General features: G+C 36.5%; 51 protein-coding genes, 1 tRNA gene, 1 other RNA gene and 1 pseudogene (1 of these 54 running past the window's edge). 41 read left to right on the forward strand and 13 right to left on the reverse strand.

Annotation, left to right across the window (positions count from 1 at the left end; all coding sequences use genetic code 11):
* Nucleotides 1-164 precede the first annotated feature (164 nt).
* From BU038_RS00915 to BU038_RS00930, 4 genes are all read left to right on the forward strand, one after another.
* Nucleotides 165-1,121 (forward strand): ABC transporter permease, encoded by a 957-nt coding sequence (locus BU038_RS00915; protein ID WP_182676010.1) that lies wholly within the window; start codon nucleotides 165-167, stop codon nucleotides 1,119-1,121.
* Entirely contained in the window at nucleotides 1,111-2,070 is a 960-nt protein-coding gene (locus BU038_RS00920) for an iron chelate uptake ABC transporter family permease subunit (RefSeq protein WP_107604412.1), read from the forward strand. The genes BU038_RS00915 and BU038_RS00920 overlap by 11 nt, the downstream gene beginning before the upstream one ends.
* On the forward strand, nucleotides 2,070-2,828 hold the full coding sequence (locus BU038_RS00925; protein ID WP_107604413.1) for an ABC transporter ATP-binding protein: 759 nt from the start codon (nucleotides 2,070-2,072) through the stop codon (nucleotides 2,826-2,828). The genes BU038_RS00920 and BU038_RS00925 overlap by 1 nt, the downstream gene beginning before the upstream one ends.
* Before the next feature lie 85 nt (nucleotides 2,829-2,913).
* Nucleotides 2,914-3,942, forward strand: coding sequence for a ferrated catecholamine ABC transporter substrate-binding lipoprotein SstD (locus BU038_RS00930; protein ID WP_107604414.1), 1,029 nt, complete (start codon nucleotides 2,914-2,916; stop codon nucleotides 3,940-3,942).
* Between the two features lie 111 nt (nucleotides 3,943-4,053).
* Here the strand turns inward: BU038_RS00930 and BU038_RS00935 are convergent, their stop codons facing one another.
* The 3 genes from BU038_RS00935 to BU038_RS00945 form a co-directional block, all read right to left on the reverse strand.
* On the reverse strand, nucleotides 4,054-4,380 hold the full coding sequence (locus BU038_RS00935; protein WP_107604415.1) for a CHY zinc finger protein: 327 nt from the start codon (nucleotides 4,378-4,380) through the stop codon (nucleotides 4,054-4,056).
* Nucleotides 4,373-5,296, reverse strand: coding sequence for a UDP-N-acetylmuramate dehydrogenase (gene murB, locus BU038_RS00940; RefSeq protein WP_107604416.1), 924 nt, complete (start codon nucleotides 5,294-5,296; stop codon nucleotides 4,373-4,375). The genes BU038_RS00935 and murB overlap by 8 nt, the downstream gene beginning before the upstream one ends.
* Before the next feature lie 76 nt (nucleotides 5,297-5,372).
* Nucleotides 5,373-5,900: a GrpB family protein gene (locus tag BU038_RS00945; protein ID WP_107604417.1), complete on the reverse strand. Its 528-nt coding sequence runs from the start codon at nucleotides 5,898-5,900 to the stop codon at nucleotides 5,373-5,375.
* A 107-nt stretch (nucleotides 5,901-6,007) separates the two neighbouring features.
* Between BU038_RS00945 and BU038_RS00950 the strand changes: the two genes are divergently transcribed.
* The 3 genes from BU038_RS00950 to BU038_RS00960 all read left to right on the forward strand — a co-directional run bounded on the left by BU038_RS00950 (nucleotide 6,008) and on the right by BU038_RS00960 (nucleotide 8,735).
* Nucleotides 6,008-6,910 (forward strand): EMYY motif lipoprotein, encoded by a 903-nt coding sequence (locus BU038_RS00950; RefSeq protein WP_107604418.1) that lies wholly within the window; start codon nucleotides 6,008-6,010, stop codon nucleotides 6,908-6,910.
* A 133-nt stretch (nucleotides 6,911-7,043) separates the two neighbouring features.
* Nucleotides 7,044-7,364: a bacillithiol system redox-active protein YtxJ gene (gene ytxJ, locus BU038_RS00955; RefSeq protein ID WP_002481532.1), complete on the forward strand. Its 321-nt coding sequence runs from the start codon at nucleotides 7,044-7,046 to the stop codon at nucleotides 7,362-7,364.
* Nucleotides 7,365-7,595: 231 nt separating this feature from the next.
* Nucleotides 7,596-8,735 carry a glycerate kinase gene (locus BU038_RS00960; RefSeq protein ID WP_107604419.1) on the forward strand — a complete coding sequence of 380 codons (1,140 nt, stop codon included), beginning with the start codon at nucleotides 7,596-7,598 and terminating at the stop codon, nucleotides 8,733-8,735.
* A gap of 118 nt (nucleotides 8,736-8,853) precedes the next feature.
* On the opposite strand, the gene pepT is transcribed toward BU038_RS00960, so the two are convergent.
* The 4 genes from pepT to gdpS form a co-directional block, all read right to left on the reverse strand.
* Complete coding sequence (gene pepT / locus BU038_RS00965; protein WP_107604420.1) at nucleotides 8,854-10,083, reverse strand: peptidase T; 1,230 nt, start codon at nucleotides 10,081-10,083, stop codon at nucleotides 8,854-8,856.
* 14 nt (nucleotides 10,084-10,097) lie between these two features.
* Nucleotides 10,098-10,592, reverse strand: coding sequence for a threonine/serine exporter family protein (locus tag BU038_RS00970; protein WP_182676011.1), 495 nt, complete (start codon nucleotides 10,590-10,592; stop codon nucleotides 10,098-10,100).
* A 21-nt stretch (nucleotides 10,593-10,613) separates the two neighbouring features.
* Complete coding sequence (locus BU038_RS00975) at nucleotides 10,614-11,378, reverse strand: threonine/serine exporter family protein (RefSeq protein ID WP_107604422.1); 765 nt, start codon at nucleotides 11,376-11,378, stop codon at nucleotides 10,614-10,616.
* A gap of 159 nt (nucleotides 11,379-11,537) precedes the next feature.
* Nucleotides 11,538-12,602, reverse strand: coding sequence for a GGDEF domain-containing protein GdpS (gdpS, locus tag BU038_RS00980; RefSeq protein WP_107604423.1), 1,065 nt, complete (start codon nucleotides 12,600-12,602; stop codon nucleotides 11,538-11,540).
* Nucleotides 12,603-12,845: 243 nt separating this feature from the next.
* Here gdpS and BU038_RS00985 point away from each other — a divergent pair, with 243 nt between their 5' ends.
* Entirely contained in the window at nucleotides 12,846-13,907 is a 1,062-nt protein-coding gene (locus BU038_RS00985) for a glycosyltransferase family 4 protein (protein ID WP_107604424.1), read from the forward strand.
* An 84-nt stretch (nucleotides 13,908-13,991) separates the two neighbouring features.
* On the opposite strand, the gene BU038_RS00990 is transcribed toward BU038_RS00985, so the two are convergent.
* A complete protein-coding gene (locus tag BU038_RS00990) occupies nucleotides 13,992-14,633 on the reverse strand; it encodes a YigZ family protein (RefSeq protein ID WP_107604425.1) in 642 nt (213 codons plus the stop codon).
* A 157-nt stretch (nucleotides 14,634-14,790) separates the two neighbouring features.
* Between BU038_RS00990 and fakB1 the strand changes: the two genes are divergently transcribed.
* The 19 genes and pseudogenes from fakB1 (at nucleotide 14,791) to whiA (ending at nucleotide 38,197) form a co-directional block, all read left to right on the forward strand.
* On the forward strand, nucleotides 14,791-15,687 hold the full coding sequence (gene fakB1, locus BU038_RS00995; protein WP_107604426.1) for a fatty acid kinase binding subunit FakB1: 897 nt from the start codon (nucleotides 14,791-14,793) through the stop codon (nucleotides 15,685-15,687).
* 174 nt (nucleotides 15,688-15,861) lie between these two features.
* Entirely contained in the window at nucleotides 15,862-17,085 is a 1,224-nt protein-coding gene (locus BU038_RS01000; RefSeq protein WP_199219674.1) for a DEAD/DEAH box helicase family protein, read from the forward strand.
* Complete coding sequence (locus BU038_RS01005) at nucleotides 17,072-17,752, forward strand: ComF family protein (protein ID WP_107604428.1); 681 nt, start codon at nucleotides 17,072-17,074, stop codon at nucleotides 17,750-17,752. The genes BU038_RS01000 and BU038_RS01005 overlap by 14 nt, the downstream gene beginning before the upstream one ends.
* Before the next feature lie 71 nt (nucleotides 17,753-17,823).
* Nucleotides 17,824-18,387, forward strand: coding sequence for a ribosome hibernation-promoting factor, HPF/YfiA family (gene hpf / locus BU038_RS01010; RefSeq protein WP_107604429.1), 564 nt, complete (start codon nucleotides 17,824-17,826; stop codon nucleotides 18,385-18,387).
* Nucleotides 18,388-18,725: 338 nt separating this feature from the next.
* Nucleotides 18,726-21,254: a preprotein translocase subunit SecA gene (gene secA / locus BU038_RS01015; RefSeq protein ID WP_107604430.1), complete on the forward strand. Its 2,529-nt coding sequence runs from the start codon at nucleotides 18,726-18,728 to the stop codon at nucleotides 21,252-21,254.
* A gap of 158 nt (nucleotides 21,255-21,412) precedes the next feature.
* Nucleotides 21,413-22,529, forward strand: a protein-coding gene (prfB, locus tag BU038_RS01020) for a peptide chain release factor 2 (RefSeq protein WP_107604431.1) whose coding sequence is annotated in 2 segments (ribosomal slippage) — nucleotides 21,413-21,484 and nucleotides 21,486-22,529 — 1,116 coding nt in all. Because the reading frame shifts where the segments join, the coding sequence is not laid out codon by codon here.
* A 328-nt stretch (nucleotides 22,530-22,857) separates the two neighbouring features.
* On the forward strand, nucleotides 22,858-23,793 hold the full coding sequence (locus tag BU038_RS01025; protein ID WP_107604432.1) for a COG3942 and LysM peptidoglycan-binding domain-containing protein: 936 nt from the start codon (nucleotides 22,858-22,860) through the stop codon (nucleotides 23,791-23,793).
* Between the two features lie 329 nt (nucleotides 23,794-24,122).
* Entirely contained in the window at nucleotides 24,123-24,764 is a 642-nt protein-coding gene (locus tag BU038_RS01030; RefSeq protein ID WP_002481547.1) for a YfbR-like 5'-deoxynucleotidase, read from the forward strand.
* 6 nt (nucleotides 24,765-24,770) lie between these two features.
* Nucleotides 24,771-25,013, forward strand: coding sequence for a CsbA family protein (locus tag BU038_RS01035; protein WP_023015372.1), 243 nt, complete (start codon nucleotides 24,771-24,773; stop codon nucleotides 25,011-25,013).
* Nucleotides 25,014-25,339: 326 nt separating this feature from the next.
* Entirely contained in the window at nucleotides 25,340-27,322 is a 1,983-nt protein-coding gene (gene uvrB, locus BU038_RS01040; protein ID WP_107604433.1) for an excinuclease ABC subunit UvrB, read from the forward strand.
* 10 nt (nucleotides 27,323-27,332) lie between these two features.
* Nucleotides 27,333-30,182: pseudogene (uvrA, locus tag BU038_RS01045) on the forward strand (excinuclease ABC subunit UvrA).
* A gap of 188 nt (nucleotides 30,183-30,370) precedes the next feature.
* Nucleotides 30,371-31,303: an HPr(Ser) kinase/phosphatase gene (hprK, locus tag BU038_RS01050; protein WP_107604434.1), complete on the forward strand. Its 933-nt coding sequence runs from the start codon at nucleotides 30,371-30,373 to the stop codon at nucleotides 31,301-31,303.
* A 6-nt stretch (nucleotides 31,304-31,309) separates the two neighbouring features.
* Nucleotides 31,310-32,137, forward strand: coding sequence for a prolipoprotein diacylglyceryl transferase (gene lgt, locus BU038_RS01055; protein ID WP_107604435.1), 828 nt, complete (start codon nucleotides 31,310-31,312; stop codon nucleotides 32,135-32,137).
* Between the two features lie 11 nt (nucleotides 32,138-32,148).
* Nucleotides 32,149-32,631 carry an acyltransferase gene (locus BU038_RS01060; RefSeq protein ID WP_107604436.1) on the forward strand — a complete coding sequence of 161 codons (483 nt, stop codon included), beginning with the start codon at nucleotides 32,149-32,151 and terminating at the stop codon, nucleotides 32,629-32,631.
* A gap of 22 nt (nucleotides 32,632-32,653) precedes the next feature.
* The gene (locus BU038_RS01065; RefSeq protein WP_107604437.1) at nucleotides 32,654-34,093 is read left to right on the forward strand and encodes a tetratricopeptide repeat protein; all 1,440 of its coding nucleotides are present in this window, start codon (nucleotides 32,654-32,656) and stop codon (nucleotides 34,091-34,093) included.
* 107 nt (nucleotides 34,094-34,200) lie between these two features.
* Complete coding sequence (gene trxB / locus BU038_RS01070) at nucleotides 34,201-35,160, forward strand: thioredoxin-disulfide reductase (protein ID WP_107604438.1); 960 nt, start codon at nucleotides 34,201-34,203, stop codon at nucleotides 35,158-35,160.
* 165 nt (nucleotides 35,161-35,325) lie between these two features.
* Nucleotides 35,326-36,249 (forward strand): RNase adapter RapZ, encoded by a 924-nt coding sequence (gene rapZ, locus BU038_RS01075; protein WP_107604439.1) that lies wholly within the window; start codon nucleotides 35,326-35,328, stop codon nucleotides 36,247-36,249.
* Nucleotides 36,236-37,234 (forward strand): gluconeogenesis factor YvcK family protein, encoded by a 999-nt coding sequence (locus BU038_RS01080; protein ID WP_107604440.1) that lies wholly within the window; start codon nucleotides 36,236-36,238, stop codon nucleotides 37,232-37,234. Before rapZ ends, BU038_RS01080 begins: the two co-directional genes overlap by 14 nt.
* A gap of 18 nt (nucleotides 37,235-37,252) precedes the next feature.
* On the forward strand, nucleotides 37,253-38,197 hold the full coding sequence (whiA, locus tag BU038_RS01085; RefSeq protein WP_002481558.1) for a DNA-binding protein WhiA: 945 nt from the start codon (nucleotides 37,253-37,255) through the stop codon (nucleotides 38,195-38,197).
* A gap of 54 nt (nucleotides 38,198-38,251) precedes the next feature.
* On the opposite strand, the gene BU038_RS01090 is transcribed toward whiA, so the two are convergent.
* The 3 genes from BU038_RS01090 to BU038_RS01100 form a co-directional block, all read right to left on the reverse strand.
* Complete coding sequence (locus tag BU038_RS01090; RefSeq protein WP_107604441.1) at nucleotides 38,252-39,436, reverse strand: MFS transporter; 1,185 nt, start codon at nucleotides 39,434-39,436, stop codon at nucleotides 38,252-38,254.
* Between the two features lie 255 nt (nucleotides 39,437-39,691).
* Nucleotides 39,692-41,005: a branched-chain amino acid transport system II carrier protein gene (brnQ, locus tag BU038_RS01095; RefSeq protein ID WP_107604442.1), complete on the reverse strand. Its 1,314-nt coding sequence runs from the start codon at nucleotides 41,003-41,005 to the stop codon at nucleotides 39,692-39,694.
* A 349-nt stretch (nucleotides 41,006-41,354) separates the two neighbouring features.
* Nucleotides 41,355-41,426 (reverse strand) — tRNA-Arg (locus BU038_RS01100).
* A 148-nt stretch (nucleotides 41,427-41,574) separates the two neighbouring features.
* Between BU038_RS01100 and clpP the strand changes: the two genes are divergently transcribed.
* Nucleotides 41,575-42,159: an ATP-dependent Clp endopeptidase proteolytic subunit ClpP gene (clpP, locus tag BU038_RS01105; protein ID WP_002481561.1), complete on the forward strand. Its 585-nt coding sequence runs from the start codon at nucleotides 41,575-41,577 to the stop codon at nucleotides 42,157-42,159.
* A 348-nt stretch (nucleotides 42,160-42,507) separates the two neighbouring features.
* Here clpP and BU038_RS01110 read toward each other — a convergent pair whose 3' ends face one another.
* Nucleotides 42,508-43,410 carry a TIGR01777 family oxidoreductase gene (locus BU038_RS01110; RefSeq protein ID WP_107604443.1) on the reverse strand — a complete coding sequence of 301 codons (903 nt, stop codon included), beginning with the start codon at nucleotides 43,408-43,410 and terminating at the stop codon, nucleotides 42,508-42,510.
* A 584-nt stretch (nucleotides 43,411-43,994) separates the two neighbouring features.
* Between BU038_RS01110 and BU038_RS01115 the strand changes: the two genes are divergently transcribed.
* Nucleotides 43,995-44,807: a DUF4887 domain-containing protein gene (locus BU038_RS01115; RefSeq protein ID WP_107604444.1), complete on the forward strand. Its 813-nt coding sequence runs from the start codon at nucleotides 43,995-43,997 to the stop codon at nucleotides 44,805-44,807.
* 46 nt (nucleotides 44,808-44,853) lie between these two features.
* On the opposite strand, the gene BU038_RS01120 is transcribed toward BU038_RS01115, so the two are convergent.
* Nucleotides 44,854-45,078 (reverse strand): hypothetical protein, encoded by a 225-nt coding sequence (locus BU038_RS01120; RefSeq protein ID WP_107604445.1) that lies wholly within the window; start codon nucleotides 45,076-45,078, stop codon nucleotides 44,854-44,856.
* Between the two features lie 303 nt (nucleotides 45,079-45,381).
* On the opposite strand from BU038_RS01120, the gene BU038_RS01125 reads away from it, so the two are divergent.
* From BU038_RS01125 to ssrA, 12 genes are all read left to right on the forward strand, one after another.
* Nucleotides 45,382-46,407, forward strand: a complete 1,026-nt coding sequence (locus BU038_RS01125; protein WP_107604446.1) for a sugar-binding transcriptional regulator — start codon at nucleotides 45,382-45,384, stop codon at nucleotides 46,405-46,407.
* A 53-nt stretch (nucleotides 46,408-46,460) separates the two neighbouring features.
* Nucleotides 46,461-47,468, forward strand: a complete 1,008-nt coding sequence (gap, locus tag BU038_RS01130; protein ID WP_002481566.1) for a type I glyceraldehyde-3-phosphate dehydrogenase — start codon at nucleotides 46,461-46,463, stop codon at nucleotides 47,466-47,468.
* A 266-nt stretch (nucleotides 47,469-47,734) separates the two neighbouring features.
* Nucleotides 47,735-48,925: a phosphoglycerate kinase gene (locus BU038_RS01135; RefSeq protein ID WP_107604447.1), complete on the forward strand. Its 1,191-nt coding sequence runs from the start codon at nucleotides 47,735-47,737 to the stop codon at nucleotides 48,923-48,925.
* A 39-nt stretch (nucleotides 48,926-48,964) separates the two neighbouring features.
* On the forward strand, nucleotides 48,965-49,726 hold the full coding sequence (tpiA, locus tag BU038_RS01140) for a triose-phosphate isomerase (RefSeq protein WP_107604448.1): 762 nt from the start codon (nucleotides 48,965-48,967) through the stop codon (nucleotides 49,724-49,726).
* Between the two features lies 1 nt (nucleotide 49,727).
* On the forward strand, nucleotides 49,728-51,245 hold the full coding sequence (gene gpmI, locus BU038_RS01145) for a 2,3-bisphosphoglycerate-independent phosphoglycerate mutase (protein WP_002481569.1): 1,518 nt from the start codon (nucleotides 49,728-49,730) through the stop codon (nucleotides 51,243-51,245).
* A 93-nt stretch (nucleotides 51,246-51,338) separates the two neighbouring features.
* Nucleotides 51,339-52,643, forward strand: coding sequence for a surface-displayed alpha-enolase (gene eno / locus BU038_RS01150; protein WP_107604449.1), 1,305 nt, complete (start codon nucleotides 51,339-51,341; stop codon nucleotides 52,641-52,643).
* A gap of 191 nt (nucleotides 52,644-52,834) precedes the next feature.
* A complete protein-coding gene (locus BU038_RS01155) occupies nucleotides 52,835-53,302 on the forward strand; it encodes a hypothetical protein (RefSeq protein ID WP_002481571.1) in 468 nt (155 codons plus the stop codon).
* Between the two features lie 88 nt (nucleotides 53,303-53,390).
* Nucleotides 53,391-53,627, forward strand: a complete 237-nt coding sequence (secG, locus tag BU038_RS01160; RefSeq protein WP_002481572.1) for a preprotein translocase subunit SecG — start codon at nucleotides 53,391-53,393, stop codon at nucleotides 53,625-53,627.
* A 93-nt stretch (nucleotides 53,628-53,720) separates the two neighbouring features.
* Entirely contained in the window at nucleotides 53,721-54,461 is a 741-nt protein-coding gene (locus BU038_RS01165; protein ID WP_107604450.1) for an alpha/beta hydrolase, read from the forward strand.
* A 45-nt stretch (nucleotides 54,462-54,506) separates the two neighbouring features.
* Entirely contained in the window at nucleotides 54,507-56,870 is a 2,364-nt protein-coding gene (gene rnr, locus BU038_RS01170; protein ID WP_107604451.1) for a ribonuclease R, read from the forward strand.
* 63 nt (nucleotides 56,871-56,933) lie between these two features.
* On the forward strand, nucleotides 56,934-57,404 hold the full coding sequence (smpB, locus tag BU038_RS01175) for an SsrA-binding protein SmpB (RefSeq protein WP_002481575.1): 471 nt from the start codon (nucleotides 56,934-56,936) through the stop codon (nucleotides 57,402-57,404).
* A 145-nt stretch (nucleotides 57,405-57,549) separates the two neighbouring features.
* Nucleotides 57,550-57,671, forward strand: a transfer-messenger RNA (tmRNA) gene (ssrA, locus tag BU038_RS01180); it runs 239 nt beyond the window's last position.

Genomic DNA, 57,671 nt, shown 5'->3' on the forward strand with positions numbered 1-57,671 from the left:
GGAATAGCCTATCATTGTATAAGAATTTTCCTGAAAATGTTTGAAAAGCATTGATAAAAGTGGAGAAACTGATACGATAGATAGTAAGTGAAAATGATTATCAGTTACAGTTGATCATTAAATGTTTTAAGAGGGGATAGGAGTTCCAAATGATTAAACAACTCATGCGCTTTCCAGTTTTATTAATTCTTTTTATATGTTTGACTATCCTTTCATTATTCGTTGGTGTTAGTCAGCTTTCTATTACGCAAATTTTTCATTTAACCACAGACCAACAAAATATACTTATTACGAGTCGTATTCCAAGAACAGTCAGTATTATTATTTCAGGCAGTTCTTTAGCACTGGCTGGATTAATTATGCAACAGATGATGCAAAACAAGTTCGTCAGTCCAACGACTGCAGGGACGATGGAGTGGGCGAAACTAGGTATCCTCATCTCATTAATCTTCTTTCCGCAAGCGCATATTTTAATTAAGTTATTATTCGCTATGGTACTAAGTATCGGCGGTACTTTCTTCTTTATGAAATTGATTCAAATTATACGTTTTAAAGATGTCATATTTGTACCGTTGCTCGGTATTATGATTGGCGGTATTGTTTCCAGTTTAACGACGTTTGTAGCGTTAAGAACGAATGCCTTACAAAGTATCGGTAACTGGTTGAACGGCAACTTCGCGATTATCACAAGTGGTCGTTATGAAGTCTTATATTTAAGTATTCCATTACTTATTCTTACGTATATTTTTGCCAACTATTTTACAATAGCCGGTATGGGTAAAGATTTCAGTCATAACTTAGGTGTCAATTATGACCGCATAATGATGTTCGGTTTAACGATTACTGCCACAATGACCGCATTAGTAGTGGTCACAGTAGGAACTTTACCGTTCTTAGGGTTAATTGTGCCGAATATCGTGTCTATCTATCGAGGAGATCATCTAAAGAATGCCTTGCCGCACACTGCAGTGTTAGGTGCGATTTTTGTATTGGTGTCTGACATTTTAGGGCGTGTGATTGTTTATCCCTATGAAATCAATATCGGATTGACAATCGGTGTCTTCGGGACATTAATTTTCTTAGTAATGTTATTTAAAGGGAGTCGCAACTATGAGTCATAAACAAAGTAATATCAGGCTATTTATTTTATTAGGTGTAGTTGTGGTGACAGGTATTTTATATCTCGTGCTAGGAATTGATTTTGATATCTTTGCATACCAGATACAAAGTCGTATCAGAAAACTGATTTTAATGATTTTAGTCGGTGCAGCGATTGGGACTTCGGTCATTATATTCCAAGCGATTACAGTCAACCGGTTATTAACGCCTTCTATGATGGGGTTAGATGCGGTTTATATGTTTGTCAAAGTTGTCTTAGTATTTATGTTTGGCATTCAATCAATGGCAGTAACTAATATTTATCTCAACTTTGCGTTGACACTTGTCGCAATGATTATATTCGCATTAATTCTATTCCAAGGTGTCTTTAAATACGGCAACTTCTCAGTGTACTTCATCTTATTAATCGGTGTGATTTTAGGGACGTTCTTTAGAAGTATCACAGGCTTTATTGAGCTCGTGATCAATCCTGAAGATTTCTTAGCTGTACAAAGTTCAATGTTTGCGAACTTTAATGCCTCAAACTCAAAATTAGTTGCGGTCAGCAGTGTCGTGCTGGTTACCTTAATCTTGATTACCATTAAAATCTTGCCTTATTTAGATGTATTGTTATTAGGAAAAGCACAGGCACTAAACTTAGGTGTCAATTATACACGTATGACCCGTTTATTGATGATTATGGTCGCATTATTGACTTCAATTGCTACAGCACTTGTTGGTCCGATTACATTCTTAGGATTATTAACTGTGAATATTGCACATGAAGTAATGAAGACATATGAACATAAATATTTATTACCTGCGACGATATTTTTAAGCTGGATCAGCTTATTTACTGCAGAATGGATTGTAGAACATTTATTTGAAGCCACGACAGAAGTAAGTATCCTCATCAACTTAATCGGAGGAACTTACTTCGTATATTTATTGATTAAAAGGAGAAATTCATGATGATACAAGTTCAAGATTTAAATAAAACGATTCATGATAAACCGATTCTTAAAGATATTAACGTAGAAATTCGTAAAGGCCGTTTGACTTCATTAATCGGTCCAAACGGTGCAGGTAAAAGTACCTTATTATCTGCGGTCAGCCGTTTAATGGATATTGATACAGGTTCTATCGAACTAGAACATGAAGGTATTGGCGCATTTACAAGTAATGAAATTGCGAAGAAGCTTTCAGTTTTAAAACAAACAAATCATACAGAACTAAATATCACAGTAGAACAATTAGTCGCATTCGGTCGCTTCCCATACTCTAAAGGCCGATTAGACGATACAGATAAAGAAAAAATCAATGAAGCTTTAGATTTACTACAACTACAAGAAATCAGAGACCGTAATCTTAAAACACTTTCAGGCGGTCAACGTCAACGTGCTTATATCGCGATGACTATCGCACAAGATACAGAATGTATATTATTAGACGAACCGCTAAACAACTTAGATATGAAATATTCAGTAGAAATTATGAAAACACTGAGAAAATTGACAAGAGAACACGGCAAAACGATTGTGATCGTATTGCACGATATCAACTTTGCGTCGAGCTATTCAGATGATGTGATTGCGATGAAAGACGGCGAAATCGTCAAAGCGAGCGAACGAGACGAAGTAATTCAACCGGGCATCTTAAGACATCTTTATGATATGGATGTCGATATCGAATGCATCAGAGGCCAAAGAATTTGTTTATATTATAGTTAAGTACTGACTATTTGAAAGGGGTGATGCCGATCTTTTACGGCATATCAAGACGGGGGTCTAACACATTTCAGGAGGATAAAGAAAGATGAAGAAATTAGGCTTATTTATTTTAGTTAGTGTTATGTTTTTACTTGCTGCGTGTGGTAATGGCAGCGATTCAAAAGAAAGTTCAGAAAAAGGTTCATCAGATAAAAAGACAGTCAAAATTGAAAACAACTATACTTTAAGAAGTGAAGATCCTAAAGGCGGCGACGAAAAAGGGGTTAAGAATGAAGTAGAAGTACCAGTTAACCCTAAAAATGCAGTTGTTTTAGACTATGGTGCATTAGATACGCTTAAAGCTATGGGTGTAGCAGATAAAGTTAAAGCAGTACCTAAAGGTGAAGGCAACAGCACATTACCAGATTTCTTAAAAGAATTTAAAGACGACAAATACATTAATACTGGTTCTTTAAAAGAAGTGAACTTCGATAAAATTGCACAAGCAAAACCAGAAGTTATCTTCATTTCATCACGTACAGCAAACCAAAAGAATTTAGATGAATTCAAAAAAGCAGCACCAGACGCTAAAGTTGTTTATGTAGGCGCTGATGATAAAGACTATGTTAATTCAGTGAAGAAAAACGCTGAAAACTTAGGTAAAATTTACGACAAAGAAGATAAAGCGAAGTCATTAAATAAAGAATTAGACAAAAAAATCGCAGACATGAAAGACAAAACGAAAGACTTTGATAAAAAAGTAATGTACTTATTAGTGAACGAAGGTGAATTATCTACATTCGGTCCTAAAGAGCGTTTCGGCAGCTTAGTTTATAACACATTAGGTTTCAAACCAGCTGACAGTAAAATCAAAGGCAGCTCACACGGTCAAAACGTGACAAATGAGTATATCAACGAGAAAAATCCAGGTGTGATTTTAGCGATGGACCGCGGTCAAGCAATTGGCGGTAAATCAACAGCGAAACAAGTATTAGGCAACGATGTCATTAAAAATGTTAAAGCTATCAAAGATGATGAAGTTTACGAACTTGATCCAAAATTATGGTACTTTGCTTCAGGTTCAACAACTACAACAATGAAACAAATTGACGAATTAAAAGACGTTGTTAAATAATTACCATTTTTAATAGGGGGAAGATGGTAATTAAAAACCAGGTCGGAAAGGTTATATTTTCCGACCTGGTTTTATTTAATTTAAATCATTATTGATTTGTATAATGTCATATTAAACGTCAAAATATAAAGGATAATGTGCAGCGCATCTTGGATTGAATTGCGCACCGCAATGCGGACAGTGGTCTGTCTGCATATAATCCTTAATAGATAAGGTAGTTTTACAAACACCACACAAAATTGCATGTTCATCGAATTCTGATTTTGACCATGGTATAGGCGCATGATCTTCTGATTCGTTATGGCAATGAATACATGCATAGAACTTATCGCAGCATTTAAATTTGATAGCAATCACATCTAAAGGCGTATGATAATGTGTACAACGTGTTTCGTCATCGAGACCGATACCATGAACAACGTAGGGTTTGTTATTCATCTTCTGGATGATCACCGATAACACGTACTTCGGGATGTAATTCAACATCAAATTTTTCTTTAACAACTTGTTGTACATGATGAATCAAGTCTTCGTAATCTGTCGCAGTTCCGTTATCGACATTAACCATAAATCCAGCATGTTTGGTTGAAACCTCAACACCGCCGATACGATGACCTTGCAAGTCAGAGTCTTGAATTAATTTACCCGCAAAGTGGCCAGGTGGTCGTTGGAAGACACTGCCGCATGAAGGATATTCAAGCGGTTGTTTAGATTCACGACGTTCTGTTAAATCGTCCATTACAGCTTGGATTTCATCTTGTTTACCTGGTGTTAAATTGAATGCAGCTTCTAACACTACTAAGTGTTGTTTTTGAACAATACTGCTTCGGTAACCAAGCTCTAATTCATCTCTTGTAAGTTGTACTAAATCGCCCTGTTCATTTACACAGACAGCATAATCAATACAATCACGGACTTCACCGCCGTATGCGCCGGCATTCATAAAGACAGCTCCGCCGATTGAGCCAGGGATACCGCAGGCAAACTCTAAGCCAGTTAAAGATTCATCACGTGCAGTACGGGAGACATCAATAATCGCTGCACCGCTTCCTGCAATTATGACATTATCTTCAACCTTAATATAATCCATAGACAACAGGCTCAATACAATTCCGCGAATACCGCCTTCACGAATAATAATATTAGAGCCGTTGCCTAAATAAGTGACAGGAATGTTGTTGATTCTAGCAATGTGATTGATGGCCTGAACTTCTTCAAAAGTCGTCGGACTGAGATAGAAGTCAGCATTTCCTCCTGTTTGCGTATAAGTATAGCGTTTTAATGGTTCATCAACTTTTATAATTTCTTCTGGCAGAACCTTTTTCAGTTCTGTTAGAATGTCATCTTTGTGCAACGATAGAACTCCCTTTCAATTATTTTCACTTTCTTATTATAGCAATGAAACAGGCTTTTTGTGAAATACAATCAGTTTAATTCAAGCCGAATTTCCGTGACAACTTTTCAAACAATGCTGTTTTGCCTGCTTCATAGTCGCGAATAGTCTCGGATTGAGCGTGCAGATGTTGTTTGGCTTCTGCAAATTCAGTTTGTATCTCAGGATTTTGTGTTAAAGCCTCTTGCATCGTTAAGTAATGGTCATATTGATCGGATTCGATTTGTAAAATGTGCAGACGTACGATTTGTTTAAGCTCTTTTAAGTTATTGAATTGTGCCATCACTACCTTTTTCTTATAACGATGGTGTAAACGATAGAAGCCAGCATAATTTAATCGTTTTTCATCTAAAGCTGTAATATCATGTAAATTAGTAACACCGACTAATAAATCTAAAATCGGTTCTGTTGGATAATTAAAATGCGCAGTACCGCCAATATGGTGGACTGTCTTAACAGGTGTATTAAGCAGACCGAGTAATAAGTCGCTTAACTCTTGAAATTGATGTTGATAATTTTGAAGCGCTTGCCTATCTTTAATTAAGGGCTGCGTTTTAGAATACATATTCAACCGTCCTTTGTAAAAGTTCTAAAAGTATTATATTATGAATTCTGATATACTCAAACATTAATCATGCAAACTATACAGATAAAAAGACAGGAGTGGACAATGTGAAAAAATGGCTTCTCGCAATAACGATTGTTTGTCTAACGCTGTCTCTTGCGGCATGCAGTAGTAAAACACAGTCAGATTTAAACCACTTTGAGAAAGCGAAGCATGAAGTGGATAAAGAAGAGAAACATGTTAAACAAGTCATGGATGAAATTCATTTAAACCGTTTAAGTGAATTAAGTAAATCAGATTTGACAGATAGAAACAAAACAGACTTTCAACAAATGGAAAAAGATATCGATAAAAAATTAATGCCGGCCTTTAAATCTTATAAAAAAGCCGCAAAACAGCTTCCTGCAGAAACTAAAAAGGTGAAAGACTTACGTCACACATATTTGCATGAAATAGATCAACAAGAAAAAGCATTAAAAGACATTCGTAATTTCGTTCATTTATGTAATCAGTCTATCAAAGCGAATGAAGATATTTTAAACTACACTAGGTTATTTGAGAAGAATCGTGCACTTTTAGAGAAGCAAGTGACAGAAGCACGTCAAAATGGTGAATCTGAGAGTATAGATAAATTTACAAGTAAATTAAAACATCATAATAAAGAATTGCAGAAGATTGCGAAGAAATATCTTGATGCAGACAATCCTCAAAACACTAAAACGGTCATCAAAGAAAAAATTCAACCTTTAATCAGCAAACAGATTGAAGAGTTGAATCAAGCGAGTGTATCTGAAGAAAAGACTGCAAAAGCGCATCAAACTGCAATCGAAATGTATTACAGCTTACAAAATTATTACGAGACACGTCAAAGAACTATTGACATCAGCCGTAAATTGGAGCAATATGATATGAATAAAACTCCTTTAACAGGGAATGAATTAGGTAAGTACCACCATCAATTCCGTAATGATTTCAAAGAGCTAAAGAACGATTTGCATCAGAATGATTGAAAAAAGCAAGAAAAATATTAGTATTTTGGTTAACATTGAAATATAAAGTGTGTATAATTAGACACATTGAAATAGGAAATAGAATGAATGGGACTATCACTTTAAGTGATAAATATTTTTAGAGGTGAATAGAATGGCTACAAAGCTGACTTCAATTGACCAGTTTAAACAAGTAATTAACGACAACAAATATGTATTTATTATGAAACACAGTAACACTTGCCCAATTTCAGCAAATGCTTACGATCAGTTCAATAAGTTTTTATATGAACGTGATATCGATGGGTACTATTTAATTGTGCAAGAACAAAGAGATGTATCTGATTACATTGCGGAACAAACTGGCGTGAAGCATGAATCGCCACAAGCTTTTTATTTTGTTGATGGTGAAGTTAAATGGCATGCAAGTCATGATGACATTAATGTGACTTCACTTGCACAAGCTGAAGAGTAAACTTGCTTGTCAGGGGGCACAAGCACTAATAACATAAAGTAAAAAGCGGACTCCATGCTTTTAGACGTTGGACACGATGGGTATATGTTTCCAACACAATCTGAAAGCTTGGAGTTTTTTTATTTAAGGCAGATTAAGCATTAGGCGTTCCAGTAGGTTTTTTGAAACAAGCCCTGTATAATATTTAAGTGAATTGAACAAACATTGGGAAACTTTATTTGAGGTGACAAAATGAGAGTATTAGTCGCAATGGATGAATTTAATGGAATCGTTTCAAGTTATGAGGCGAATCGATATGTGGAAGAAGCGGTCGCAAGTCAAATTGAAGAAGCGGATATTGTCCAAGTACCGCTGTTCAATGGACGTCATGAATTGATGGATTCTGTCTTTTTATGGCAATCTGGTACTAAATATCGTGTAGATGTCCATGATGCAGATATGAAACAAGTTGAAGGCCTCTACGGGAAAACTGAGAGCGAAATGACGATTATTGAAGCAGATTTATTCTTACAAGGAAATCGTCCGCTGACAGAACGTACCAGCTTTGGTTTAGGTGAATTGATTGCGGCAGCATTAGATAATGATGCGAAGCATTTAGTGATTTCACTTGGTAATATTGCAAGCTTTGATGGTGGGGCAGGAATGCTGCAAGCATTAGGCGCGAAATATTACAACGATGAAGGTGAAACTGTCGACGCAAAAGAAGGCGTAGGCGTATTAAAATATATTCGTCGTGTGGATTTCTCAGGTCTAGATCAACGTTTAAAAGATGCACGTATTCAACTTGTTTCAGACTTTGCCAGCAAAATGTATGGTAAACAAAGTGAAATTATGCAATTGTATAAATTGTTAGAGATTTCAAGAGAAGAAGCTGCGACAATCGACAATTTAGTCTGGTATTTCAGCGAAATCTTAAAAAATGAAACACGTGCTGTAACAAGCACCGTAGAACGTGGTGGTGCAGGTGGCGGTATTGCGGCTGTCTTAGCTGCACTTTATAATGCAGAAGTTCTGACAAGTCATAGTTTAGTGGATCAAATTACACATTTAGAAAACTTGATTGAACAAGCAGACTTAATTATGTTCGGCGAAGGTATCAATGAACAAGATCATTTATTAGAAACAACATCATTAAGAATTGCAGAGCTTGCGACAAAATATCATAAACCTTGTATTGCGATTAATGCGACAGCAGACAAGTTTGATCGTTATGAAGGATTAGGCGTCACAGGAATGTTCAACTTATTTATGACGATGCCTAAGCACTATACAAGTTTTGAAGCAGGTTTACAAATCCGCTTCTACGCCGTCCAAGCTTTAAAACTTTTAACAACGACATTCAATACAAAGAAATCACAAACACAAGCATAATCTACGAAATAATTTTAACTAAACAATTTAATTGAACATAAAAATGGCTGAACCCGAATCAAAAGGTTCAGCCATTTTTTTATTTATACATAGTGACGTCTCTAGATAAACGTTATTATTATGCTTCTGTATTGCTTACTTCTTCAGCGATACCTACAATCACTTGTACGGCTTTTTCCATGACATCGATAGAAGCGTATTCGAATGGACCATGGAAATTATCGCAACCTGTGAAGATGTTTGGTGTCGGTAAGCCCATAAATGATAATTGTGAACCGTCAGTACCGCCACGAATCGGTTCTGTATTCGGTTCAATACCTAATTGATTGAAGACGCGTTTTGGAATGTCAATGACTTCTGGCACTTCATTAATTTTCTCAGCCATATTGAAGTATTGATCATATACCTCTAATTCAATTGGGTTGTTTGGATAATCTTCATTGATTTCGTTTTGAATATCTTCAAGCAACGCTTTACGTGCTTCAAAGCGATTACGGTCATGGTCACGCACGATATATTTCAATGTTGCTTTTTCAGTTGTACCATTGAAGTTCATTAAGTGGAAGAAGCCTTCATAACCTTCTGTTTCTTCTGGCACTTCATCTTGTGGTAATTGACTGTCAAAGCGTTCACCTAATTTAATCGCATTGACCATCACATCTTTCGCAGAACCTGGATGTACATTGACACCGTGACAAGTAACTGTTGCTTCAGCTGCGTTAAAGCTTTCGAATTGTAATTCGCCGTATTGGCTGCCGTCCATGGTATAGGCAAAGTCAGCACCGAAACGAGCTACATCAAATTTATGAGGCCCGCGTCCGATTTCTTCATCAGGTGTAAAAGCGACACGGATACGTCCATGTTTCACTTCTGGATGTTCAACCAAATAGTTTAAAGCTGTCATAATTTCAGCCACACCGGCTTTATCATCTGCGCCAAGTAATGATGTTCCGTCTGTAATCATTAAGGTATGGCCTTCTACTGATTTTAAAGCAGGGAAGACAGTTTGGTTTAATTCACGGTCAGTGTCGCCAAGTTGAATCGGCTTTCCGTCATAGTTTTCAATGATTTGCGGTTTAACATTAGTCGCATTAAAATCTGGTGAAGTATCAACATGTGCTAAAAAGCCTACAGTCGGTACTTCTTTTGCGATATTGCTTTCTAACGTCGCAAATAAATAACCGTTGTCATCTAAGTCTGTTTCTAAACCAAGGTCTTCTAATTCTTGTTTTAATACATTTAATAAATCCCATTGTTTCTCAGTAGATGGTGTTGTCTCTGAGTCTGGATTAGATTGTGTATCAATCTCCGCATAACGTTTCAGTCTGTCGATTAATTGTTCTTTCACTTGATATGCACCCCTTAACCTCTATTATTCATGTTAAATTGTTTCCTATAGGATTTACCTTTCATTTTACCATAATTGATTCTAATACGATTATAAATGTGGTAACTGATTTCTGCACATAATATACCAAAAGCAATGGCACCTGAAATCAGTGTTACCTCTAAGAAGGTGTTGACTGCATGTGTATATTGGTTTGTGACTAGGAAACGTGTGGCTTCATACGCAGCGCCCCCAGGTACAAGGGGAATGATGCCTGGCACTATAAAGATAATGACAGGTTGGAAGTAACGTTTAGCCATCGCGTGACTCATAATTGCTAAGATAAAGCTGCCTAGGAATGAAGCAGCGACTTTACCTGTGTTCAAGTCCATCGATACGATATAGATAGTCCAGCCCATTGCGCCTACATATCCGCATGCCGGCAGTTGTTTACGCGGCGCGTTGAATAGGATTGAAAATAACAATGTAGAACAAAAGCTGATAACAAAATGAAATAAATAATGTAAGATCAATTCTGTAACACGCCTTTCTTAAAAGAAGAGTAAAATAATTGCGACACCGGCACCGATTGCGAAGGCTGTCAATGCAGCTTCCATACCACGCGACATCCCCGCAAGCAATTCACCGGCCATTAAGTCTCTGATCGCGTTGGTAATTAAAATACCAGGTACTAAGACCATGACACCTGAAATGGTGATAATATCTTGGTTGATGGACAACCCGAGTTTATGACTGATGGCGGCGACACTAATAACAACGATGGCACTGATAAACTCAGAAAAGAATTTAATTTGAATAAAACGTTGAACGAAGTCGAATGTTAAGAAAGCACCTGCACCCGCAAAAATCGCGAAAATGGAATCTTGCGCAACGCCTCCAAACATAAATAAGAAAAATCCACAGGCAATAGAAGCTGCTAAAAACTTAGTTAAATATGAATATTGTAATGAAGCGTGTTCTAAATGAATCAATTCTGATTTTGCTTCATCGATAGTTAATTCATTCTTAGCGATTTTACGTGAAATATTATTGGCTAGGGCGATTTTTTCTAAATCAGTGGTTCTCTCGCGGACACGAATCAATCGCGTATTCGTTCGGTCGTTTAATGAGAATATAATCGCAGTATTCGACACGAAACTGTTGGTGTTGTCTAAACCGAAACTATAAGCGATGCGAGACATTGTATCTTCAACACGATACGTTTCTGCGCCGCTTTCAAGTAATATCTTTCCTGCTGTGAGTACAACGTCTATCACTTTGTTCTCATCTATTATGGTAATTGCTTCTTCAGGCACCTTTTTGCGCTCCTTCTCGTTTGATATTGTTGACACTTGAAAGTTTACAGGGAACAAGAAAAAGTTGCAATAGAACATCGATGATTGCAATAGAAATGCAAAAAAAGAGACAAGAACCATTAATAGATTCTTGTCTCGCCATGTTTAGAAACAAATGACTTATTTAACAATTGGATTAAACATCACTTGGTTACGTCCTTCATTTTTAGCCATATGCAACATATCATCTGCATCTTTAAAGACTTTACGTTGTGATTTGTAATCGTCTGCAGTTAAGTAACCGATACCGATAGATACAGAAAGTTTGATCACTTCTTTATTCGGCAGGTGGAATGTTGATTGTTCCACGCCTGCACGAATGCTTTCAGCCAGTTTCACACTTTGGTCAAGTGAATAACCAAGCAGTACTACTGAGAATTCTTCGCCGCCATTTCTGAATATCTTCATATTCGGCGGCACGTAGTTGATTAATAACTGTGAAATTTGTTTTAAGACCGCGTCGCCTGAACGGTGTGTAAAAGCATCGTTCACATCTTTGAAGCCGTCGATATCAATTAAAAGTAAACCTAGACTTGTATTTTTATCATCTGCTTTGTCTGTCATTTTATTTAAATGACGGTCAAACTCTTTCACATTGCCAAGTCCTGTTAAATAATCATAACGTTCCTCATTTTCATAACGTTGGACAAGTGTAAAGAAACGCCAAATATCTACGAAGATAATTGATGATGCGATGGTTACTATAAATGATATCGGAATTAAGTAAATAATTTCTTGTAATGTATAGAAGTGCGTAATCATTGAAATGACACTTAAAATCACTAAACTAACGACGTTCAAAATTTGAAGTGACACAATATCATTTTGTTTGATAAAGGGTCCGATGATACTTACAGCTAAAGCGATAATTAATAAGGCAATATTAAATGCCAAAGGATCGCCGTAAACAAAAACATCTACGACAAAAATAATAGCTGCAGCCACCATAGTAAAGAAGACGTTTGTATAACGTCCTAAGAATAAGAGCGGCACAAATGTTAAATAAAGTAAATAATTATGGACTGGAATTGGATAAGCCGCAAGTAAAAGTGCGACGACAGTCATAAGAATCGTGACATAAGTTTGTGAAAACTTCATTTGTTTCGTTTCTGAATATTGCAGTCTATGAAAGAGATAGATACCTGCAACAGTCACCGAAGTATTGTAAATGATAGCTTCAATCATAATTGATCTGCTCCTTTGTATAACCACTTAGTTATTGTAAGTGAAAATATACATTTTGTCATCTGAAACATTGATAACTGTTATTATAATTTACTACAATAATCAATAATTCGTGTTAAAATAGATTATTGATATTGTATACATATGAGTATTGAAGGGAGGTTCCCTTGTCAAAAGGCAGATAACAGCGTGTTCTCTTTAAGTATGACATAGATTGAACAGTATTTTGGCAATGGATATGAAATGATAACACTTTTACTGATATTAGTTACCATGGCGGTAAGTGTGATTTTGACACCGATTGTAATTAAAATATCCAAAAAGCTGGATATTATGGATAAGCCGAATTATCGAAAAGTGCACACGAAACCTGTTTCTGTACTAGGGGGAACAGTGATACTCTTCGCTTTTATTTTAGGAATATGGATCGGGCATCCTATTGAACGTGAGATTATTCCTTTAATTCTTGGAACAATGATTATGTATTTTGTCGGTTTAATCGATGACGTACATGAATTAAAACCATTGTATAAACTGGCCGGACAAATTTTAGCTGCACTGGTCGTAGTGTATCATGGTGTAACGATTGACTTCATTCAATTGCCGTTTGTTCCAGGCACGATTCAATTCGGTATTTTAAGTATTCCGATTACTGTCTTTTGGATTATTGCGATTACCAATGCGATTAATTTAATCGATGGACTCGATGGTTTAGCTGCAGGTGTTTCAACTATCGCATTTATGACGATTGGCTTTATTGCTATCTTACAAGCAGATATTTTTATCATGATGATTTGTTCGGTCATGATTGGTTCTTTACTCGGCTTTTTATTTTATAATTCACATCCCGCAAAGATTTTCTTAGGGGACAGCGGTTCATTACAACTTGGCTTTATTATTAGTTTTGTATCAATGCTCGGCTTTAAGAACATCACTTTCTTCTCGCTATTATTCCCAATGGTTATTTTAGCAGTACCGTTTATCGATACGTTATTTGCGATGATTAGAAGAGCGAAAAAGGGACAACGTATTATGCAGCCGGATAAATCGCATTTACATCACAAGTTATTAAAACTTGGTTACACACACCGTCAAACGGTATTTTTAATTTACTCGATTGCGATTATGTTCAGTATCTCAAGTGTTATTTTATACTTATCACAACCATGGGGCGTTGTGATGATGTTGATTCTGATTTTAGTCACAATTGAATTAATCGTAGAGTTTACAGGTTTAATTGATGACAATTACCGTCCGTTACTGAGTCTGCTTGAGAAACGTGGCAGCAGACACGATGAAAAATAAGATTGTAAAACAAAAAATAACCGCTTGAATTTCGTAATGTGAAATTCAAGCGGTTTTCTTATTGGTGAAAAATTGATATTTTATTTATTTCGTTTCAATGTCAAAAGGCAGGCGTGTTACCGGTTCTTCATCTAATTCGAAGGTACCTGCAGTAATTCGATTTAAAAAGTTGATAAAGTCTTCGTAATCATCTTCTAATACATCGATACGATAGCTCACTTTATCTGTATACATTGTATCTCTTAAAATGAAGTTTGTAGATTGCAGTTCATATTCGAATTTACCTGTCTGTTCATAACTGATAGTAACTGTAGTCGGTATCGCATTGCGTAATTCAACACGACCGCCTTCTTTAATCGCATCACGAACGGCACCGCTGTACGCTCTGATTAGGCCGCCTGTACCAAGTTTGATGCCGCCGAAGTAACGTGTAACCACAGCTGCGGTATTATGTGTTTCAAGTTTTTTTAGAATTTCTAGCATTGGTACGCCAGCAGTACCGCTTGGTTCTCCATCGTCATTTGCTTTTTGAATCAACATACTATCGCCGATGGTATACGCTGAACAGTTGTGTGTGGCATCACGATGTTCTTTTTTAATTTCATCGATAAAAGCTTTTGCTTCATCTTCACTTTCTACTGGCTTGATATGAGCGATAAAACGTGACTTATTAATCACATTTTCAATCACGTATTCTTGTTTGATCGTAATAATATGATTCTCCATTTTATGACATCCTTTAACTAGTTCCTATGACATGATAATTGCTTGTCTTTGCTTCTATTATACATGCTCCGGATATTTTTTCTAAATGTAAGAATCAATTTTCTTTTTTAATAAAATAGGGTATGATTGACAATGAGTATATTTGAGGAGGAAAATCATGAAGATTGCTGTAATGACGGATTCTACAACATCATTAACACAAGCTTTATTAGATGAATATGATATTTCAGTTGTGCCATTAAGTGTGATATTTGAAAATGGAGATTCCTTTATTGAAAGAGCGGATATTCAACCAAGCGAATTATATCAGCGTATGCGTTCAGAAACGCAAATCCCGACAACAAGTCAACCTGCTATCGGTAGAGTTCTGGAAGCTTATGAGCAACTTAGAGATGAAGGCTATACAGATGTTATCGGCTTATTCCTATCAGCAGGTATCAGCGGTACGTACCAATCAGCAACACAAGCTGGCGAAATGGTCGAAGGCATCAACGTACACACTTTCGATTCAAAATTATCAGGTATGATTTTAGGCGGTTATGTAGTTTATGCTGCTGAACGTGTAAGAGAAGGTGCATCTCCAGAAACAATCATTGATGAACTCATGGAAATGCGTGAACATACAGGGGCAGAAGTTGTTGTAGATGATTTAAAGAACTTACAAAAGAGCGGCCGTATTACAGGTGCCCAAGCTTTTATCGGTACATTACTAAAAATGAAACCTGTCTTAAAATTTGAGGACGGTGTGATTGTACCTTTAGATAAAGTGCGTACGAAAAAACGTGCTGTCAAACGCATTGAAGACGGTGTGTTAGAAAAAGTGAAAGATTATGATGAGGTTACACTCTATGTCGTTAATGGTGATTCAAGAGAAGATGGCTTGAAACTTTATGATGATTTGAAAAAACGTTGTCCTGACCACTATGTAATCAATTATTCAGATTTCAGTCCGGTGATCGCATCACATTTAGGTGTCGGCAGTGTCGCATTAGGTTTCACTAATAAACGTATTCCATCTTTAGAAAATCGTCCAGAGGACTATGTAGAACAATAATAAAATTTAAATACAATTTTTTCGGGCAAATGAAGTCCACTGTATCTGACAGTGACTTGATTTGTCTTTTTTTGTTTAGGAGGGATTATACTGACAACAATCAAGCATTATGGAAAGTTAGTTAGAAGTAAGAAACAACTGACTGATGAAACGATTGTCTATCAAGGACCCGGTGTGATACAAAATGACAAAGGAAAATGGTATTGTCAACAATGTGCAACACCGCACCAAGATGAATATTATACGTACCATTCAAACATACACGACCAACCTATCACATATTGTCGGAGTTGTTTGCAACTCGGTCGCATGGATAGTTTTAAAACAATTTATATTACTGAAACTGCACATTCTAGCAGCTCAGGTGACTTTCATTTGGACTTTGAACTGTCTGAACAACAAGCCTATGCCTCATCACATATTATTCGTGCGATTCAACAAAAGGACAATTTACTATTGTACGCAGTAACCGGTGCAGGGAAAACAGAAATGATGTTTGCGGGCATACAACATGCCAGACAACAAGGTTTTAATGTGGCGATTGTATCACCACGTGTTGATGTGGTGGTTGAAATCAGCAAGCGTATTATTGAATCGTTTAAAGATGAAAGCATAGATGTATTGTATCAAGGACAAAGTCAGAAATATCAAGGTCATTTTGTCATTGCGACGGTCCATCAATTGTATCGCTTCAAACAACACTTTGATATGATATTTATAGATGAAGTCGATGCATTTCCGCTTGCGATGGATCCTTTATTAATGCAGACACTCATTCATGCTTCAGCTTCTGCTTATAGTCATATTTATATGACAGCTACGCCATCAGCGCGTTTATTAAAACAATTTAAAAAAGAAAATATCATTACTTTACCGGCACGTTATCATCGCAAACCGCTTCCCGTCCCCAAATTTCACTACTTCAAATTCAGGCCGAAACGCATGCAAAACTATTTATTACGATTACTTCAGAAACAACTTGAAAACCATCGCGTCACTTTAGTCTTCTTCAATCAAATTGAAGCAATGGAACAAGCTTTAGTCCACTATCAAAAACACTTCAAAGATTTAGTGGCAGTTCATAGTGAAGATGCTTTACGCTTTGAAAAAGTCGAAGCTTTAAGAGCGGGCAAACATCCGATTATTTTCACGACCACTATTTTAGAACGCGGCTTCACAATGGCACATTTAGATGTCATTGTGATAGATAGCCAAAGCTTTCAAGCTGCTGCTTTAGTCCAAATTGCAGGACGTACAGGACGCAAATTACAAGATACAAGCGGATTAGTTTTGTTTTTGCATAATGGTGTCACATTATCTATGGTTCAAGCTAAACGTCAAATCAAACAGATGAATCAACTGGGGTTAAAGAAGGGGTGGCTGGATGCCGAAATGTAAATCATGTTTAGCTTCATTTACAGAACCTTTAACAGCCGCCAATTTTTATAAATCTCCTGAAATCTTATGTGAACGTTGCAGAGAAGCGTTTGAAGCGTGTCGTCTAGAAAAAGTGAAATGTTGTCTACGTTGTTTAAAACCCTTAGGCGAAAATGAGGAAGTTTGTTTAGATTGTCAGTTTTTAGCACGGAAGTTCAACTTAATGAACCAACTTTATTGTGATTACCGTTATACAGGTAAAGTACGTGAAACCATACATCAATACAAAATCGCAGGAGATACGGCGATATGTGAAGTCATCGCAAACCGGATTCAATTGCCGAAAGTAAAATATGACTATATCATTCCGATTCCTTCGCCAATCGTTAGAGATCAGCATAGAACATTTAATCCAGTTGAAATGGTGCTAACCGCTAAAGGTATTAACTATCATTCGATACTGCAAACAAATGTCAGACCGAAACAATCAGAGCTGAATAAAGTGATGCGTGCAAAAGCGCCGAATCCTTTTTATATCAATCCGCAATATCAAAGTGTGGATTTACAAGATAAGCGCATATTACTCATAGATGATATTTATACAACAGGGCTGACGATTCATCATGCGATTGAAACGCTATTTATCAGAAAAGTTGGAAAAATAGATGTATTTGCTTTTGCTCGATAGTTGAAACATGTTATTATAAAGGTGAGCATTACCAATCAAAACATATATAGAGGTTAAAGGAGTCGATCACTATGATTAGATTTGAAATTCATGGAGACAACCTCACTATTACAGACGCAATTCGTAATTACATTGAGGACAAAGTTGGTAAACTAGAACGTTACTTTACAAATGTGCCGAACGTTGATGCACACGTTAAAGTAAAAACTTACGCCAATTCAAGCACTAAAATTGAAGTGACAATTCCGCTTAAAGACGTGACACTTCGTGCAGAAGAAAGAAACGACGATTTATATGCGGGTATTGACTTGATCACTAACAAATTAGAACGTCAAGTGCGTAAGTACAAAACACGCGTTAATCGTAAAAAACGCAAAGAGAATGAGAAAGAACCATTCCCATCTATCCCAGCAGCTACACAAGAAACTGCTGATCAAGATAACAATGATGAAATCGAAATCATTCGTTCTAAACAATTTAGCTTAAAACCAATGGATTCTGAAGAAGCCGTATTACAAATGGACTTATTAGGTCATGACTTCTTCATCTTTACAGACCGTGATACAGATGGTACAAGCATCGTTTACCGCAGAAAAGATGGAAAATACGGTTTAATTGAAACAGTTGAAAATTAATAATTCATGTCTCATAAGAGGCTCGCAGCTGTGGTGGTTGCGGGTCTCTTTTTTGATGACTATTGGTTTCAAAGATTAAGTTTGTATTAATAAGATTGTATTTGATTGATTTCAGTAAGTTGAACGTGTCAAAATATAGGGGATATGTTTGAAACGTGTGATGCACAAACAACACAAATAGAAACTTTGGATTAAGTGAAGAAAATCATAAACACTGATGCTTATAAATAAAGGATTATCAACTATTAGAATGAGTATATAAGTGTAACTTTTACGATATAAATGGTAAGATGAATTGTTGTAAGCCAAACAGTTTTTATACCAAAGGAGCGAACAGAATGGGTTTTTTATCAAAAATTGTTGACGGCAATAAGAGAGAAATTAAACGCCTAGGTAAGCAAGCGGACAAAGTACTCGCATTAGAAGAGGAAATGTCGATTCTTACTGATGAAGAAATTAGAAATAAAACACAAGAACTTAAAGAACGAGTTCAAGCTGAAGAAGATGTAGTAAAACAAGATAAAATATTAGACGAAATCCTTCCTGAAGCCTTTGCTTTAGTAAGAGAAGGAGCTAAACGTGTATTCAACATGTCACCTTACCGTGTCCAAGTCATGGGCGGTATCGCGATTCATAACGGTGACATTTCGGAAATGAGAACCGGTGAAGGTAAAACGTTGACAGCAACAATGCCGACGTACTTGAACGCTTTAGCAGGTCGCGGCGTACACGTTATTACAGTCAACGAATATTTAGCAAGTGTACAAAGTGAAGAAATGGCTGAGTTATATAACTTCTTAGGTTTATCTGTAGGATTAAACTTAAACAGTTTATCAACAGAGGAAAAACGTCAAGCCTATAATGAAGACATTACGTATAGTACAAATAACGAACTTGGTTTCGATTACTTACGTGACAACATGGTGAACTATGCAGAAGAGCGTGTTATGCGCCCGCTTCACTTCGCCATCATTGATGAGGTCGACTCTATCTTAATTGACGAAGCACGTACACCATTGATTATTTCTGGTGAAGCAGAAAAATCAACATCACTTTATACGCAAGCGAACGTCTTCGCGAAAATGTTGAAAGCTGAAGATGACTATAACTATGATGAAAAAACAAAATCTGTTCAATTAACAGATCAAGGTGCAGATAAAGCTGAACGTATGTTTAAATTGGACAACTTATACGATTTAAACAACGTGGATATCATTACGCATATCAATACAGCATTACGTGCGAACTACACATTACAACGTGACGTCGACTACATGGTGACAGACGGTGAAGTGTTAATCGTTGACCAATTTACAGGTCGTACAATGCCAGGTCGTCGTTTCTCAGAAGGGTTGCACCAAGCGATTGAAGCAAAAGAAGGCGTGCAAATCCAAAACGAATCTAAAACAATGGCATCGATTACGTTCCAAAACTTCTTCCGTATGTACAACAAATTATCTGGTATGACAGGTACTGCGAAAACTGAGGAAGAAGAATTCCGTAACATCTATAACATGACAGTGACGCAAATTCCGACAAACCGTCCTGTACAACGTATCGATAAACCTGATTTGATTTATATCAGTCAAAAAGGTAAATTCGACGCGGTGGTTGAAGATGTTGTAGAAAAACATAAAAAAGGCCAACCGATTTTGTTAGGTACAGTAGCGGTTGAAACCAGTGAATACATTTCTAAGCTATTGAAAAAACGTGGCGTGCGTCATGATGTCTTAAACGCGAAAAACCATGAACGTGAAGCGGAAATCGTTTCTACTGCAGGTCAAAAAGGTGCCGTTACGATTGCGACAAACATGGCCGGTCGTGGTACGGATATCAAACTTGGCGAAGGTGTCGAAGAACTTGGCGGTTTAGCAGTTATCGGTACAGAACGTCATGAATCACGTCGTATTGATGACCAATTACGTGGTCGTTCTGGACGTCAAGGTGACAAAGGTGAAAGTCGTTTCTACTTATCACTTCAAGACGAATTAATGGTACGTTTCGGTTCAGAACGTCTTCAAAATATGATGGGCCGTTTAGGTATGGATGATTCTACACCGATTGAATCTAAAATGGTTTCTCGTGCTGTAGAGTCTGCACAAAAACGTGTAGAAGGTAATAACTTCGATGCGCGTAAACGTATCCTTGAATATGACGAAGTCTTACGTAAACAACGTGAAATTATCTACGGTGAACGTAACAGCATTATTGATAATGAAGAAAGTTCTGATCTTGTGAAAACAATGATGCGTTCAACATTAGACCGTGCTATCAATTATTATGTAAACGATGATTTAGATGAAGTAGATTACGATCCATTCATTAATTATGTAGAAGATATTTTCTTACACGAAGGTGAATTAGACATCTCTGAAATCAAAGGTAAAGATAGAGAAGATATCTTTGATACGGTATGGGCTAAAGTTGAAGCTGCTTATGAAAAACAAAAAGCCAATATTCCTGAACAATTCAATGAATTCGAACGTATGATTTTATTACGTTCTATTGATAGTCGTTGGACTGACCATATCGATACGATGGACCAATTGCGTCAAGGTATTCATTTACGTTCATACGGACAACAAAACCCACTACGTGATTATCAAAACGAAGGTCATCAACTCTTCGATAATATGATGATGAATATCGAAGAAGATGTCAGCAAATATATCCTTAAGTCTGTTATCACAGTAGAAGATGATGTGGAACGTGATAAAGCAAAGGAGTATAAAGGAGAGCATGTTTCAGCTGAAGACGGTAAAGAAAAAGTCAAAGCGAAACCGATTGTGAAAGGTGACCAAGTCGGCCGAAACGATCCTTGTCCGTGCGGAAGCGGCAAAAAATATAAAAACTGCTGCGGCAAATAGAGTGAATTTCTAAGAACCATTGCGCAATGTAAGGAGGAAGTTATTATCTTCCTTACAGGCAGTCGGTTCTTTTTCTAATTCAAGACTATCTGTCAGATATGCTAAAATAAGACAAGTATAGAACAAACTAATCAATCAATGTACAGGAGAGAAAAAAGATGGAACTATCTGAAATTAAGCGTAATATCGCGAATTATAGTGAAAAACTAGAACAACTTAGGGGGTCTCTTTGACTTAGAAGAAAAAGAGACAAACATCCAAGAATATGAAGAAATGATGACAGAACCGACATTCTGGGATGATCAAAATAAAGCGCAAGAAATTATCGATAAAAATAATGCGTTAAAATCGGTGGTTCAAGGTTATCGTGATTTAGAAGCGGAAATCGAAGACATGAATGCGACGCACGAGTTACTGCAAGAAGAATATGATGAAGATTTAAAAGCAGACTTAGAAGAAGAAACCATGAACTTCAAAGGTAAATTAGATCAATTTGAATTACAGTTATTATTAAATGGACCATATGATGATAACAACGCAATCTTAGAATTGCATCCAGGTGCTGGCGGTACTGAATCACAAGACTGGGCGAGCATGTTGCTGCGTATGTATCAACGTTATGCTGAAGATAAAAACTTTAAAGTAGAAGTGGCAGATTATTTACCAGGTGATGAAGCAGGCGTCAAAAGTGTGACGTTGTTAATCAAAGGCCATAATGCGTATGGCTATTTAAAAGCTGAAAAAGGTGTGCATCGTTTAGTACGTATTTCACCGTTCGACTCATCAGGCAGACGTCATACATCATTCGTATCTTGTGATGTCATCCCTGAATTCAATAATAATGAAATCGAAATTGATATTAATCCAGATGATATTACAGTCGATACATTCAGAGCATCAGGTGCCGGTGGTCAGCACATCAACAAAACAGAATCAGCTATCCGTATTACCCACCATCCAACTGGTATTGTCGTTAATAACCAAAACGAACGTTCACAAATTAAGAACCGTGAAGCGGCAATGAAAATGTTGAAATCGAAATTGTATCAATTGAAATTAGAAGAACAAGAAAAAGAAATGGCTGAAATCCGAGGAGAACAAAAAGACATCGGATGGGGCAGCCAGATTCGTTCATATGTCTTCCACCCATATTCAATGGTAAAAGATCACCGTACGAATGAAGAAACAGGTAACGTTAATGCGGTCATGGATGGAGAAATCGGTCCATTCATTGAAGCTTACTTACGTACACAAATGGATAATCGTGACGCATAATGTCACATACCAAGACCAGAGTATAATATACTTTGGTCTTTTATTTTTCATCAAACAAAAAACATTATTGATAAAAGTAAATTTAGATGTTAAATGCATGAGTTAATATTACTGCTATGTTACAAAGAATTCTATTAAAAAGGTTAATAAGCGTACTAGTGTCAATGATTTAGTTTAATTGACAGAAGTTTTCTATGATTTAGAGATTAAACGATAGTATAACGTTTATATTACAACTCTATAACATTCGCCCTAGAGGTGAAGGGTTGTGCTATATTAGATTTATCAATTAATGATTAAAAAATGACAGCAAAGGATGAAATAATAAATGAAGAAAGCTTTATTACTATCAGCATCATCATTAACTCTATTAACAGCATTGAATGGTGTTGCATCTGCAGAGCAAACGCACGTAGTTAAAGAAGATGCTAAATTAAGCGAAGTTGCAGCTTTGTTTGCCACTACTACTGATGAAATTAAATCACTTAATAAATTAAGCCAAGACGAAGTTAAAAAAGATACTGCTTTAGTATTACCTGACACAGACGTTGTAGAAGTTAAAGCAGGAGACACTTTAAAATCAATCGCAGCAGCACATAAAATCTCTTTAGATCAATTATACAAATTAAACCCAGGTGTAACACACATCATTTTACCTGGCGATATTTTAGCAGTTTCTGACAAAGGCGCAGCACACTTAGAAGCATTACATACTGGTAAAGCTGTACCGCAAGCAGAACAAAAATCTGGTCAAGCAACAGCAAAATATAGTGCACCAGCACACACTACATCAGCACCTGTAAACTACACTGCTGATACAGCTTACAACACAAGCTATACTAGTTATGAAGCACCATCTTATAACTATTCACAATCATACAGTGCACCAACAACTTCTTATAGTGCACCTTCATACCAAACAAGCGCACCATCTTACTATTCAGGTGCTAACCTTTACACAGCAGGTCAATGTACTTCATACGCATTCGATCGTGCAGGCGGTAAAGTAGGTTCAACTTGGGGTAACGCAAATAACTGGGCAAACGCAGCGGCAGCAGCAGGACGCACAGTAAACAATATTCCAGCAGCAGGTTCTATCATGCAATCTTCTGCAGGTGCATATGGTCACGTAGCATATGTTGAAGGCGTTAACAGCGACGGTTCAGTTCGTGTATCTGAAATGAACTACGGTTATGGTCCTGGTGTCGTAACTTCACGTACGATTTCAGCTGGTCAAGCAAGCGGTTATAACTTCATTCACTAATTTAAAAATGATTCGCACTGTTCTCTATTTAGAGGATGGTGCTTTTTTTATTGTTAAAGATAGAAATGTAAAGGTTAAGTAAATCGGAAATAAATGGTTTAAATTATAGAAAGAAAAATGGTAAAGTTAAAGCAACTTCAGACATTGAGTGAAGCAAAACCCTATACATTGTTGAAAGATTCATAAATATAAACTCTTTATTCGTTATATTTCCGCTAGTAAAAGAAAAATGTTTTAATAAAATAGAAAGTAATCGTGATAAAGTGCTTGATATGTATTCGTGTATGCGGGTATAATATTTGATTAAATAGATAAGGGGTGAGCTCAACGTGGGTGTACATCAATATTTTAAAAGATTATCCGATTTAGAAAAGCTGATACGCTTGCCTGGTAAATTCAAGTATTTTGAGCATAATGTAGCAGCACATTCATTTAAAGTAACGAAAATAGCGCAATACTTAGCCACAGTAGAAGAACATCACGGCAATGAAATTGATTGGAAAAGTTTATATGAAAAAGCTTTAAATCATGATTTTGCGGAAGTATTTACAGGTGATATTAAAACGCCGGTGAAATATGCCAGCCGCGATTTGAAAAAATTGTTCTCGCAAGTGGAAGAAGAAATGGTAGATAATTTTATCAGAGAAGAATTCCCTGAAGAATATCAAGATGTTTACAGAGAACGTCTGCAAGAAGGTAAAGATGATTCTTTAGAAGGACAAATTCTGGCAGTCGCAGATAAAATTGATTTATTATATGAAACATTTGGTGAAATTCAAAAGCGTAATCCAGATTCACTTTTCTTTGAAATTTATGAAATGTCTTTAGAAACAATTATGCAGTTTGATCACTTAGTGTCCGTTCAAGATTTTATCGAGAACGTCATCCCTGAAATGTTAACGGAAAACTTCATTCCACGTTCAGAATTACGAGAATTAACAATGTCGATTTTAAATAAAAGAGACGGGTGACCGCTTATGCTTCTCATTTGGTATCTTTGTGCCTCATTTTTCCCATGTATACTTGTCGTACTTTTCAGTGTAGTAACGAAAAATAAATGGGTCGGTGCAATTGTGACATTAATGCTGATCGGCGGTTCAATTTATAAAGGATTCTTTCATAGTGAATGGATTATTTTTATAGACGTTGTCTCTCTGCTGGCTGGTTTTGTGATTGTAGATCAATTGCGTCTTCATAAGCAGCATGAAGATGATCGCTGAATAGAAATGAAACAGGTGCTTGTCTAAAAAAGACAAGTGCTTTTTGTTTGGGAAAATTATGGTTTTTACGAACAGATGTTTGTATCTTTTTGACAGAATCTGTTACAATATATAGTGATGTAAAAAGTTTGAAATAGAGTAATTGAGAGTATAGAAAGACTAAATAGAACGATGAAATGAGATTTTGAGAAGTTGCGAATTAACCAGCTTAATTGCAATCTCAACATGAAATATATGGTTGGGACAGACGACACGTGTCTCAACCTCTTTATATTTTAAATCACATCTCTCTATAGAAATGTCAATAAAGGAGGATACCGAATTTTATGGAACATCATCCATTTAAAATTGTTTCTGAGTTTACCCCTCAAGGTGACCAACCTGCCGCTATTGAAAAAATTGCGAAAGGTATTAAAGAAGGTAAACGTCATCAAACGTTACTCGGGGCAACAGGTACAGGTAAGACCTTTACAATGAGTAATGTCATTCAACAAGCGGGTAAACCGACATTAGTATTAGCCCATAACAAGACCCTAGCCGGTCAATTATATAATGAGTTTAAAGAGTTTTTCCCAGAAAATAGAGTAGAATACTTTGTCAGCTTCTATGATTATTATCAACCAGAAGCTTATGTGCCATCTACGGACACATTTATTGAAAAAGATGCGACGATTAATGATGAGATTGACCAATTGCGTCACTCAGCTACAAGTTCACTTTTCGAACGTGACGATGTTATCGTTGTGGCTAGTGTCAGCAGTATCTTCGGTTTAGGGGATCCTTCTGAATACAGCAGTTTAGTAGTTAACGTCCGTCAAGGAATGGAAATGGACCGCAGTCAATTCTTACGTGCATTAGTAGATATCCAGTATTCAAGAAATGATATAGATTTTAAACGTGGGACATTCAGAGTCCGCGGCGATGTCGTAGAAGTCTTCCCGGCGTCTCGAGACGAAATGTGTATCCGTGTTGAATTCTTCGGTGATGAAATAGATCGTATCAGCGAAGTGAATTATTTAACAGGTGAAGTATTACGTGAAAGAGAACACTTCTCTATCTTCCCGGCATCCCACTTCGTAACGAGAGATGAAAAATTGGAATTAGCGATTCAACGTATCGAAAAAGAATTAGCGGATCGCTTAAAGTATTTAAGAGAGAATAATAAATTATTAGAAGCCCAACGTTTAGAACAACGTACGAACTATGACCTTGAAATGATGAGAGAAATGGGCTTTTGTTCAGGAATTGAGAACTATTCAGTCCACCTGAGTTTGAGAGATTATGGTTCAACGCCGTATACGTTATTAGATTATTTCGGTGATGACTGGTTAATTATGATTGATGAGTCACACGTTACATTACCACAAGTCAGAGGGATGTATAACGGAGATAAAGCACGTAAACAAGTTTTAGTTGATCACGGTTTCAGACTTCCAAGTGCCTTGGATAACCGTCCATTAACATTTGAAGAGTTCGAGAAAAAAGCACATCAATTAGTTTATGTGACAGCGACACCAGGTCCTTATGAATTAGAACATTCAGATGAAGTCGTTGAGCAAATTATTCGACCAACAGGCTTATTAGACCCTAAAATAGATGTCCGTCCGACGAAGAATCAAATTGATGATTTATTAAGTGAAATTCAAGATAGAATTGATAAAAACGAACGTGTACTCATTACAACGTTAACGAAAAAAATGAGTGAAGATTTAACGACTTATATGAAAGAAGCAGGAATTAAAGTCAATTACCTGCATTCAGAAATTAAAACATTAGAACGAATTGAAATTATCCGCGACTTACGTATGGGTACGTATGATGCGGTTGTGGGTATCAACTTATTAAGAGAAGGTATTGATATCCCAGAAGTATCTTTAGTTGTGATTTTAGATGCGGATAAAGAAGGTTTCTTACGTTCCAACCGTTCATTAATCCAGACCATCGGCCGTGCTGCACGTAATGAGCATGGTGAAGTAATTATGTATGCAGACAAGATAACTGATTCGATGCAGTATGCGATTGATGAAACAGAACGTCGTCGTAAAATTCAACAAGCATACAATGAAGAACATGGTATTACACCGAAAACGATTCGTAAGAAAATCCATGACGTTATTAGTGCGACAGTGGAAACAGACGAAGAGAACGAAAAAGAACAAAAAGTCGTACCTAAGAAATTAACGAAAAAAGAACGTGAAAAAACAATTGAAAATATAGAAAAAGAAATGAAACAAGCAGCGAAAGACTTAGACTTTGAAAGAGCAACTGAGCTAAGAGATATGTTGTTTGAACTCAAAGCAGAAGGGTGAGGTGACATGTGTGAGTAAGAAAGATCCATCTATTGTGGTCAAAGGTGCACGTGAAAACAATTTAAAAAGCGTCAATGTGGAATTGCCTAAAAACAAATTGATTGTGATGACTGGACTATCAGGTTCAGGTAAGTCTTCTTTGGCATTCGACACAATTTACGCAGAAGGTCAACGTCGTTATGTAGAATCATTAAGTGCTTACGCACGTCAATTCTTAGGCCAAATGGATAAGCCGGATGTTGATACGATTGAAGGTTTATCCCCGGCGATATCAATTGACCAAAAAACGACAAGTAAAAACCCGAGATCTACAGTGGCGACAGTAACAGAAATTTATGATTATATTCGTTTATTATATGCGCGTGTCGGAAAAGCATTCTGTCCACATCACGGTATTGAAATTGAATCGCAAACAGTTCAACAAATGGCTGACCGTATTTTAGAGTTAGAAGAACGTACTAAAATTCAATTGATGGCACCGATTGTGAATCACCGCAAAGGTTCACATGAAAAACTGCTTCAAGATATCAGTAAAAAAGGTTATGTACGTGTCAGAGTAGACGGAGAAATACACGATATTAACGATGTACCAGAACTAGATAAAAATAAAAACCATACGATTGAAGTTGTTGTTGACCGTCTTGTGGTCAAAGAAGGCATTGAATCTCGTCTGGCTGACTCTATTGAAACAGCATTAGAACTGGCAGAAGGGAACTTAACAGTAGATGTGATTGGCGGAGAACCTTTAAAATTCTCTGAAAATCATGCTTGTCCGATTTGTGGATTCAGCATTGGTGAATTAGAGCCCCGTATGTTCAGTTTCAACAGTCCATTTGGCGCATGTCCGACATGTGATGGCTTAGGTCAAAAATTAAAAGTAGACGTCGATTTGGTGATTCCAGATCCAAATGTATCTTTACGTGAAGGTGCGATTGTGCCTTGGGAACCAAAAAGCTCTGATTTCTATCCGACATTATTAAAACGTGTCGCAGAAGTTTATAAAATTGATATGGATAGACCATTTAAGAAATTAACTGACCGTCAAAAAGACATTATTTTATACGGTTCAAAAGGTAAATAGATTACTTTTACTTTTGAACAACGTAACGGTGCATCACGTACAAGAACTATGGAGTTTGAAGGTGTCGTGCCGAATATTGAACGCCGTTATCATGAATCTCCATCAGAATATGTTCGTGAAATGATGCAGAAATATATGACAGAGTTACCTTGTGAAACATGTCATGGTAAACGTTTAAGCCAAGAAGCATTATCTGTGTATGTTTCTGGTTTGAATATCGGAGAAGTGGTGGAGTATTCCATTAAAGAAGCATTACAGTTCTTCGAAAACATCGATTTATCTGAGCAAGACCGTAAGATTGCGGATTTAATCTTGAAAGAAATTATCTCAAGATTGTATTTCTTAAATAACGTCGGTTTAGATTATTTAACGTTAAACCGTTCATCAGGTACATTATCTGGTGGTGAAGCACAACGTATTCGTTTAGCCACACAAATCGGTTCACGTTTAACGGGTGTGTTATATGTCTTAGATGAACCTTCTATTGGTTTGCATCAAAGAGACAATGACCGTTTAATCAACACGTTGAAAGAAATGCGTGATTTAGGTAATACGTTGATTGTGGTTGAACATGATGATGATACAATGAGAGAAGCGGATTATCTTGTAGACGTAGGTCCTGGCGCAGGAGATTACGGCGGTGAAATTGTTGCGGCGGGTACACCAAAACAAGTGATGCGTAATTCTAAATCATTAACTGGTCAGTATCTCAGCGGGAAGAAACGTATTGAAGTGCCAGAACACCGCAGACCTGTCACAGACCGCAAATTAAAAGTGCGCGGTGCCAGCAGTAATAACTTAAAAGATGTGGATGTAGACTTTCCGCTTTCTACAATGACTGTAGTAACAGGGGTCTCAGGTTCAGGTAAAAGTTCATTAGTGAATGAAGTGCTGTATAAAACATTGGCACAAAAACTAAATCGTTCGAAAATCAGACCAGGTAAAGTGGATAAAATTGAAGGCATCGATCAACTTGATAAAGTTATTGATATCGATCAGTCACCAATTGGCCGTACACCACGTTCTAACCCAGCAACGTATACGGGTGTGTTTGATGATATCCGTGATGTTTTCGCATCAACAAATGAAGCGAAAATCAGAGGGTATCAAAAAGGCCGTTTCAGTTTCAACGTTAAAGGTGGACGTTGTGAAGCATGTAAAGGTGACGGGATTATCAAAATTGAAATGCATTTCTTACCTGATGTGTATGTACCTTGTGAAGTATGTGGCGGTAAACGTTATAATCGTGAAACATTAGAAGTAACATACAAAGGTAAAAATATCTCTGAAGTATTAGAAATGACCGCTGAAGATGCGACGCATTTCTTTGAAAATATTCCTAAAATCAAACGTAAGCTACAAACATTAGTCGATGTCGGTTTAGGATATGTTAAACTAGGCCAACCTGCGACGACGTTATCTGGTGGGGAAGCACAACGTGTGAAACTCGCATCAGAACTGCATAAACGTTCAACTGGCCGTTCTATTTATATTTTAGATGAGCCGACAACAGGTTTACATGTGGATGATATTCGTCGTTTATTAAAAGTATTGAACCGTATTGTAGATAACGGAGATACAGTTGTGATTATTGAACATAACTTAGATGTCATTAAAACAGCAGATTACTTGATTGACTTAGGCCCTGAAGGCGGCGATGGCGGAGGAACAATCGTTGCGACAGGTACACCTGAAGAAATTGCCGCATCTCCAGATTCTTATACAGGAAAATATTTGAAGACAGTATTAGAACGTGATGCAGCACAAACAAGTCAATAAACAGAACAAGACATTTCACTTTGAAACAGTGGAATGTCTTTTTTTACGGTTTAAAAGAAAAAGTTTGATTTTTGAACACATATAAGAAATGATAAGATGAATAGAGATAAAACCAATAACGTTTCTGCATTCTTTTTTGATATGATAGAGATGAGCATATAACGAAGAATGTTGATTGAGGTGAAAATATGTTAAGTGCTAGAGCTATAGTAAACAGATTCAAGTTAAATTTAGTAGCCGGAGAAGAAGGATTGGATCGTCCGATTCATAATACAGATATTTCACGCCCAGGTTTAGAAATGGCGGGGTACTTTTCGCATTATGCGTCTGACCGTATTCAATTATTAGGTACCACTGAATTATCATTTTATAATTTATTACCAGATAAAGAGCGCCAAGGCAGATTACGTAAATTATGTCGACCTGATACACCGGCAATTATCGTCACACGTGATATTGAGCCGCCAGAAGAATTAGTGAATGCGGCACAAGAACTCGGTGTACCATTACTTACATCTAAAGATGCGACAACAAGTTTAATGAGCCGATTAACTACATATCTAGAACATGAACTTGCGAAAACAACATCTTTACATGGTGTATTAGTAGACGTGTATGGTGTAGGTGTCTTAATTACTGGTGATTCAGGTATCGGTAAAAGTGAAACAGCGTTAGAGTTAGTAAAACGTGGACACCGTCTTGTTGCGGATGATAATGTAGAAATTCGTGAGATTACGAAAGATGAATTGATCGGTAAACCGCCGAAATTAATCGAACATCTATTAGAAATCAGAGGGCTAGGCATTATTAACGTGATGACGTTATTTGGTGCAGGTTCGATTTTGACAGAAAAGAAAATCGGTTTAAATATCAATTTAGAAAACTGGGATAAAGACAAGCTATACGACCGTGTAGGCTTGAATGAAGAAACCTTACGTATTTTAGATACTGAAATCACAAAGAAAACAATTCCAGTAAGACCGGGCAGAAATGTGGCGGTTATTATTGAAGTTGCGGCGATGAACTATCGCTTGAATATTATGGGCATCAATACAGCTGAAGAATTTAACGAACGTTTAAATGCCGAAATACTTAGAAAAAATGAACATAAAGAGGAGTAAGCTAAGATGTTGTTTAACTTAGGTTATATTGACCCAGTGGCTTTCAGCTTAGGGCCGATTGATGTGCGATGGTATGGGATAATTATTGCCTTCGGCATCTTATTAGGTTATTTTATTGCGCAAGCGACCGCAAAGAAAGTGGGCTATCATCAAGATGCATTGATTGATATTATCTTTTGGAGTGCCATTTTCGGATTTGTGGCAGCACGGATATATTTCGTGATTTTCCAATGGCCATATTACGCCGCGAACCCTTCAGAGATACCCATGATATGGCATGGCGGTATCGCAATCCATGGCGGTTTGATCGGCGGATTTATCACAGGAATTATTGTGTGTAAAATGAACAATCACAACCCTTGGCAAATTGGAGATATTGTCGCACCAAGTATTATTTTAGCGCAAGGTATCGGACGTTGGGGGAACTTTATGAACCACGAAGCACATGGTGGCCCTGTGTCTCAAAGTTTCTTAGAGAACCTTCATATTCCAAGATTTATTATCGATAATATGTACATCGATGGTCAGTACTATCAACCAACGTTCTTATATGAATCAGTTTGGGATGTACTTGGCTTTGCGTTATTACTATTTTTACGTAAGCACTTAAGAATTGGTGAAACATTCTTCTTATATCTGATATGGTATTCAGTCGGCAGATTCTTTGTCGAAGGTATGCGTACAGACAGCTTAATGTTGACGAGCAATATCAGAGTGGCACAGCTGATGTCGATTATCTTGATTGTTATCAGTGTCGTTATGATTATATATCGTCGAATGAAGAAGCAGCCACCTAAATTTAAAGATGCTAGAAACTTGGCATGGCCGAAATAAGAGGAGATTAAATGAGACGTTATAAAAAAGTAGCGAGCAGTTCATCACAGATTAACCCGCTTTGGCGAATGTATCATTTTATCACAGTGAAAAAAGCGTTTAGACAAACGATTATGATTGAAATTGCACGGTATATTCCATCATTGAAATTAAAACGGTGGATTTACCGTGCTTGTTTAGGTATGCAGGTTGGAAAGCATACAGCTTTTGCGTATAAAGTGATGCCGGATATCTTATATCCACACTTAATTCGAGTTGGAGATAATTGTGTGATAGGGTATAATACAACAATATTGACCCATGAATTTTTAGTTTCAGAGTTAAGAATAGGTAAGGTGGAAATCGGCAACCATACATTAATCGGCGCCAATGTAACGATTTTACCAGGTGTCAAAATCGGCAACCACGTCAAAATCGGTGCAGGTACAGTAGTGAATAAAGATGTGCCAGACGGCGCTTTAGCTTTTGGAAATCCTATGCAGATCAGATTATAAGTGAGAGAGTAGGGGCAATACAATGACACTAGAATCATCTAAAAAAGTGATTCCGATGACACAAGACGCATCACTTTTTAAACGACTAGCAGCATCAAAATTAAAACAAAGAGATTATCAAAAAGCCGCAGAATATTATCATAAAGTCCTTGAATTGTCGCCTTCTGACTTTGAAGCACTTCAAGATTATACAACCGCACTGACTGAAATAGGACAAGCTAAGCAAGTTGTCGGACGCTATTATGATTTTATTGCGAAAGGTGAACATGTAGAAGCATCTTATTATCAACTCAGCCAAATTTATACGAATTTACAAGATCCGAATAAGGCATTTTGTTTCGGAATGAATTATGTGTTGTTATCAGAAGATGAAGATTATAGAAAAGAACTAGAAGAGACTTTCGAAGTCATTTATAAAGAAGTCGATGTGCTTGAAAAAGAGAGTCAGGTTTTCGCTGTGCAAATTATTTTTCAATATCTTTTCTCTCAAGGTAAGCTGGAAGAAGCGAAAAAGTTCATTCAACGCCAAGATATGAAAGTACGTACAAATGAAAGTGTACGAAATTTATTGGCGATGATACATCTTTATTTAGGAAACTATGACATATCACGTAACATGTTGAAACAGTTGTTAAAGGAAAATCAAACGGATGTTTATGCGTTATGTCATTATACGTTATTACTGTATAACACAAATGATAAAGCGTATCCGACGTATTTACAGTCGTTATCTAAAGTTGTGCCGATGAATGATGAAGAAAGTTTCAAACTTGGTATTGTCCTCAGTTATCTGCAAAAGTTCAGTGCTTCGCAAAAGTTATTATATCCTTTGTTTAAAAAAGGAAAGTTTATTTCCATGCAAATGTTTCATGCGTTAAGTGTCAACTTTTATCACCTGGGAAATAAAGAACAAAGTAAGGTGTTTTGGGAAAAGCTTGAAGCAATCACAGAGACACCTCCAGGACCACCGCCTTGGCTGATTTCTGAAAAAAATCTCTATTTCCATTCTCATATTGCGCCACTGTTGATTAGTGAAGATAGTCATGAACGTATTTATGGGATTTTCTTATTAGAACAAATGAATGGCAGAGAATTGTTAATTACAGAAGAAATCTGGAATGTGTTAGAAACAATGAATCAATATGAAAAATTATATCTGACGTATTTGATTAAAGGTTTGAAATTAGTCAAGTTAGATTTCATTCACCGCGGCATGTTAACCTTGTATGAGAAAGAGGAATTAAGAGAATTTCAATCGTTATTTGTGCATTGGATTGACCGTGCTGAAGGGATTATTGCTCAAGAATATGATTTAGAAAAAGTAGAAGGTTATGTCGCAGCATGTGTATATCTCTTCTTTAAAACACGACCTGATGCATATACGAAAAAAGCTATCACAGAATGGTTCGGTATATCTATGTACCGTTTGAATAAATCCATAGAAATTCTTCTAGAAGTTTAAAAGTTGTGTATGTAAAATGAGTGTATTTTACAATTTGAGCATAAAAGTATATTTCAAGAAAGCTCTATCTTATAATGAGTGTGATTAAATACTAGGAGGCAAGAAGAATGACTAAACAACAACCTGATTATGATGTTGTAATTATCGGCGCAGGCCCAGCAGGTATGACTGCAGCCGTATATGCTTCTCGCGCGGACTTAAAAACTGTAATGATCGAACGTGGTGTGCCAGGCGGACAAATGGCAAACACTGAAGATGTTGAAAACTTCCCAGGATTCGAATCAATTTCTGGTCCTGATTTATCAACAAAAATGTTTGATCATGCGCAAAAATTCGGCGCTGTTTATCAGTACGGCGATATCAAAGCGATTGAAGATAAAGGCGATATTAAAGAAGTCTTTTACGGAGATAAATCTGTTACTGCGTATGCGGTTATTATCGCAACAGGTGCAGAATACAAAAAAATCGGTGTACCAGGTGAAGAAGAACTTGGCGGCCGTGGTGTAAGTTACTGTGCAGTATGTGACGGTGCATTCTTCAAAGGCAAAAACTTATACGTTATCGGCGGCGGAGACTCTGCAGTAGAAGAAGGTAACTTCTTAACTAAATTTGCTGACAGTGTTACTGTCGTTCACCGTAGAGATAAATTACGTGCACAAAAAATCTTACAAGATCGTGCGTTCAAAAATGAAAAAATGCACTTTATCTGGAGTCACACATTAGCATCTATTAATGAAAAAGACGGTAAAGTCGGTTCAGTTACTTTACAATCTACTATAGACGGTAAAGAAGAAACATTAGATGCTGATGGTGTATTCGTTTATATCGGTATGAAACCTTTAACAGCACCGATTGTTGATTTAGGTATCACAAACGAAGCAGGCTACATCGTAACAAACGAAGAAATGGAAACAAAAATTCCTGGTATCTTCGCAGCAGGCGATGTGCGTGAAAAAGGTTTAAGACAAATCGTTACAGCTACTGGAGACGGTAGTATCGCAGCGCAAAATGCGCAAGGTTATATCGAAGAACTGAAAGATAAAATTGCAGTAGAAGAAGAAGCATAATAAAAAACGAAGAAGGTTTGAGTAGTGCATGAAGCGGTTTAAACCATGCATCTATTCAAACCTTTTTACATATTATAGAGTAATCATGTTCAAGATAGAATGTAATATGATACTATGATAAAGATAAGGATATTATGAGCGAATTAATTACAGGATGGTGTCGTTATGCAACATGAAGAAAATGAAGTCGTAAATAAGAGTGAATTATTAGTGGTTACTGGTATGTCGGGGGCTGGGAAATCTGTAGTATTACAGAGCTTAGAAGATTTAGGATATTTTTGTGTAGATAATTTACCACCGATTTTACTGCCGAAATTTGTGGAGTTGATGGAGCAAGGCACACCATCTTTACAAAAAGTAGCAATTGCGATTGATTTACGCGGTCGCGAATTTTTCAAATCCTTAGTAAAAGAAGTAGATTTTTTACGCAGCAAGAATCGCATTATAGTAGACGTGATGTTTGTCGAGGCAAGTGAAGCGAAATTAATTTCAAGATATAAAGAAACACGCCGTGCACACCCATTAAGTGATAACGGACAAAATTCATTGATTAATTCTATTAGAGAAGAACGTCAATCGTTATCTGAAATTCGTAGTTTCGCGAACTTTGTCATAGATACAACAGACTTAAAACCAAAAGAATTACGTGCAAAAATAAACAAATTGTTTAATAGAGATGATATCGAAACATTTAGTATTAGTGTAACGAGCTTTGGCTTCAAACATGGCATCCAACAAGATGCAGATTTAGTCTTTGATGTGAGATTCTTACCGAATCCGTTTTACGTAAAAGAGTTACGCCCTTTAACTGGAAATGATGATGCTGTGTATCAATATGTCATGAAATGGCAAGAAACAGCAATCTTTTATGATAAGTTATTAGACTTATTGAAATTTATGATTCCAGGTTATAAAAAAGAAGGCAAAACACAATTAGTTATTGCAATCGGATGTACAGGCGGACAGCATCGTTCTGTTGCCTTAGCGAAACGATTAGCCGAAGACTTAAATGATAGTTACGACTATAGTGTTTACGTTCATCACAGAGATGCACATATCGAAAGTGGCGAGAGAAATGAAAAAGCTTAAAATCGTATTAATCGGAGGCGGTACAGGTTTATCTGTATTGGCTCGTGGTTTAAAAGATTATCCTATCGACATTACCGCAATAGTGACGGTAGCGGACGATGGAGGAAGTACAGGAAAAATCAGAAGTGAAATGGACATTCCCGCTCCAGGGGACATCCGTAATGTTATTGCGGCCTTAAGTGAGACTGAACCGACTTTAAAGGAGTTGTTTCAGTACCGCTTTAAAGAGAATCAAGTGGAAGGTCATTCAGTGGGCAATCTATTGATTGCGGCACTGACCAATATTATGGATGACTTTGGTCATGCGGTTAAAGAATTAAGTAAAATTTTAAATATTAAAGGACGCGTGATTCCTTCAACCAATTCTAGTATTCGTTTGAATGCGGAAATGGAAGACGGAGAAATCGTGTATGGTGAATCTAATATACCGAAGCGTCAAAAAACGATTAAGCGTGTCTTTATAGAACCTGCAGATGTACAGCCGATGGAAGAAGCGGTAGAGGCCTTAGAAGATGCAGATTTAATCGTATTAGGTCCTGGTTCATTGTATACGAGTGTAATTTCTAATTTATGTGTACCGGGTATCGGAGAAGCAATCGTTGATAGTGCAGCACCGAAAGTCTATGTGTCTAATGTAATGACACAACATGGTGAAACAGATCATTTTGATGTGATGGACCATATTCAAGCGATGCATAGTCATATGAATACTAATTTTATTGATTATGTGATTTGCTGTGAGAATCATCAATACAGCAAAGATATCTTAGAAAACTACCATAAAGAACATGCTGAACCTGTGACTTATCACAAAGAAGCGATTGAAGCAGCAGGTATTGAACCGATTACTGCACAAGATTTAGTCCATGTTTCTTCAAAGAATCGTGTGCGCCATAATACGACACGATTAGCACGCATGATTTATGAATTGGCGCTTGATTTAACAAGCACAATCCAATTTAATCCGAAAAATAGAAAATTTTAAAGAAGGGAATGGCGCGGCATGAGCTTTGCATCAGACATGAAAAATGAATTGACAAGAATCGATGTCGATGATAAAAATGCGCGAGCGGAACTTAGCGCATTGATACGGATGAATGGTGCACTCAGTTTGTCGAATCAGCAATTTGTCATTAATGTACAAACTGAAAATGCGACAACAGCCAGACGTATTTACTCTCTGATAAAGAAAGTATTCAATATTGAAGTTGAAATTCTTGTTCGAAAGAAAATGAAGTTGAAGAAGAATAATATCTATATCTGCAGAACAAAAATGAAATCTCGTGAAATCTTGCATGAACTCGGCATCTTAAAGGATGGCGTGTTTACGCATGCGATTGATTTAGATTTAATTCGTGACGATGAAATGAGACGTAGTTACCTACGCGGTGCTTTTTTAGCTGGCGGTTCTGTGAATAATCCAGAAACTTCTTCTTATCATTTAGAGATATTTTCTTTATATGAAAGTCATTCAGAAGGCTTAACTGCATTGATGAATGAATATGAATTGAATGCGAAACATTTAGAACGTAAAAAAGGAAATATTGTTTATTTGAAAGAAGCAGAAAAAATCTCTGATTTCTTAAGCTTAATAGGCGGTTATCAAGCGATGTTGAAATTTGAAGATGTGCGTATTGTCAGAGATATGCGTAATTCAGTGAACCGTCTCGTAAACTGCGAAACAGCGAATTTAAATAAAACAGTTAGTGCAGCGATGAAACAAGTTGAAAGTATTCAGTTGATTGATCAAGAAATCGGAATTGAAAACTTACCAGATCGTTTAAGAGAAATTGCGAAATTGCGTGTAGAAAATCAAGATGTTTCTCTAAAAGAATTGGGAGAAATGGTGTCTACAGGCACAATTTCGAAATCAGGTGTTAATCATCGTTTACGTAAGTTGAACGAGCTAGCAGATAAGATTAGAAGCGGCGAACATATTGAAATGTGATAAAGAAAAGCAGTCACTCATTAAAAAACTAAAATGAGTGACTGCTTTTTATCATTATTGATCTGCGACTGATTTTTTCGGAATACCTAAAGCGATTATAAAGCCGATGAAGTTCACGATTGATAACACAATGAACATCATTTTAAATGAATGCATATTGTTTAATAACTGCATAGATAATACCGGTGCAATCGCAGTACCGATAAATAGCATAAAGGTATTAATAGATAAGAAGAACCCTTTATCTTTAGTAGTCAGCAAACCGATTTGTGAAATTACAGATGGAATCACAAATGAAATACCGGCGATAAAGATAACACTGAACAATGTGATAATGATGAGATTATGTGTCACGCCCATCAGTATCAATGAAATACCTGCAGTGATTAATGAGATTAGAATAATACGTTTTACACCGATAAAATCACTTAAGCGACCTGCAGATAACGCCAATAGCATACCGATTAAACCGAAGAGTTTCACTGTTGATATTGTTGTTAAATCAGCGTTGATAGGTTCAGATGTCAAGTATTCATTTAATAGAGAATACATAGAAACAAATGACGTTAAAATAGTTAAAGAAACAAAGAAACATAACACAATGCCTTTGTTATCAAAAATATGTCTCATGTTTTTAAAAAACACTGAGAATTTTGTATCAGGCATATGATATGGACTTTTTGGAATTGCTCGATAAATCCAAACAATCAGTAGTAAATAAACGACTGTTAATACAAAGTAAACGACACGCCAGCTCATATGTGCGGCGATAATGTCACTTAAGTTTTGACCAATAACACCAGACAACATAAAGCTGGTACTAATAAAACTGATTGCGGTGATACGTTTATGAACAGGGAACACCTCTGTTACATACGTTAATGACACAGGAGAGAAGCTCGCGGTAGCTATCCCTTGTAAGACACGTACAATCAGTAGTAATGCGAAGTTATGGATAAAGCCGATCGCAAATGTTGTAAGTGTCAACATAGCCAAACCAACTAATATGACTTTCTTCTTACCGAACTTGTCGGCGATAATCCCATAAAACATACAACTGACTGAATAAGAAACTGAGAATACCACACCGATTAATGTAGTGGCACCTTCGCTTAAATGTAATTCTTTCCCCATAATCGGCATTAAAGGAATGGCAGAGTAAAGACTGCACATAACCGCAATACCTGAAATAAAGAATACAGTCGTAATTAAATTATAATTGAGCGACGGTTGTTTCAAATATATCCTCCCTTTCTATGATGAAATGTTTAATAAAGATTATATTGATGAACCTTAATATAAGTGTATCGCATATATGTTGTGGAAGTGTGAAGATTGAAACAATGCTTGTTTCAAATTAAAAATGCATGATTCATTTTAACACAAACAAATTATAATGAAATAGATAGAAATATTATTGAAATATTGTGACAATAAGCTTTGGTCAAATAAAAATACCTTTCTCGTAAAATGAGAAAGGCATTTCTATTAATATTAAGATGTTACAGGTTGTTGCGTGTGTTTCTTATTACGCATAAAGTCTATGACAATACCGATGATAGTTAAGATAATAAATGGTAGTAACCAAGCTAATCCTAAATCAGATAACGGCAAGTATTGATAGACTGCATTTAATGGTTTGATCAATTTAAATGTGTTAAAGATTTCAAGTACTGAAATAATCAATGTTGAAATCGTTGGTAAAATATAAGCGATTTTTAATTTTGTCGGAATCGCAATTGCGACAAATGAAATCAATACTAACACAATAGAAATCGGATAAATAAATGTCAACAATGGTACTGCGATTTGTAAAATCATGTTGAGTCCTAAGATTGAAATCAAGAATCCAACGACTGAAAATGAAATTACATATGTTTTGTATGAAATTTGTGGAAACTTCTTCAATCCGAATGCAGAACTTGCGTTAACTAAACCGATACAAGTTGTTAAACAAGCTAAGATTACAATCATACCAAATAAGATATTACCAAATGATCCGAATAATCGTACTGAGTTATATGTTAGAATACTTGCGCCATTATCAAAGCCTGGTTTACTTGTTGTGATACCTAAGTATGCTAATGAGAAGTAAATGACTGTTAATAATAACGCTGAAATCAGACCTGATAAGATAACGTTTCTAACTATCTTTTTGCTGTCTGAGATACCCGCAAGTTTAAAGCTTTGTACGATAACGACTGAGAAGGCTAGAGCAGCTACTAAGTCCATTGTGTAGTAACCTTCTAAAATTCCTGAAATGAAAGGTGTATCCACATATTTATCATGTGGTTGTCCTACTTTACCTTCAGGGTTAATAATCGCTGCGATACATAAAGCACCGATAATTAATAAAAGGGCAGGTGTTAAGATTTTCCCTAAGTTATCGACAATTTTTGTTGGGTATAAAGCGATTAACCCTACCACAATAAAGAATACTAGGGAGAAACCTACTAATGTCCATGTGTTGTGAATAGGCAGAATCGATTTTGCGCCGATTTCATAAGCCACGTTCGCAGCACGCGGAATACCGTAAAGTGCCCCAATAGATAAATAAATACAAACCGCAAAAATAAACCCGAATTTAGGATGGACGCGGTCCCCGATAAACTCCACGCCACCATCATAATAGGCAATGACAATAACTGTGATGTAAGGTAATAAAATACCTGTAATCGCAAATCCTGTCATACCTGTCCACATATTACTTTGCGCGGTATAACCGAGCATAGGTGGAAAGATCAAGTTGCCTGCTCCGAAGAATAATGAGAAGAGCATTAAACCTGATATTAGAATTACTTTTTTCATAATAACCTCCTGGTGTTGAAAACTTCTCTCTATTTACAAAAATTTCTGACAATTTATGTAGATGAATTTCTTTCAAACAAATAAACTTTAACACATTTCTAAATATTTAAAAAGCATATATTCAGATATTTTAGATGAAATGAAAGAAATTAATTGGAAATGTTGTGTTAAAGGGAAAAGAGTAACTAAAATTAGCTGAGGTATGATTTCAGGGAGCAGATATCAATAGGATATAAATATTTAAATATAAAAATGGGAGATATAATAAAGTGAACGTGTTTTCAATAAAAAAATCCTCGTTATATTAACGTTTTTGACAACGATATATAACGAGGATAAATAAAATTTACCCCCTCGGAGGGAATCGAACCCCCATTTCAAGAACCGGAATCTTACGTGTTATCCATTACACTACGAGGGGTAAATATTAACATGCAATTATTAGTGTACCTGTCTCGTGTAGAGTGGTCAATATGATGATATTATAAAGGTGTGAGTTTTATTTTTGACCATTTTTGACTTTTAGGTTAAAATAAGGATAATTCATAAAAGTACAAGGAGGAAATAGAATGAATTTAATTCCTACAGTAATTGAAACAACAAATCGCGGCGAACGTGCTTATGACATTTACTCAAGATTATTGAAAGACCGTATTATTATGTTAGGTTCAGCAATTGATGATAACGTAGCAAACTCAATCGTATCACAATTGTTATTCTTACAAGCACAAGATGCTGAGAAAGATATTTATTTATATATCAACTCTCCAGGTGGTAGTGTAACAGCTGGATTTGCAATTTATGATACTATCCAACACATTAAACCAGATGTACAAACAATCTGCATCGGTATGGCTGCTTCAATGGGTTCATTCTTGCTTGCAGCAGGCGCTAAAGGTAAACGTTTTGCATTACCTAACGCTGAAGTAATGATTCACCAACCACTCGGCGGCGCACAAGGTCAAGCAACTGAAATCGAAATCGCAGCTACACACATCTTAAAAACACGTGCTAAATTAAACAAAATCTTATCAGAACGTACAGGTCAATCAATTGAACAAATTGAAAAAGACACTGATCGCGATAACTTCTTAACTGCAGATGAAGCTAAAGAATACGGCTTAATCGATGAAGTTATGCAACCTGAAAAATAAGTTGTTATTAAATATAGAAAATGAAAAGAGTTCCGGGGCTTTCCGGAACTCTTATTTTTGTTTTTTATAATGTTTTACTAAGTTAATGACGGTCCACCCTAATATAATAATTCCAACTATTAGGTAAAACAGTGCAATATATAAAGAAGGGATAGCTCGCGTCATTGAAAAACTACCGATACATATTAAAAGTAATCCAGCAATGATTACTAATATACGTGTTACGAGACTGCTTTTATCCATTCATACACCTTCATTCACTATACTTGCTATATCTGCGTAAGCGGCTATTTTTTATATTTATGCTTAATATTAAATGCTCACAATACAAATATATTATATAGCTTTTTACTCATGAACTAAACTATCAAGTGCTGATTTCAGATCAGGATATGCAAATTTGAAACCGTATGCATCTAAACGGTTAGGAATCGCTTTTTGCGTATCTAAGATAATCGTTGCTCTTTGACCTAAGACTAAGCTTAATAGTGCACTTGGTACCCATAATTCATGAGGTTTGTGCATTGCACGCGCTAGAGCATAACCGAATAAGTTTTGACGTTCAGCAATTGGAGTGGTCATATTGAAGACTCCTGAAGCATCATCTTGATTGATTAAGAAAAGAATGGCGCGTGTTAAGTCTGTAATATGAATCCATGAATACCATTGGAAACCAGTGCCTAATTTTCCGGCGAGATAGAAGCGGTAAGGTAATTCCATGGTTGGTAAGGCGCCGCCTTCATCTGAAAGTACCATACCAAAACGACCGATAATGACACGTGTACCATGTTTTTCAAATTTACGCGCAAAACGCTCCCATTGATAGGTGATATCTGATAAGAAATCATGTGGATCACATTTTGATAATTCTGTGTAAGTGCGATGCACATCTGGTGTATAATAACCTACTGCACTTGCGTTGAATAAAATTTCAGGGAACTTGCCTTTATGTTCAAATAACTCATAAAGTGATTGTGTGGCTTGAATACGACTTAACATTAAAGTTTGTTTATATTCATCTGTCCATCTTTTATTTAATGATGCGCCTGCTAAGTTAATCACAATATCAATATGATCTGGGACTTTATCTTCCCAACCTTCTTTACTCCAGTTAACATAGGTGATCTTATCATCTAAGTTTTGACGATCTTGACGTGTTAAAATAGTAATATGAGAATCTGTACTGTGTATCGCATCTACTAAATGACTACCAACTAAGCCTGTACCGCCTGTAATAAGAAACTCTTTCATTTTTTTATTCACCTCATTAATATTAGACAACGTTTTGGATACTACAACCCAATAGATTATAGACATTCTAAACATTCATTGTTTATTCAATATTTAGTCATTAATATGTCAATTTAAACTATGTAATCTTGTTTAAATCACTTATAGCTAAGTTATAATAGAAGTACCTTCGGAATTAATTAAACATCTCTTAATTAAAAATAGTATACCCCATAATATACATGCGAAGGTGAAATTTTGACTCCCTTTAGTATTGGACCTATGCGAGCAGCGTATAGGTCCTTTATCATGTCTTTTTTATGGTTGTTGATGTAGTATATTATAACAATCTTATATCAATTAATCATCTTACTTGGTTTTGGATTTTTCACCTTCTATTAACCCATTCAAACAAATATCGAAAATATAAAATGTTTCCTAAGCAAAATAATGTATACCCTAGTGGAAAATGTTATGATATATAAATGAATACAGCTCAGATATAATAATGAAGATGTTGTAAAAAAGGGTATGAGTTAATATATCAAAATAAGTAACTCGTGTAACTTATAGAAAAAGAAAAGGGATTGGAAAGAGGAGAGCACATGTCTAACAATAAAATGAGCAAACCCGCTAAAATACTAAGTGCTGTAATCGTATTTTTCTTATTGTTCGGTTTAGCATTTGCGACTTTTGCTTTTGTAGATAATAACAAGAAAAGCAGCGAACGTTACAGTCAACAACAGAAAAAAGAAGAGCAAGAGAAAAAAGATCGTGCTGAAAAGAAAAAACGAGAAGCAGAAAAACGTAAAAAAGAAAAAGAAGAAGAGGAAGAACGTCAACAAGAAATTGCTGATCAACAAGCAGCAGAGCAAGCAAGACAAAATGAATTAGCTGCGCAACGAGAACAACAAAGACAAGAAGCAGAACAAGCACGTCAAAACGCAGCAACACAAAAAGCGCAACAAAAAGAACAAAAACCACAAAAAGACAGTTCTGATGACAAAGAAGCACAACAAAAAGCTCAAGAACAAGCAGAGAAACAACGTGAGCAAGCTAGAGAAGCGGCTGAAGAAAGACAACAAGCACAACAAGAAGCGCAGCAAAAACGACAAGAACAAGCACAACAACAAGCAAAAGAGCAAGCGCAGCAACAGCAAAAACAACAAGCTGCTCAACAAAGACAACAGCAACAACAAAAACAACAGCAAGAGCAACAACAAGAGAAACAACAACAAAGCAGTCAACCCAGGCCAGGGCAAGAACAGCAGTCAAGGTCAGTAAATGAATCACAAAGCACTCAGCAAAGACAAGCACCACAACAAAATACACAATCAAGTCAGTCTTCAAGCTCGAATCAGTCCAGTTCTACTCAATCAAGTTCAAATCAATCGAGCCAACAGAAGTCAGACGATTAATCTATAAAAAGAAGGACCGCAATGCACAAGCACTGTGGTCCTTTCTTTATGAGATAAAACTGATTAACCAAGTAATCACTAATGCGATAATCGCAACAGCAGGCAAACATCCGCATCCAAATGGAGAGCAGCCGAAAGAATAATATTTTATTTTTCTGTCCTGTTCGAAGCGAGAACGCCGATGCTCACTCGGGCTATGTTTAAAGTAATCATCATCTTTATAGCGAGGGTCATTAGGGTCAATGACTTCAGGTTGGTCATTATTTGTCATACAACTACCTCCTTCGTACATATCTATTATAATGTAGGGAATACTGAAAATATAATGATAAGGAAAAGTAGTTTTCAGATGATTTCTTAAGTGGAAAAAGGGTATAATATATTTGTAAAGGTAGTATTGTTTGCAACAATATTTCTTAAATGAAGTCGAAGTGAGTGTTTAAGCTTGCTTTTTATTCCAGATGATAGTATTATGACAATTGTAAGAGATGTTATTTTTTTGTCCCACCTGGGACTAAAAACGTCAAAGCATGGTTGCATGTTGACCCTTAAATAAAAAGAGGAGGAAATAGTAGTGGAAGACTTGCTTAAAGTCCAACAGAAATTGATTCCTGAGCTTGTCGAAAAAATGTATCGAAGATTTACAATACTCACTACTATCAAAATGCACCAGCCAGTCGGAAGAAGAAGTTTAAGTGAATATATGAATTTGACTGAACGTGTGTTGAGATCAGAAACGAATACGTTGAAAAAGCAAGAATTAATCAAGGTGAAACCTACAGGAATGGAATTAACGCCTGAAGGTGATGAATTGATTGAATCCTTAGAATCATACTTTGACATGTATTCTGACGGTTATCATCTAGCACAACTGTTAAAAGAACGCTATCAGATTAAAAACGTTTATGTTGTTCCCGGTGATACCGATATGGATAGTGCTGTAAAAAAAGAGATGGGCAGCCAGGCAGGTCAGTTACTAGAACGAACTTTTTACGAAGATGCTATCGTTTCTATCACAGGCGGTTCCACAATGGCCTCTGTGAGTGAATCAATGCATGTATTACCATTCAAAACATTCTATGTCCCGGCTAGAGGTGGCTTAGGAGAAAATGTGGTATATCAGGCAAATACGATTGCAGCAAGTATGGCACAGCAAACTGGCGGAGATTATACAACATTATATGTACCTGACAATGTCAGTGAGTCCACATATGAGTTGTTGCTTCAAGAGCCCTCAGTTCGTAATACATTAGAAATAATTAAACAATCAAATATAACCGTCCACGGCATTGGTGATGCGCTGAAAATGGCAAACAGACGTCATTCGTCTAAACAAGTGATTGAAAAGCTTCAACATCACAATGCAGTCGGAGAAGCATTTGGATATTATTTCGACAGCGAAGGTCATATCGTTCATAAAGTTAAAACGATAGGACTTCAAATGGAAGATTTAGTATCGAAGCAATATATCTTTGCTGTAGCTGGAGGTGCTTCAAAAGGAGATGCGATCAGAGCGTATCTATCCATTGCTCCTAAAAACACCATTCTAATTACAGATGAAGGCGCAGCAAGAAATATAGTTCAATCACAATCAAATTAGTTTAAAAAAGTGACTTCACTTTTTAACAATATCTTTTAAAGGAGGCCATAATAATGGCAGTTAAAGTAGCAATTAATGGTTTTGGTAGAATCGGTCGTTTAGCATTCAGAAGAATTCAAGATGTTGAAGGTATCGATGTAGTAGCAGTAAACGACTTAACAGATGATGAAATGTTAGCACACTTATTAAAATACGATACAATGCAAGGACGTTTCACTGAAGAAGTTGAAGTTGTAGATGGCGGATTCCGCGTGAATGGTAAAGAAGTTAAATCATTCGAAGAACCAGATGCAAGCAAATTACCTTGGAAAGATTTAGACATTGATGTCGTATTAGAATGTACTGGTTTCTACACTAGCGACGAAAAAGCACAAGCTCACATTGATGCAGGTGCTAAAAAAGTATTAATCTCTGCACCAGCAACTGGTGACGTTAAAACAATCGTTTATAACGTAAACCAAGATACTTTAGACAGCTCTGACGTAATCGTTTCAGGTGCTTCTTGTACTACAAACTCACTTGCTCCAGTAGCAAAAGTTTTAAATGACAGCTTCGGTTTAGTAGAAGGTTTCATGACTACTATCCACGCTTACACTGGTGACCAAAATACTCAAGACGGTCCACACAGAAAAGGCGACAAACGTCGTGCACGTGCAGCAGCTGAAAACATCGTTCCTAACTCAACTGGTGCTGCTAAAGCAATCGGTAAAGTAATTCCTGAAATCGACGGAAAATTAGACGGTGGCGCTCAACGTGTTCCTGTAGCAACTGGTTCATTAACTGAATTAACAGTTGTATTAGATAAAGACGTAACAATCGAAGAAGTAAACGAAGCAATGAAAGCAGCTTCTAACGAATCATTCGGTTACAACGAAGACGAAATCGTATCTTCTGACGTAGTTGGTATGACATTCGGTTCATTATTCGATGCAACTCAAACTCGTGTTATGACTGTATCTGGTCGTCAATTAGTTAAAGTTGCAGCTTGGTATGACAACGAAATGTCTTACACTGCACAATTAGTACGTACTTTAGAATACCTTATCAAAGACGTAAAATAATTTATTAACAATATTAATAAGGTCTGAATTTAACAAGCGGTAATGTGTTGTTGAAATTCGATGACCAGCTTATGAGTAAGCGGGGAGGCACATACGCTTCTCCGCTTATTTTCATTAAGTACATGGTTATTAGAGTAGATATTTTCAGAAACGTGAAAAATTTCATTTGATTCTGTATTTATATCTGCATTATTTCTGCCCATATGCTAACCTCAAATTACAGACATTTTATAAATTCGCGCTTTTATTCAAAGGAGGAAGTTTTGATGGCAAAAAAACATGTATCTGATTTAGATTTAAAAGGAAAAGTCGTATTAGAACGTGCAGACTTCAACGTACCATTAAAAGATGGAGAAATTACAAACGATAACCGTATCGTTCAAGCTTTACCAACAATTGAGTATATCCTTGATCAAGGTGGAAAATTAGTTTTATTCTCTCACTTAGGTAAAGTCAAAGAAGAAAGCGATAAAGAAAAATTAACATTAAAACCTGTAGCTGTTCGTTTAAGCGAAAAATTAGGTAAAGATGTTAAATTCGTACCGCAAACACGTGGTAAAGAATTAGAAGATGCAGTTGCTGCATTAAAAGAAGGCGAAGTACTTCTAGTTGAAAATACTCGTTTTGAAGACTTAGACGGTAAAAAAGAATCTAAAAATGATCCGGAATTAGGTAAATACTGGGCATCTTTAGGTGATGTATTCGTTAACGATGCATTCGGTACAGCTCACCGTTCACACGCTTCAAACGTAGGTATTGCATCTAACTTAGAAAGTGCAGCTGGAGATTTAATGGAAAAAGAAATCAAATTTATTGGTGGTGTTGTAAACAACCCTGATAAACCAGTTGTAGCAATTTTAGGTGGAGCAAAAGTTTCAGATAAAATCGGTGTAATCGAAAACTTATTAAATGTTGCTGATAAAGTCTTAATCGGTGGCGGTATGGCTTATACTTTCCTTAAAGCACAAGGTTATGAAATCGGTAAATCTTTATTAGAAGCTGACAAAGTAGACTTTGCTAAAGATTTATTAGAACGTGCTGGAAATAAAATCGTTTTACCAGTTGATGGTAAAGTAGCAAGAGAATTCTCAAACGATGCACAAATCACAGTTGTAGATATCGATCAAATTCCTGAAGATCAAGAAGCATTAGATATCGGACCAAAAACTGTTGAATTATTCAAAAAAGAATTAGAAGGTGCGCATACAGTAGTATGGAACGGACCTATGGGTGTATTCGAATTTGAAAACTTCGCACAAGGTACTATCGGTGTTTGTGAAGCAATTGCTGAATTAAAAGATGCAACTACAATTATCGGCGGCGGTGACTCAGCTGCAGCAGCAATGATGCTTGGATTCGAAGATGATTTCACTCACATTTCAACTGGCGGCGGTGCATCATTAGAATATCTAGAGGGTAAAGAATTACCTGGTATTGCATCAATTAGCGACAAATAAGTTGTAACTTATTAATAAACTTTCAAGGAGCGTTTTATAATGAGAAAACCAATTATTGCAGGTAACTGGAAAATGAACAAAACAGTACAAGAGGCAAAAGACTTTGTTAAAGCTTTACCTCAATTACCTGATACAAACGAAGTTGAAGCTGTTATCTGTGCACCAACAATCCAATTAGATGCATTAACTACAGCTGTTAAAAACGGTGAAGCTGAAGGATTAGAAATCGGCGCAGAAAACACTTATTTCGAAGATAACGGTGCTTTCACTGGTGAAACTTCTCCAGTAGCATTAGCTGACTTAGGTGTGAAATACGTTATCATCGGTCACTCAGAACGACGTGAATTATTCTTCGAAACTGATGAAGATGTTAACAAAAAAGCACATGCAGTATTCAATCACGGTATGACACCAATTATCTGCGTAGGTGAAACACTTGAACAACGTGAAGGCGGAAAAGCTGAAGAAGTTGTTGGTGAACAAGTTAAAAAAGCGTTAGAAGGCTTATCAGATGATCAATTGAAACAAGTAGTTATCGCTTATGAACCAATTTGGGCAATCGGTACTGGTAAATCTTCAACTGCTAAAGATGCAAACGAAATGAGTGCATTTGTTCGTAAAACAGTTGCAGACCTTGCTAGCCAAGAAGTTGCAGATGCAGTACGTATTCAATATGGCGGTAGCGTAAAACCTAACAACATTGCTGAATATATGGCTGAATCTGATATCGACGGCGCATTAGTCGGCGGAGCTTCATTAAAAGTTGAAGACTATGTAAAATTATTAGAAGGTGCTAAATAATATGGCGAAACAACCTACAGCATTAATCATCCTTGATGGTTTTGCAAATAGAGAAGATGTACACGGAAACGCAGTCAAACAAGCGCATAAACCTAATTTTGACCGTTATTATGCAAAATATCCTACAACTCAAATCGAAGCAAGTGGTCTTGAAGTAGGTCTTCCTGCAGGTCAAATGGGTAACTCAGAAGTAGGTCATATGAATATTGGTGCAGGCCGAATTGTTTATCAAAGTTTAACACGCATTAACAAATCAATTGAAGACGGTGACTTCTTTGAAAATGAAGTGCTTAACGAAGCAATTGAGCATGTTAAAGCAAACAACTCTGCATTACATGTATTTGGTTTACTGTCTGACGGTGGTGTACACAGTCATTACACACATTTATTTGCAATCTTAAAATTAGCTAAACAACAAGGGCTTGATAAAGTCTATGTACATGGTTTCTTAGACGGCCGTGACGTAGATCAAAAATCAGCATTAAAATATGTGAAAGAAACTGAAGAACAATTCAAAGAAATTGGCATCGGTCAATTTGCATCAATTTCTGGTCGTTATTATGCAATGGACCGTGACAAACGTTGGGAACGTGAAGAAAAAGCATATAACGCAATTCGTGATATCAATACACCTGAGTATGCGACAGCAGAAGAAGGTATTGAAGCAAACTATGCGAATGATTTAACAGACGAATTCGTAGTGCCATTCTCAATCAAAGAACAAAATGAAGGCGTTCAAGATGGAGATTCAGTTGTATTCTTCAACTTCCGTCCTGACAGAGCAGGCCAACTTTCTGAAATCTTCACAAACAAAGATTTCAAAGGCTTCGAAGTGAACCAACCTAAAGATTTATTCTTTGCGACTTTCACAAAATACAACGATCAAGTTGACGGTCGTGTTGTATTTGAAAAAGTAGATTTAAAACAAACAATCGGTGAAGTTGCTGAAGCAAACAACTTAACACAATTAAGAATTGCTGAAACTGAAAAATATCCTCATGTTACTTACTTCATGAGTGGTGGACGCAATGAAGAATTCGAAGGAGAACGTCGTATTTTAATCGATTCTCCAAAAGTTGCAACGTATGACTTAAAACCTGAAATGAGTGCGTATGAAGTCAAAGATGCTTTATTAGGTGAGTTAGATAAAGGTGACTTAGACTTAATTATCTTAAACTTTGCGAACCCAGATATGGTTGGACACAGTGGTATGTTAGAACCTACTGTAAAAGCAATTGAAGCAGTAGATGAATGTCTTGGTGAAGTAGTCGACAAAATCTTAGAAATGGGCGGCCATGCGATTATTACAGCTGATCATGGTAACTCAGACCAAGTTTTAACAGACGATGATCAACCAATGACAACACACACAACTAACCCAGTTCCAGTTATCGTTACTAAAGAAGGCGTGACATTACGTGAAACTGGTAAATTAGGAGACTTAGCTCCGACATTACTTGATTTACTTGATGTTAAACAACCTGAAGAAATGACTGGTGAGTCATTAATTAAACATTAATTGTTCACAATCAATATCGTTTAATTAATTCATTTTTTAAGCAAGACAAGTTATAATATATATGAAAGCAATTATGAAAAGGAGATTATCAACATGCCAATTATTACAGATGTTTATGCTCGCGAAGTCCTAGATTCTCGCGGTAATCCAACAGTTGAAGTAGAAGTATTAACTGAAAGCGGTGCATTCGGTCGTGCATTAGTACCATCAGGTGCATCTACAGGTGAATACGAAGCCGTAGAATTACGTGACGGTGACAAAAACCGTTACGGTGGTAAAGGTGTTACTAAAGCAGTTGAAAACGTAAACGAAATTATTGCTCCTGAAATCGTTGAAGGAGAATTCTCAGCATTAGATCAAGTTTCAATTGATAAAATGATGATTCAATTAGACGGAACAGAAAACAAAGGTAAATTAGGTGCTAACGCTATCCTTGGTGTTTCTATTGCTGTTGCACGTGCTGCAGCTGACTTCTTAGGTCAACCACTTTACAAATATTTAGGTGGATTCAATGGTAAACAATTACCAGTTCCAATGATGAACATCGTTAATGGTGGTTCTCACTCAGATGCGCCAATCGCATTCCAAGAATTCATGATTTTACCTGTTGGAGCTGACACATTCAAAGAAGCATTACGCTGGGGTGCTGAAATCTTCCACAACTTAGCTAAACTTCTTAAAGGTCGTGACTTAGAAACTGCAGTAGGTGATGAAGGTGGTTTCGCACCTAAATTCCACGGTACTGAAGATGCTGTAGACACTATCTTAGAAGCAATCAAAACTTCTGGTCTTGAACCAGGTAAAGATGTATTCTTAGGATTTGACTGTGCTGCTTCTGAATTCTATGAAGACGGCGTATACGACTACACTAAATTCGAAGGTGAAGGCGGCGCTAAACGTTCTTCAGCTGAACAAGTTGACTACTTAGAAGAATTAGTTAACAAATACCCAATCATCACTATCGAAGATGGTATGGACGAAAACGACTGGGACGGTTGGAAACAACTTACAGATCGTTTAGGTAAAAAAGTTCAATTAGTAGGTGACGACTTATTCGTTACTAACACTAAAAAATTATCTGAAGGTATCGAAAAAGGTATTGGTAACTCAATCTTAATCAAAGTTAACCAAATCGGTACTTTAACTGAAACATTTGACGCTATCCAAATGGCTCAAAAAGCAAACTACACAGCAGTTATCTCTCACCGTTCTGGTGAAACTGAAGATACTACAATTGCTGACATCGCAGTTGCTACAAATGCTGGTCAAATCAAAACAGGTTCATTATCAAGAACTGACCGTATCGCTAAATACAATCAATTATTACGTATTGAAGACGAGTTATACGAAACAGCTGAATTTGACGGCATCCATTCTTTCTACAACTTAGACAAATAAGATAAGCTTTACTGATATTGAGTTCACGCAAAATTTAATCAGTAACTTTATTAGAGAAACTGTTAAGGTCTCATCAACCTTAGCAGTTTCTTTTTTAGTTTCTAATGCATACACTCCCGCTCATGTTTAATAACTGATATAATGAAAAACAATGGAAGTATTCTAAAGGCATGAAGGAGTTTGAAAAAATCATGGATACTGAAAACAATAAAGTCATGCGTGCAAAAAAATCAGGTAGATTTATAGCGTATGCTTCACTCTTTTTAGCAATGATGTACGGCACTTACATTTTTGTAGTGTTAGATAAAAGTGTAATTACAGACTTATTGACTTCTCATCAAATTGACGCAACGAAAAACGCAGTTGGGAATTTCTTGAATAGTTATCGTTTAACAGGAATTATGTATTTATTAGCTTACTTGTGTGGGCTAATCGCAATTTGGAACCAACACCCTTATTTATGGTGGTTCTTATTTGCGGTTTATATCTCACAAACATTCTTTACAGCGGTGAATGCAGGTCCTATCTTACAAAGTATCGTCCATGTAAAATCATTCTATATGACATTACCATTATGGATTACACTTGCAGGATCATTAATTTTAGCATTGTATATGCTGATAATTTCAATCAAACGAAAAAGTACTTTCAATCGTTAGAGCCATCAGTGTGTTATGAATTGAATTTGATAAATAGACACCTAACGTGTTATAATTGCTAGGTATATTATGAATGGAGGAGTAAAGCATGCACATTTTGTTGACAGTTTTATTAGTTATAGACTGTATCGCATTAATCACAGTTGTGTTACTCCAAGAAAGCAAAAGCAATGGACTTTCAGGAGCCATCAGCGGGGGCGCTGAACAGCTCTTTGGTGGAAAACAGAAACAACGCGGGGTAGATTTATTCTTAAACCGTGTCACAATTGTCTTATCTATTGTGTTTTTCGTTTTAATGCTCGCAATTACTTATCTCAATATGTAAATGTAAGGTCCGACAATGTTAAAGTCGGGCTTTTTTCATTATAATGGTAATTGTGTATTGTATTTTTAGAAAGAGATGAAGGGATTGAACGACATGCAGATTAAATTGCCTAAACCGTTCTTCTTTGAAGAAGGCAATAGAGCAGTATTATTATTACATGGATTTACAGGGAATTCATCAGACGTGCGCCAATTAGGCCGTTTCTTACAAAAGAAAGGCTATACTTCTTATGCGCCGCAATATGAGGGACATGCAGCGCCACCGGAAGAGATTTTACAATCTAGTCCGCATGTTTGGTTTAAAGACGCTTTAGACGGTTATGATTTCTTAAAATCTAAAGGTTATGATGAAATCGCAGTAGCCGGCTTATCATTAGGCGGAGATTTTGCTTTGAAATTAAGCTTAAATAGAGATGTAGAGGGTATTGTAACCATGTGTGCGCCTATGTTTATTAAGACAGAAGGCTCAATGTACGAAGGTGTCTTAGAGTATGCACGCAACTTTAAGAAATACCAAGGGAAAGATCAAGAGACAATTGATCGAGAAATGGAAGCTTTCCAACCTACAGGTACATTAAAAGAATTACAGCAAACAATTCAAAATGTCAGAGATCATGTGGATGAAGTCATGGATCCGTTATTAGTGATTCAAGCTGAAAAAGATGACATGATTAATACTGATTCCGCAAATGTGATTTATGAAGAGGCATCTTCTGACGAAAAAGATATTAAATGGTATGCCAATTCAGGGCATGTTATTACAATTGATAAAGAAAAAGAACAAGTCTTTGAAGATATTTACGAATTCTTAGAAGGACTTGATTGGTCTGAATAAGACGAAACAAAAATATGATAAATAAGAAAGAAAGGAGGGGGCATCATGGATTTAAAACAATCTGTCACAGAAATTATAAAACAACCTGATTATGAACCTATGTCAGTTTCAGATTTCCAAGATCGTTTAGGTTTAGATAATGCCGACTCATTTAGAGATTTAATAAAGGTGTTAGTTGAACTGGAACAATCAGGTTTAGTTGAACGAACAAAAACAGACCGCTACAAAAGAAAGGGTAGTCAAAAAAATATGAAAGATAATTTAGTAAAAGGAACGTTAAGCCAAAACAAAAAAGGGTTTGCCTTCCTTAGACCTGAAGACGAAGATATGGAAGATATTTTCATTCCACCGACTAAAATCAACCGTGCAATGGATGGCGATACTGTTATTGTAGAAGTGCAGCCCTCACGCGGAGATTTCAAAGGTAAAGTCGAAGGTGAAGTTAAATCTATTGAAAAGCACTCAATCACACAAGTGGTAGGAACTTATACAGAAGGTCGTCACTTCGGATTTGTGATTCCTGATGATAAACGCATCATGCAGGATATCTTTATTCCGAAAGGCCAAAGTTTAGGCGCTGTAGAAGGCCACAAAGTGTTAGTTCAAATTTCTAAATATGCTGAAGGCAATGATAATCCTGAAGGTCATGTGTCTGCGATTTTAGGACATAAAAATGATCCAGGTGTAGATATTCTATCTATCATTTACCAACATGGTATTGAAATCGAGTTCCCTGATGAAGTCTTAAAAGAAGCGGAAGCTGTACCAGAGTATATTGAACCGTCAGAATTAGAAGGACGTAAAGATTTACGTGATGAATTGACGATTACGATTGATGGTGCGGACGCAAAAGACTTAGACGATGCGATCGCGCTTAAAAAGTTGAAGAACGGTAACACGCAATTAACAGTCAGCATTGCGGATGTCAGCCATTATGTGAAAGAAGATTCAGCATTAGATAAAGAAGCGTATGATCGCGGTACAAGTGTTTACTTAGTAGACCGCGTAATACCAATGATTCCACACCGTTTAAGTAACGGTATTTGTTCATTGAATCCTAATGTTGATCGTTTAACTTTAAGCTGTCGTATGGAAATTAATTCAGATGGTAAAGTTGTTAAACATGAAATCTTTGATAGTGTGATTCAATCTGACCACCGTATGACGTATGATGAAGTCAACCAAATCATCACTGAACATGATGAAAGTGTGCGTGCGCAATACCCAGATGTGACACCAATGTTAGACTTAGCAAAAGAATTAAGTGAAACATTAATTCAAATGCGTAAACGTCGTGGTGAAATCGACTTCGACATTGATGAAGCACAAGTCATCGTCAATGAAGAAGGTATTCCAGTAGACGTGAAGATGCGTGAACGTGGTGAAGGTGAACGTTTAATTGAATCATTTATGTTAGCAGCGAACGAAACGGTTGCTGAACACTTCAATAAAATGGAAGTACCATTTATCTATCGTGTTCACGAACAACCAAAATCAGATCGTTTAACACAATTCTTCGAGTTTATTACGAATTTCGGTATTCTAGTCAGAGGTACAGGAGAAGATGTATCTCCAAGTACACTTCAAGAAATTCACGAGAAGGTAAAAGGTCTGCCAGAACAAACAGTTGTATCTACAATGATGTTACGCTCAATGCAACAGGCACGTTATGAAGATGTGAACTTAGGCCACTTCGGTCTATCTGCAGATTATTATACGCACTTCACATCACCAATTCGTCGTTATCCTGACTTAGTGGTACATCGTTTAATCCGTAAGTACTTGATTGAAGATTCAATGAGCGGTAAAGAACTTCGTAAATGGGAAGACAAATTGCCGGAAATTGCGGAACATACGTCTAACCGTGAACGTCGTGCCATTGAAGCAGAACGTGATACGGATGAACTTAAGAAAGCAGAATTCATGCTTCAACATATTGGCGAAGAGTTCGAAGGTATTGTCAGCTCAGTCGCGAACTTCGGTATGTTCGTAGAATTACCGAATACTGTTGAAGGTATGGTTCATGTATCAAGTATGACAGACGATTATTACCAATTCGCTGAAGGTCAAATGGCTATGATTGGTGAACGTACAGGTAATGTTTTCCGTATCGGTGATACAGTGAAGATTAAAGTCGTCAATGTAGATGTTGATCAACGTATGATTGATTTCCAAATCGTAGGCATGCCAGAACCAAGACGCAGAAAATCAAATGAACGTCCTGCACGTGGCACAACGATTCAAACGAAAACACGTGGTAAAAGCTTAGGCGGCGACAAGAAAAAAGGTAAGAAGAAACAACGTAAAGGTAAAAACCAACGTAACCGTGATAAGCAAAACGACACAAACCACAAACCCTTTTACAAAAGTAAAAAGGTAAAACAAAAAGCACGTAAAAAGAAAAAATAAGAGATAGTGAGTGGGGATACCGCTCATCTCTTTCTATAAAATTTTCAACAAGAGGTGAACACGATGTCGAAGAAGAAGAAAAAGTCTCCTGGTACTTTAGCGGAGAATCGTAAAGCCAGACATGACTATAATGTAGAAGATACGATTGAAGCGGGCATTGTGTTAAAAGGTACAGAGATTAAATCAATTCGTCGCGGCAGCGCAAACTTAAAAGATAGTTTCGCTCAAGTGAAAAACGGTGAAATTTACGTTCATAATATGCATATTGCGCCATATGAAGAAGCGAATCGATTCAATCACGATCCAGTGCGACCAAGAAAACTACTCTTACACAAAAGAGAAATAGAAAAACTAGGCACACGTACAAGAGAAATCGGTTATTCGATTATCCCATTAAAACTGTATCTGAAACATGGTGTATGTAAGATGCTGATTGGTGTCGCAAGAGGTAAGAAGAAATATGACAAACGTCAAGACCTTAAAGACAAAGCAATTAAACGCGACATGCAGCGTGCAATGAAAGATCGTTATTAAGGGAAAGCAGGTTGTGCCTGCTTCCCACATTCTTAGTTTGTTTATAAAGCACTGACAAACAATTATATTGATTACTAAATGCATATTTGATATGATAAAGAGTGCTATTGGATTCTAGTGAATAGAATCTATTTAATATTATTTCGGGGGCGTTTTGGATTCGACAGGGGTCCCCAGAGCTTATTAAGCGTGTCGGAGGGTTGTCTCCGTCATCAACACACACAGTTTATAATAACTGGCAAAACAAACAATAATTTAGCAGTAGCT

It is taken from the genome of Staphylococcus simulans, assembly GCF_003043455.1.
Classification (GTDB): domain Bacteria; phylum Bacillota; class Bacilli; order Staphylococcales; family Staphylococcaceae; genus Staphylococcus; species Staphylococcus simulans_A.

Coding starts and splice junctions, on each gene's coding strand:
- BU038_RS00915 (WP_182676010.1), top strand. CDS start 165: ATGCGCTTTCCAGTTTTATTAATTCTTTTTATATGTTTGACTATCCTT.
- BU038_RS00920 (WP_107604412.1), top strand. CDS start 1,111: ATGAGTCATAAACAAAGTAATATCAGGCTATTTATTTTATTAGGTGTA.
- BU038_RS00925 (WP_107604413.1), top strand. CDS start 2,070: ATGATACAAGTTCAAGATTTAAATAAAACGATTCATGATAAACCGATT.
- BU038_RS00930 (WP_107604414.1), top strand. CDS start 2,914: ATGAAGAAATTAGGCTTATTTATTTTAGTTAGTGTTATGTTTTTACTT.
- BU038_RS00935 (WP_107604415.1), bottom strand. CDS start 4,380: ATGAATAACAAACCCTACGTTGTTCATGGTATCGGTCTCGATGACGAA.
- BU038_RS00945 (WP_107604417.1), bottom strand. CDS start 5,900: ATGTATTCTAAAACGCAGCCCTTAATTAAAGATAGGCAAGCGCTTCAA.
- ytxJ (WP_002481532.1), top strand. CDS start 7,044: ATGGCTACAAAGCTGACTTCAATTGACCAGTTTAAACAAGTAATTAAC.
- BU038_RS00960 (WP_107604419.1), top strand. CDS start 7,596: ATGAGAGTATTAGTCGCAATGGATGAATTTAATGGAATCGTTTCAAGT.
- gdpS (WP_107604423.1), bottom strand. CDS start 12,602: ATGATTGAAGCTATCATTTACAATACTTCGGTGACTGTTGCAGGTATC.
- BU038_RS00985 (WP_107604424.1), top strand. CDS start 12,846: ATGATAACACTTTTACTGATATTAGTTACCATGGCGGTAAGTGTGATT.
- BU038_RS00990 (WP_107604425.1), bottom strand. CDS start 14,633: ATGGAGAATCATATTATTACGATCAAACAAGAATACGTGATTGAAAAT.
- fakB1 (WP_107604426.1), top strand. CDS start 14,791: ATGAAGATTGCTGTAATGACGGATTCTACAACATCATTAACACAAGCT.
- BU038_RS01005 (WP_107604428.1), top strand. CDS start 17,072: ATGCCGAAATGTAAATCATGTTTAGCTTCATTTACAGAACCTTTAACA.
- hpf (WP_107604429.1), top strand. CDS start 17,824: ATGATTAGATTTGAAATTCATGGAGACAACCTCACTATTACAGACGCA.
- secA (WP_107604430.1), top strand. CDS start 18,726: ATGGGTTTTTTATCAAAAATTGTTGACGGCAATAAGAGAGAAATTAAA.
- BU038_RS01025 (WP_107604432.1), top strand. CDS start 22,858: ATGAAGAAAGCTTTATTACTATCAGCATCATCATTAACTCTATTAACA.
- BU038_RS01035 (WP_023015372.1), top strand. CDS start 24,771: ATGCTTCTCATTTGGTATCTTTGTGCCTCATTTTTCCCATGTATACTT.
- uvrB (WP_107604433.1), top strand. CDS start 25,340: ATGGAACATCATCCATTTAAAATTGTTTCTGAGTTTACCCCTCAAGGT.
- hprK (WP_107604434.1), top strand. CDS start 30,371: ATGTTAAGTGCTAGAGCTATAGTAAACAGATTCAAGTTAAATTTAGTA.
- lgt (WP_107604435.1), top strand. CDS start 31,310: ATGTTGTTTAACTTAGGTTATATTGACCCAGTGGCTTTCAGCTTAGGG.
- BU038_RS01060 (WP_107604436.1), top strand. CDS start 32,149: ATGAGACGTTATAAAAAAGTAGCGAGCAGTTCATCACAGATTAACCCG.
- BU038_RS01065 (WP_107604437.1), top strand. CDS start 32,654: ATGACACTAGAATCATCTAAAAAAGTGATTCCGATGACACAAGACGCA.
- trxB (WP_107604438.1), top strand. CDS start 34,201: ATGACTAAACAACAACCTGATTATGATGTTGTAATTATCGGCGCAGGC.
- rapZ (WP_107604439.1), top strand. CDS start 35,326: ATGCAACATGAAGAAAATGAAGTCGTAAATAAGAGTGAATTATTAGTG.
- BU038_RS01080 (WP_107604440.1), top strand. CDS start 36,236: ATGAAAAAGCTTAAAATCGTATTAATCGGAGGCGGTACAGGTTTATCT.
- whiA (WP_002481558.1), top strand. CDS start 37,253: ATGAGCTTTGCATCAGACATGAAAAATGAATTGACAAGAATCGATGTC.
- brnQ (WP_107604442.1), bottom strand. CDS start 41,005: ATGAAAAAAGTAATTCTAATATCAGGTTTAATGCTCTTCTCATTATTC.
- clpP (WP_002481561.1), top strand. CDS start 41,575: ATGAATTTAATTCCTACAGTAATTGAAACAACAAATCGCGGCGAACGT.
- BU038_RS01110 (WP_107604443.1), bottom strand. CDS start 43,410: ATGAAAGAGTTTCTTATTACAGGCGGTACAGGCTTAGTTGGTAGTCAT.
- BU038_RS01115 (WP_107604444.1), top strand. CDS start 43,995: ATGTCTAACAATAAAATGAGCAAACCCGCTAAAATACTAAGTGCTGTA.
- BU038_RS01120 (WP_107604445.1), bottom strand. CDS start 45,078: ATGACAAATAATGACCAACCTGAAGTCATTGACCCTAATGACCCTCGC.
- gap (WP_002481566.1), top strand. CDS start 46,461: ATGGCAGTTAAAGTAGCAATTAATGGTTTTGGTAGAATCGGTCGTTTA.
- BU038_RS01135 (WP_107604447.1), top strand. CDS start 47,735: ATGGCAAAAAAACATGTATCTGATTTAGATTTAAAAGGAAAAGTCGTA.
- tpiA (WP_107604448.1), top strand. CDS start 48,965: ATGAGAAAACCAATTATTGCAGGTAACTGGAAAATGAACAAAACAGTA.
- gpmI (WP_002481569.1), top strand. CDS start 49,728: ATGGCGAAACAACCTACAGCATTAATCATCCTTGATGGTTTTGCAAAT.
- eno (WP_107604449.1), top strand. CDS start 51,339: ATGCCAATTATTACAGATGTTTATGCTCGCGAAGTCCTAGATTCTCGC.
- BU038_RS01155 (WP_002481571.1), top strand. CDS start 52,835: ATGGATACTGAAAACAATAAAGTCATGCGTGCAAAAAAATCAGGTAGA.
- secG (WP_002481572.1), top strand. CDS start 53,391: ATGCACATTTTGTTGACAGTTTTATTAGTTATAGACTGTATCGCATTA.
- BU038_RS01165 (WP_107604450.1), top strand. CDS start 53,721: ATGCAGATTAAATTGCCTAAACCGTTCTTCTTTGAAGAAGGCAATAGA.
- rnr (WP_107604451.1), top strand. CDS start 54,507: ATGGATTTAAAACAATCTGTCACAGAAATTATAAAACAACCTGATTAT.
- smpB (WP_002481575.1), top strand. CDS start 56,934: ATGTCGAAGAAGAAGAAAAAGTCTCCTGGTACTTTAGCGGAGAATCGT.